This is a genomic window from Hyphomonas sp. (assembly GCF_022844445.1).
In the GTDB taxonomy this organism is placed as follows: domain Bacteria; phylum Pseudomonadota; class Alphaproteobacteria; order Caulobacterales; family Hyphomonadaceae; genus Hyphomonas.
Genome location: NZ_JALHLS010000001.1, coordinates 434,923 through 489,526, shown reverse-complemented (window position 1 = coordinate 489,526; position 54,604 = coordinate 434,923). Strand labels below are relative to the sequence as shown.

Genomic DNA, 54,604 nt, shown 5'->3' with positions numbered 1-54,604 from the left:
AGCGTGAGCGATAAGCCGGGCGGAAACGCCGGCGCCCGCCCTGGCACACCGATGCCTTTCGTGAGCAGGCGAAGGGTTGCATTGTGCGCCGCTTCCGGCGGCAAGAGGCGGATCGCCTTCGTGCCCAATTCTACCAGCATCAGAAGTCCTCCGGGAAAACGGGAGCATTATCCAGCCCCGGCGCGAGCCACCAGCTGCCATCCGCCTTTGAAATCTCCAGCGCGCCATACAAGTGCGGAAACAGGTCGCCGCCCCGGCTTGTCTCCCAGCGCACATCACCGAGCGCTGCAAAGTCGAACCGTAAAAGCAGCACCCGCGCCTGCCCTGCATAGTACCGCCGCGCTGTTTCGCGCACTTGTGCATAGGTCGACAGGTGAACATAGCCGTCTGCGATATCGAGCGCCGTAGCGGTCGTCCCCGAGGCTTCGGCGGCAGCCCAATCCGCCTCGGTCAGCAGCTTGTAAACAGCGCGTGTTCTCATGGCGAAGTCCTGTCGCAGGCTTCGACGGCTTGTGCAATCATGCGCGCTTCGGACAAGGGAGCACAGCCGTGCCGAAGAAGGAAACGATCACAGACGAGGATCTCATGCAGATGCGCCTGGGCAGCGGGCGCACCGTGGCGGAGGAGCTTGCTGCGCTGCGCCGGTTCTCGCGCATCCTCGACAACCAGTTCGAGGTGATGGGCGTCCGGTTCGGCGCCGATGCCATTGTTGGACTGCTCCCGGTGGCGGGCGACGCCGTCACGCTGATTACCGGTACGACAGCGCTGTATACGTCGGTGCGACTGAAACTGCCCTGGCATGTGCATACGCGGGTGGTCCTGAACCTTCTTACCGATGCCGGGATCGGGGCGATCCCGATTCTCGGCGACGCGTTTGACTTTTTCTTCCGCTCGCACAAGCGCAACTTCCGGCTGGTGGAGCATCACGTGCTGGAGCGCGCCGCAAAGCAGGCGGGCGTTCGGCGCGTGAAACAGGCGGGCTAGATCGGCGTGCCGTTGGCCGAGGCACGGGCCATCGTCCAGGTGCCGTCAGCGCCCTCACAGGCGGCGAAGCGGCCACGCTCCTGCCCCGGGAAGGCATAGGCGACATCGCGGCACATAACCGAGACGTTGACCTCGATCGGCTGCACATAGGCGCGCGTGACAAAACCCTCAGCCGTCGGAACATAGCCGATGGCGTGGATGGAGGCTTTCGCTGGATCGACTGTGATCGTGCGCTCGAAATGGATAAGCAGCGAACGGCCATCCGGCGTCGTCAACTCGTGATGCGCGCCGTCCGGGCTAGCCTCAACAAGCGCGATGAAGTCAGACTTCAGCACCGCCAAGGCTTCAGCATCGAGCGCGCGACCGGCGGTGTATTCAGCACGTTCAGCGATAAAGTCATCCACGGGGCGCGGCAGCGCGGCGAGCGTGCGCACTTCCGGCGGCGACGCGGACAGAGAAGGCGGCGCCGCGCGCGTGACCGGATCGCCAAAGGCGGCGCCATCGACCGCTGCGATCGTGACCGCCGGACGGGCCGGTTTCAGCGAAGCGCGGCCGGGCGGGTTGGTCCAGACTTTCGGCTTCGGAACAGCAACGGTTGCGGTTGCTGCCGCGGCCGCTGTGAGGCGCGCGGCTTCCACGTCGGCGAGCCGCTTGGCTTCAAGCCCGGCAAGCCGTTTGGCTTCGGCCGCATCGGACGCGCGCTTCGCTTCGAGCGAGGCAAGGCGCTTGGCTTCCGCGTCGGCGGCCCGTTTCGTTTCAAGGTCGGCGAGGCGCTTGGCTTCGGCCGCCTTCGCGGCCTTGTCGGCTTCGACCTGCGCGAGGCGCTTCGCCTCGGCGTCAGCAGCCTGCTTCTTCGCGGCGAGATCGGCAACGCGTTTCGCCTCGGCATCGGCGGCGCGCTGCGCGGCGACCTGCGCGATGCGTTCCTGTTCGGCAGCCACGGCAGCGGCACGCGCAGCCTCCTCCGCCGCCAGACGATCAGCTTCCACTTTCGCGGCCGCGGCGGCCGCTTCAGCCTGCGCCTTCATGGCGGCTTCGGCCTGAGAGGCCCGCATCGCCTCTTCCGTAGCCAGACGGTCGCGCAGACGCGCATCGATCATGGCCGGGCCGCTTTCGCTTGCGGCGGGTTGTTCGGCGGCAACGCGGGCTGCTTCGGCATTGGCGATCGCGGTGGCGGCGACGCGATCGGCGTCTGCCGAGGCAAGGCGGGCAGCTTCCGCATCCGCCGCCTGAAGTTCGGCGACGCGGGTTTTCAGGAAATCGGCCGTGCCGCGATAATCGAACCAAGGCGTCGTAACCGCGCCGGCTGGCACCGAGGCTTGCTCGACAGCAGCGGCCGAAACGCTCGAGGCTAGCGGAGCCGTTTCGAGGCCGGCAGTGCTCACATTGCCGTCGGCGTCCGCATCATCCGTGTTCGTCTTCGCGCCGAGTGCGTTTTCCGCCGCCATGACCGACAGGCCGGCGAGGCCAAGCACAGCAAGGCCAGCGAAGGCGAATTGTGAAAAGTCACCCATCCGGGTGAAGAAGCCAGCGCGGGCTTCGTCATCGTCATCGCGAGAGCCGCCCTTTGGGCCAGTGTCCTTTATGACCGCAATGCCGCCGGCGGTGGCCGCGACCGGGATCAACGGCGCCTTATTGGCGGGCTTGCCGGGTGTCGCGGGCGGCTTGCGAAGCAGGCGGACCTCGGAAATGGCATTGTGCGAAACCGGGCCGGAGGTGATCGGAGCCGCGTCGGTCAGGATCGACAGGGTCGGCTGAGGACGGACAGCGTCGCGGGCGCGCAGGCGCGCGCGGAAGGGCATGGCAGACTGGGCGCGGTCTTCCGCCGCCCGGCCGGTCGCCTGGGCGTCGCGGACGGCCTGGCGAAGGCTGTCCGGCAGCGCGGGCCCGGTCCGGGCTGCCTGATCCATCGGGTCGTTCAGCATTTCAGCCACCTTGTGTCCGGCGGCCCGGAGGCCGCCCTGATCCAGCAAATTTACTATAACGGCTCAAGAAGCTGTAAACCACAGGAATCCCCGAACCTGTCCTTCTTGTCAGGTGCAGGGCGGGACTTTATGGCAACACTTTCCCTCCTCCGCCGAAAAATACGTCAGGAATCCCATGGCCAAGCCACGTACTGCCCCGAAAAAGGTTGTTCTTGCCTATTCCGGAGGCCTCGACACGTCGATCATCCTGAAATGGCTGCAGGTGGAATTCGGCTGCGAAGTGGTCACCTTTACGGCCGACCTTGGTCAGGGCGAGGAACTGGAGCCGGCCCGGAAAAAGGCGCTGGCGGCCGGCGTGAAGCCAGAGAACATCTTCATCGAGGACGTGCGCGAGGAATTCGTGCGCGACTTCGTCTTCCCGATGTTCCGGGCCAACGCTGTTTATGAGGGCGTCTATCTCCTCGGCACCTCGATTGCCCGGCCGCTGATCGCCAAGCGCCAGATCGAGATTGCCGACATGGTCGGCGCCGATGCCGTCTGCCATGGCGCGACCGGCAAAGGGAATGACCAGGTCCGGTTCGAGCTTGGCTATTACGGCCTGAACCCGGACATCAAGGTAATCGCGCCCTGGCGGGACTGGGATTTCAAGTCGCGGACGGACCTGCTTAAGTTTGCCGAAGAGCACGGCATCGAGATCGCCAAGGACAAGCGCGGCGACGCCCCCTTCTCTGTAGATGCGAACCTTTTGCACTCCTCTTCCGAGGGTAAAGTGCTGGAGAACCCCGGCGAACCTGCGCCGGAGTTCGTCCATATGCGGACGATTTCGCCTGAAGAAGCGCCCGACAAGGCGGAGGTCATCACCGTCGGCTTCGAGCGTGGCGACGCGGTCTCCATCAATGGCGAGGCGATGAGCCCGGCCACGCTGCTGACCGCGCTGAACGCCTATGGCAAGAAGCACGGCATCGGCCGCCTCGATCTTCTGGAGAACCGCTTCGTCGGCATGAAGAGCCGCGGCATCTACGAGACGCCCGGCGGGACCATCCTGCTTGTCGCCCATCGCGGCATCGAACAGGCAACCCTCGACCGCGGCGCAGCGCACCTGAAAGACGAACTGATGCCGAAATATGCCGAGCTCATCTATAACGGCTTCTGGTGGAGCCCGGAGCGCGAGATGCTGCAGGCCGCCATCGACCATTCGCAGCGCTGGGTGACCGGAGAGGTGACGATCAAGCTGTACAAGGGCACCGCCTACCTAATCGGCCGCACCTCGCCCTATAGTCTTTACTCGGAGAAAATCGTGACCTTCGAGGACGACCACGGCGCTTACGACCAGAAAGACGCGGAAGGCTTCATCAAGCTGAATGCGCTGCGCCTGAGGCTGATGGCCGGCCGCGACCGGAAATTCGGGAAAAACTGAGATCCTGATCCGCTGATCCCCGCGAAGGCGGGATCAGCGGGCCGGTCATCAACGGTGCATTGCGGCCTCAGGCCCGATGCACACTACGTGTTCTTCGGCGCCTTCAGCCTGCGCTTCGTCTGGTGCGCCTCCGCCTTGTCGCCAGTCGGCTTTTCGCCGCGCATGTAGTGGCGCTGCCAGCGTTCCTTCATCGCGGTCTGCTCACCGCCTTTCAGGCGCGTGTTGAAGTCCGCGCGGCTGTCGCGCCAGGCATTGTATTCGTCGACAAGCTCCGGGTTGGTGCTCAACAGTTTGCGCTCGGGCTCAATCTCCTCGAGGCGCTTGTGTTCCATCAGCGTGATGAAGGCGAAGGGTTCGCCCTTGCGGAAGATCACTTCGCCCGGCCGCGTCATCTGCCAGTTCATCGTGAACGGGAACGGCAGCCAGTCAGTCTCCACAAGGCCGGTGAGCGGCGTGATGCCGTCCTTCGGCCAGTTCGGCGGGCCGGTCACCCAGACGCCCCAGCCGGGCGGCGTGCGGAAGAGGTGCCCGGTGTGGAACGTGACGATGCCGCGCATGAAATGGCTGTCGGCAAAGCTCGCGATGGCGCGCGGATCGCCGGTGGTTTTCAGGTCAATGTCCTCGATGCGCGGGCCGCCATTCCAGATGATCTTGATGTCCATCGGGCAGAGGATTTCCCAGCCCGTGGAGTTCGCCATGGTGAGCGGCAGGCAGCGATAGGGATGGCGGTCCACGAAGGCGTCCATCCAGGCGCGGTCCGACCGGCCGGGGACGATTTCGGGGGCGACATCGTAGATCTTGTAGCATTCGAGGCGCATCGCGGGGTCGCTCTAGCTTCTTGACGGGACGGGCAAGTCTTGGCGAATGGGCGCCATGCAAGCAAGCCCTGATGACCTCTTTGCCTATCTCGATTCCCTCGGCATCGCGCATTCGACCGTGTGGCACGAGCCGTTGTTCACGGTCGAGCAGTCCGGCGCGCTGAAAGCCGAGATGCCGGGCGCGCATACCAAGAACCTGTTCCTCAAGGACGGCGAAGGCACCCTCGTGCTGATCGCGGCGGAGGCCCACAACCAGCTGAAGCTCAACCAGCTGCACAAGTTCATCGGCACGAAGCGCCTGTCCTTCGGGCCGGCAGAACTGATGACCGAAGTGCTCGGCGTGGTGCCGGGATCGGTGACGGCGTTTGCACTGATGAATGACCGCACGCGCCGCGTGCGCTTCCTGGTCGATGCGCTGCTGGCGGGGGAAGAAGCCGTGAATTTCCATCCGCTGGTAAACACCGGCACGACGGCCATCAGCCAGGCCGATTTCCGGCGCTTCGTGGCGGCGACCGGGCATGGGTTCGAGGTGGTGGATTTTTCGGTCCTGTGAGGAAGCCCTTCACCCGTCCCCTCCCCTTTGTGGAGCGAAGACGGGCGAAGTCTTGACGGACTAGGCCCGAGCCTTGGCCGTTTCCGGCTTCAGGATGCCGCGGTTCAGAAGTTCCTCGGCGATCTGGACGGCGTTGAGGGCGGCGCCCTTGCGCAGGTTGTCAGAGACGCACCAGAAAGCGAGGCCATGTTCGACCGTGGTGTCGGCCCGGATACGGCTGACATAGGTCGCCCATTCGCCAGCAGCTTCCTTTGGCGTGATGTACAGGTCTTCCTTCGGATCATCGACCACCATCAGGCCGGGGCTTTCGCGCAGCAGGGCGCGGCACTGCGCAGCGCTCATCGGGCCGTTGAGCTCGATGTGTACGGCCTCGGAATGGCCGACGAAAACCGGCACCCGCACGCAGGTCGCGACGAGTTCGATGGCGGGGTCGAGAATCTTCTTCGTCTCGACACTCATCTTCCACTCTTCCTTCGTGTAGCCGTCATCCATGAAGACATCGATCTGCGGGATGACGTTGAAGGCGATCTCCTTCTGGAAGACCGACGGCGCGGGCTCGTCATTGACGAAGATGCCGCGCGTCTGGTTCCACAGCTCGTCCATCGCTTCCTTCCCGGCGCCGGAGACGGACTGGTAGGTGGCAACAACAACGCGCTTGATGCCGACCGCGTCATGGATCGGCTTCAGCGCGACGACCAGCTGGGCGGTCGAGCAGTTGGGGTTCGCGATGATGCGCTTCTTGGCATAGCCCATCACGGCATCGGCGTTCACTTCCGGCACGACCAGCGGCACATCCGGGTCCATCCGCCAGGTGGAGGAGTTATCGATCACGATGGCGCCGGCCTTGGCAATCTTGGGCGCCCATTCCTTCGACACCTTCCCGCCGGCCGACATCAGCACGAGGTCAACGCGGCTGAAATCGAACTGTTCGAGGTCATGACACTTCAGCGTACGGTCGCCATAGGAGATTTCCTGGCCGATCGAGCGGCGCGAGGCGATGGCGTAGACTTCGTCTGCCGGAAACAGGCGCTCGTCGAGAATGTTGAACAGCTCCCGCCCGACATTGCCGGTGGCGCCGACGACTGCGATGCGTGTGCCCATGATACTCTCCTGCTCAGGTCATTTCGGGGCCTTATGGCGCAAGTGGTAGCAAAGTCAAAGCAGGGTTGGCTGGAGCTCACGGAACCTGCGAGAGATCCAAACTGCCCAAGCCACAGTTTGCAAAGCACACATCCGTAAGGCCGGGTATCGGTTGCAAATCGGACCGGCCTTCACAAGGAAGACTACATTGGCGGGCATCCATCGAGCGCGTGGCTCGAAGCACGACATCTGCCGCATCCTTTGTCGAAAGGTCCGGATTGGCTGACTTTACCAGTGATATGGCTCCAGCCACAATCGCTGCTGACGCTGAAGTCCCAGTCTCGATCGAGTAGTCGCAGTCTTCGGTTTTAGCCCCGCTTTCCGCTCGGCAGTCTACAGAATACTTCGCCCCAACTAGGCCATCTGGGTAGCCATCGAGGTTCCGATCAACCGTATTATCGCCTCCGGGCGCCATCAGATCGGCGCCGCTGTTTGTATATGGCGCTGGCTTCCCACTCGGATCGGTCGCGCCCACTGAAATTACACCGCGGCAACTAGCGGGCGCTGTCTCGCTTTTTGAGGACCGCGTATTTCCCGCCCCTGCAATGACAATCGCGCCTTCCGCGCGCGCAGCGTCAATGTTTCGCTGAAGAGATGCGGGACACTCAGACGGCAGGCTAAGAGAGATAAGTATGATATCTGCGGGGTTCTGATTTATCGGGGCACCTGGGCCCGCATCCAGGCCAGCTGCCCATAGTATTCCGCGATTGACCTCTGATAGCTTCCCGCCGCAGTTTCCGACTACCCTGATGGGTACGATGCTCGCGTCAGGTGCGACACCAATCATCTTTGATCGCCCTTCGCCTCGGGCGATAAGAACCGATGCATGAAAACTCCCGTGAAGCTCAGAACCACCGTCAGTGTTAAGCGCATCACACATGATGCCAGTGTCCGAAGGGTCACTGTCCGGGCCGTCGGCATCACCAGCCATTTCCGGATCAGAAACAAAGTCAAATCCTTGCAGAAATCCCGGGTGCCGGACGAATTCGTTGTGCTGGAAATAGATGCCCGTGTCGATCTGCGCGATCACCACGCCCTTGCCGCTGGCTCCTGTGCGCTGACGATACTCCTGAATGCCTGAGCCACCGTTTTCAGCCGGACCCAAGTGCCACTGAAGCTTATGAAAAGGCACATCCGCCGCCGCAGAGTTGGTGTTGGATACATCCGCTGGCTCTGCCAATGAAGCGATGGGATCAGGCTCAATTGTGGACGCACCCTCCGGGACCACCGGAACAAAGTGCCATGCACCGATCAATACACCAGCAGCTAGCGCAAAAGCTGCGGCAACCTGCACCAATCGCCTTGGCAAACTCGTGCCGCTTGCAGGAGACCGCAGCGGGTTGATCCGTGGGAGCTTGGCGAGTTCCGACTTTGTGTCGGGAGATAACTCGGATGCATGTCCGGTTCGTTCACAAATCTCTTTGACTAACGAATCGAGCTGCGGGTCCAGTATTGAGCCATCCCAACGCTCGAGATGATGCGCATGCAGATGCTCAAATCCTGCTGGAGGCTGGACTTTCTGCAAACGAATGGGAAGTAGCTTGGCCTCAGCAAGCGTCGCTTCCCGCTTTACCCAATCAGACTTGATGCTTTGTTCGCACCAAACCGGAATGACTAGTTTTGCGGATGTGATTTCGACTTCGATTTGCTGCTTGAATGAAGTTCCAGCTTCAAGACCGTAATCCCACCAAACCGACAAGCCGTGCGCTCGCAGAATGGTCGCCAAACGCGCGACAATAGCCCGCCGCTCGTCTGTGTTCCTGTAAGACAAAAAAACATCCGCCATTGCGCTTCTCCCACAACCCCTCTGAAACATACGCAAAGATGCGATAAGGTGAAGTCAGAATTGCTTGCACGCTAGTGCCCGGTGAGGCAGGTAACTCGGTCTGTGGCAAGGACAACCAAGTGCTGGACGAGATCATCCGCCGTTACATCGCGAGCTATAATGACCGGGACATCGACGCGATGCTGGCCTGCGTGACCGATGATGTGGTGTTTGAGAACATCTCGAATGCCGGCCAGTCGATGCGCCTCGATGGCAAGGGCATGATGCGGCAGGTGGCGGAAGTCTCCGGCAATGCATTCTCGTACCGCCGCCAGCGGCTGATCAACCTGGTGACCAGCGAAGCCAAGGCGGCGGCGGAGATCGAGTTCGAGGGCCGCGCGGCGGTGGACCTGCCAAACGGCGTGCGGGCGGGCGAAACCGTAAAAGTGCGCGGGGCGAGCTTTTTCGAGTTCCGCGGGCCCCTGCTCTGCCGGATCGCGGATTATAGTTAGGCCGCTCTACTCTTTCGGTTTGAATACGCCCGAATAGGTTATGCCCGCGAAGCTGACGAGGAAGGTGCCCAGCAAGGCGTAAACCGCCTTGGCCCAGGTCCAAAGCGTAACTTCGTCGAACAAGGTCACCGCCGGCATGGCTGGCAGGAAAGCCATGTCCCCGGCCAGGCGCGAGAGCGGGATACCCGGGAACAGGCCAGCCTGGCCGATATCCGCCGGATCACAAAGCGACTCCTGACGCAGGTCGATGATCGGAATGGCCGTATCCAGGGCGTAAAGCGCCGGCACAAGCGACAGGCAGGCTTGCGGGTCGCCGCGGCTCGAGAGGTCGACCAGCACGTTTCGCGCGAGCATGGCCTCGGCACCCACGATGCCGCCGATCCAGAATGCAATCAGCGTCACGGTCGCACGCAGCGCCGAAAGACCAAAGCCGAAGGGAACTTCCGCAAACACCCAGACGAACGGCCGGATCCAGAGCGGACGGGCCCGGTTTTCCTCACGGTAGCCTTCGCGCTGGATCCGGCGTGCGTCGGTATGGCGGCCCGACCGCGCGAAGGCGACGGCGCACTCCTGCCACGGATGCGGGGATACGATCCGATGGCCCTTGGCGGTCTGGTCGCTGCTGCGCTTCAACCATCGGGTCCGGGTTTGCCATGGCACGCCGTCGGACGAGTCTACTTCGATCTGGCGCAGGCTGATACTGTCGAGGCGGATGCGGCGGGCGCCGGACCAGGCGGAGTCGGCAAAGCTGCCCAGCGTATCGATCCGGGCATTCGACAGATCGACGATACCATCAAGCGTGTTGTCATGCGCGTAAAGTCCGCCGTCTACGGAACATGCGCTTGCATTGAACGCTACACCGTCGGGCCGCGTGAACCGGCCGCCCTGGCAGACGAAGTCTCCAGCCACCCGCGCCTTCCAGAAAATGGTCGTGCCGTCCGCCTCGAACTTGTGGTGGTTCATCGCGACGAGCCGGACATGGCCGCCGACGGCGCAGGCGCTGGCATCCAGCGCGTCGCCGTCCGGATGGCTCAGCGCTGCACCCAAAAAGCTGAGCGACTTGCCGATGCTTCCATTGGCCAGCCTGACTTCACCGGTAGATTCGAACCGGAAATCCTCATAGGCATCAAAGTTGGCAAGGCCGCCAATCTCGATACCGGCGGCGGCGAGCGCGAGCCCGCCAGGATTGTTCAAACGTGCGCCGTGGCACGCGAAGTCCCCGGCGACCCGCGCGTCCCAAAACAGGCACGCCCCTTCGGCCTCGAACCGCGTCCCGTCGATCGGCATCAGGTGAACATGGCCGCCGACGCTGCAGGCGTTGGCATCCAGCGCGTCGGCGCCGGGATGGCGGAGGTTCGCACCGAAAAAAGCGAGGTCCTTGCCGATGGTCGAGTTCGAGAGCTGCACCTCGCCCTCAGCTTCAAAGCGCGAACCATCGACCATGTCGAAGCCGGCCCGCCCACCCACCTGGATGCCTGCAGCCGCAAGCGCAGTGCGACCGGGCGCAGACAGGCGCGCGCCGTTGCAGATGAAGTCGCCGGAGACTTTCGTGTCCCAGAAGATCGCTTGGCCACAAGCCTCGAACCGGTAACCTCTGGCGACGGTCAGGCGAACGTGCCCGCCGATTGTGCTGGCACTGACATCGAGCGCGTCTCCGTCAGGGTTTGATACGGAGGCGCCGTAAAAACTGAGATTCTTTCCGACGCTGGCGTTTGACAGGCGCACTTCACCTTCAGCAACAAAGCGGCGCTCGTCGAGCAGGTCGAAGGTTGCCTCGCCGCCGATGTTGACGCCGGCCGCATCGAGCGCGAGGCCGTCGCGGCCCTTGATCGTGGAGCCGTTGAATGCAAGGTCGCCGCCGATGAAGGCGCTCGACATCCGCACAACGCCCTCAGCGACGAAGCCCATCTCGAACAGGGCGCTGCCCTCGATCCGGGCAAGCCAGAGGTTCAAGGCCGGGGGCACCATTGTCAGGCCGCGCGGCACGTCCCCGGGGCATTTCAGCAATGCCCCGCGCGCCCACAGATCGCCGCCGATCCGTGCCGCCCGCAGGCGGATATACGCCACCGGCTCATCCGGCGACGGCAACGGAGAAGCGCCCCTGAAGTCAAAGTCTCCGCTGACCTTGACGCCTTCACCCCAGAGTTCGCGAAACCGGCTTTGGCGGATCGAAAAGCGGGAGAGTTCCGCATTGGTAATGTCAATGCGGCCGGTGAAATCACACTGCTCAAGGGCGACAACGCCAAAGCCACCGCCGCCCGGCGCGGTGCAGTCTGCGAGGTCGAGATCGCCGTCCACCCGGAGACCCCGAATCCGCAGGCCCGACGGGAGACCGGCAACGCGGCTATCGAGCCCGAGCAGCATGTCCCGGAGGAACCGGGCCGAGACGACCGGTTTGACCTCGGCGTCATATCCCGGTGCCAATGTCAGGTCCGCCCAGGCCCCCTCACGCAGCGCCGCGATCAGCGCCTGCTCATCAGCCAATGGCCCCGCACCAAACCCGACTTGCATCCCCAAGATCCCCGACCCGGCTTTTGCCGAGGATGGATAGGCCAGACTCCGGCGGAGGCAATAGCCCTTTGCCAGAAGCGCTGACAGCTCAGTGGTTCAGGGTTTCCAGCCTGGAAGCCTGGAAGCCTGTTTCACCCATTTTGCCAGCTGGGCCTCGTCGAACTCCCCTTCGTAGAGATCGATCCAGCGGGCTTCACCGCTCTTGGGCGTGAATCCGGGTAGCGGCGGGTCGAGTTCGGCGCCCTTGAAGAAGGTAACCTTCACATACCGCGTCAGCACATGGAAGGTGACGAACCAGCCCTGCCCTTCCATGCCCTAGAACGGCGAGTTCCACTTTACGGCTTTCTGCACCTTGGGCACGGCCTTGACGATCAGCGCGTCAAGGCGCGCGCCAACTTCCCGTTTCCAGCCCGGCATGGCCGCGATGTAGGCCTGCACCGGCGCGTCGCCCTCGCCCTTGGCGATCTGCGGATTGCCGCCGGAAAGAAGGACGACTTTCGCGGGCTTTGTCTCTTTCGCCATCTGGTTCAGGCCGACTGTTGCAGTTTCGGCCGCCGCAGATCCGCCGCGAGCCCCTCGCCCATCAGGTCGATGAAGTTTTCCGAGTAGAAGTTCGTAACCTGCGCCGGCGTGCAGCCCGCGAGGGTTTCATCAAAGCGTTTGAGCGGGTTTCGGCCGCCTTCGACATGCGGATAGTCCGACGAGAAGAGGCAGATTTCGTCGCCGGCATTACGGATGATCCAGCCGGCATCCTCATGCGGATACGGCGCTGCGCGGAAACTCCGGCGTACAATCTCGGACGGCTTCGCGGAGAGCTTCTGCAGCCGCTCCTCATTCCGGACGAACGCATGCGCAGCCGAATCCATGGACCGCATCCATCCGGGCACCCAGGCCGCGCCAAGCTCGATGGCGCCCCATTTCAGCTTCGGGAACCGGTCAAACACGCCGTCGAAGATCAGCGTCGCTAGCGTCTGCATCGCCGATTGCGGGATCGGCATGTAGGAGACCGAGGTGAAATTGTCGTCGCCGCCATGGAAGTCCGGCACCGGTGGCAGGCCGTTGGCCTTGTAGACCGGGTTCATTTTCTCCTCGCCGCCGACATGCAGGAGGATCGGCAGGCCCGCCTCTTCTGCAAGGCGCCAGACGGGGTCGAGGCCGATATGGCTGGGCGAATGCTTTTGTGGGCACACGGACGGCACCATGATCGCCTTGGCGCCAAGCCTGATCGCGAGGCGAGCGGTGGCCTCCGCGCGCGCGAAATCTTCGAGCGGCACATAGGCGGCCGGCAGCAGGCGCCGGTCGATCGAACAGAAGTCCGTCATCATCCGGTTGTGCGCATCGGCGGCGGCGTAGCAGAGCTCCATGTCATCCGACTGGTCGAGCCCGAAATTGCCGAGGCAGAAAGTCGTGAACACAAGCTGGCTGGCGAAGCCGAGCCGGTCGAGTGCGGCAGGACGGTCCTCGCGGCGGAATGATCCGAGGGCGGTATAATTCTTGTTGAGCAGGATCGCATCAGCTGCGGCAGCGCGGTAGGCGGCGTCCTCATGGCGGGCGCGTTCTTCGTTCATACGGTCGGCATGGGCGTGTTTCCACTGGTAGACCGGCAGATCGTGATACCGTGCGAGCAGGCGTTTCTCGAAATAGGGGTCGAGTACGTCGGTCATTTCCATCAGGTGGCTGTCGGCGTCGTGAATCAACCGTCCGGCGGCGTATGACATTGCGTGGTTCCTCCCGGGTCTTCTAGTTTTGCAGGAAGATGTCACAAGGGCGCAGGCTTGTCCAAACGGCGGGTCATCACGATCATCCGGCCGGGGCCGTCCCAGAGCTCTTCTTCTGAATCGCGGGTCACGGCGAAGCCATCGGCGAGATACATCTGCATCGAGGCCGCCAGGCCGTCCGTGGTCTCCAGATAAACCTCCCGCCAGCCCTGCGCGGCGGCGTGGTCCATGGCCGCGCCAAACAGCGCCTTGCCGAGGCCGAACCCGCGCGCCTCAGGCAGGAGCACGACCCAGCGCAGCTGGCCGCGCGCGCCCCGGTCGATCATCGCAGCGCAGCCGAGGGCCTCGGCGCCGCGCTCGGCGAACCAGACGCGGCTGGCGTTTCCGGGGGCACCAAGGCCGGCTTCAGCAACCGTCAGATCTACATAATCGGCGAACCCGGCAGCGAACCGCAGGCCTTCTCCGGCATAGCCGCGTCGGTGCAGGTCGACGATCAGATCACGGTCGCCCGGGCGCCAGTCGCTTCGCAGGCGAATGCCGCGAGGCAAGGTACCTGCCGGTGGGGGAAAATCGCGTGACATTTTTGCCTGTCCCAAAGTAATTTCGCGGCGCAAGCGCTTTCCGGCGGGCCGGGATATTTGTCCGGTGCGCCCAGCGCGTTAGTTTCCGGTCCAGAGGCAGGAGACGTCAATCCGGAAAACCGGGACGCCCTGTCCATCCGGGAGGAAAGAATGAAAACCTACATGAAGTTCAGCGCCTCAGCGCTGGCGTTGGCGCTGATGGTGGCCACGCCGCATGCCTTTGCGCAGGAAGCGTCCGAAGACGCCGAAGCGCGGCAGAAGACGGTTATCGTGACGGCGACCAAGCGCGCCGAGACAATCCAGGACGTGCCGTTCTCAATCAATGCGCAGACGGCCGAGGACATCGCGCGGACCGGCGCCGGCAATCTTGAAGACGTGGCCCGCTCGGTGGCGGGCCTGTCGATCCAGAACCTCGGGCCGGGCCAGAGCCAGGTCGCCGTACGCGGCGTCTCGGCCGGCCAGATCGTGCGCGACCAGCCGGGCGTGAAGGAACAGGTGGGCGTGTATCTCGACGAGTCGGTCGTCTCGCTTTCGCTGTTTACGCCGGACATCGACCTTTACGACCTCAACCGCGTGGAGACGCTGCGCGGGCCGCAGGGGACGCTGTTCGGCTCCGGCTCGGTCGGCGGCACGGTGCGCTACATTACTAACCAGCCCGTGCTGGGCACGCAGGAAGGCAGCCTCGAGGCGAGCCTCAACACGATCAAGGACGGCGGAACCGGCGGCCACATCAAGGGCATGGTCAACCTGCCGATGGGTGAGACGGTCGCGCTGCGCGCGGTCGGCTATCACACCGAGTATGGTGGGTGGATCGACGCGACGGGTCCGGCGGCCGACGAGGATGTCAACAGCGGCAGCCGCACCGGCGGGCGCATCGCGCTGACTTTCCAGCCGACCGATACGCTGACCATCACACCGCGCATCCTTTACCAGGAAATCGGAGCGGATGGCTTCAACCGCTCGGAGGCGTTCAACTGGCTCTCGCGCACCACGACGCTGCCGAAGGACACACAGTTCCTGCTGCGCGAGGAGGAATTCTCCGACGAGACGATGATCGCGGACCTGACCGCAAGCCTTGATCTCGGGGCCGTGACGCTGACCTCGGTCACAAGCTATATCGACCGCGACATCCTGGTGAGCCGCGATGCCAGCGCGCTGACGCAGAGCGTATCGTTCGACCTCGGCTTCAATCCGGCAGCGTTCGCCCTGCCTTCGAACCTGCGGGACGTGACGACCTATGAGAGCCTCACGCAGGAAGTACGCCTCAGCTCCAACTCCGACGGCCCGTTCAAATGGCTCGGCGGCGTGTTCTACTCGACCAATGACCGTGACTATAACCAGCGCCTGCCGACGCCCGGCTATGACGCATTTACGGACGCGGCCCTCGGTGCCGGCACATCTGCCGCGGTCGCCAATGGCTTCCCGCTCAACTCGCCGTTCAACTCCGACCTCTTCTACTCACTGACGCAGTGGGCGGCGTTCGGCGAGGCGAGCTATGACCTCACCGAGCAACTGACGGTGACGGCAGGCGGGCGCTTCTACGACTTCGAGGAAGACCGCACGATCTCCTCGGGCGGCCTCTTCGCCAACGGCGACTCGAACGTCCAGGATACGACGTCCTCGGACGGTTTCACCCCGCGCGTGCTGGCCAGCTATGAGCTGAACGACACGGTGACCCTGAACGCACAGGCCAGCCAGGGCTTCCGTCTCGGAGGCGTCAATGATCCGCTGAACGTGCCGCTCTGCACCCCGCAGGACCAGGCGATCTTCGGCGGCTTCCAGAGCTATGGCGACGAGAAGCTGTGGAACTACGAAGCCGGCCTGAAGGCGCAGACCGGAACGGTCACGTTCAATGCGGCGGCCTTCTATACCGACATCAAGGACCTGCAGGTCACGCTTGATGCCGGCTCCTGCTCCTCGCGCATCGTGTTCAACGTCGACAAGGCGCACACGGCCGGCGTCGAGGCAGAACTCGGCTGGAGCCCGGTGGCAGGTCTCGACCTCAACCTTTCGGCCAGCGTGCTGGAAGCGAAGTTCGACTCCACCGTGCGGGCGGGCAACGGCAACGTCATCGGCGGCATCGAGGATGGCAACCGTCTGCCCTCCGTGCCGGAACTGCAACTGTCTGCAGCCGGCACCTATCGCTGGACCCCTGGCTGGGTGAACGCCGATGCGTTCGTCTCCGGCTCCGTGCAGCATATCGGCGACCGCTACACGCAGCCGAGCGATCAGCTGCCGACGCAAGGCCTGCCGGCTGCCACCGGGCTCGCACTCGGCGCCCTCACGGGCCTTGAGAACCCGCGCAACCTGGTGGACTTGAACCTCGGCGCCTACACGACGCTGAACGCCAGCACGGGCCTCGAGTTCGAGACCTGGTCGGTGACACTGTTTGCCAACAACCTCACGGACGAGGACGCCCAGCTCTCCTTCGACCGTGAACGCGGCGGCCGTGCCCGCCTCGGCTTCCACGGCAACCAGCCGCGTACCTTCGGCATCACGCTGCGCAAGACGTTCTGATCCGGATACGGACAGTCCAGAAGGAAAACCCCGCAGCGTGCTGCGGGGTTTTTCATGTCGGACCTCAGAGCGCGGCGATGATCGCGTCGGCCATCTGGCGGGTGGTGAGGCCGCCCCCGAGATCTCGGGTGCGGGCGCCCCGGTCGAGCGCCTTGCCGACGGCCGCGAGGAGGGCGTCCGCCGCCTTTTCCTTCCCGAGCGACCAGCGCAGCGCCATCTCAAGCGAGAGGATGGCGGCGCAGGGGTTGGCGATGCCCTGGCCTGCAATGTCCGGCGCCGAGCCGTGTACGGGCTCATAGAGTCCGGGCACACCCGGCGCACCGAGCGAGGCCGACGGCAGCATGCCGATCGAGCCGGTAAGCATCGCAGCTTCGTCTGAGAGGATGTCGCCGAACAGGTTGTCGGCGAGGATCACGTCGAACTGCTTTGGCTGGCGCACGAGTTCCATGGCGCAGGCGTCGGCATACATGTGGCTGAGGGCGACGCCGCCGCCGAACTCGGCATGGGCGAGCGTAACTTCCTGGCGCCAGAACAGGCCCGATTCCATCACGTTCGATTTTTCGACCGAGCAGACACGGCCGCCGCGGCCGCGCGCAATGTCGAACGCGACACGCGCGACGCGTTCGACTTCCGGATGGGTGTAGATGGCGGTGTCATAGCCGCGGCGCAGGCCGCCGGCTTCGTCGATGCCGCGTGGCTGGCCAAAATAGACGCCGCCCGTCAGTTCCCGGACGATCATGATGTCGAGGCCTTCGACGCGGTCGCGCTTCAGGCTGGAGGCGTCCACGAGCGCCGGGAAGCAAAAGGCGGGCCGCAGGTTGGCAAATACATCAAGGCCTTTGCGCAAGGCAAGGAGGCCGGCTTCCGGGCGCTTGTCGCGCGCTGCGCCAGCCCATTTCGGTCCGCCGACGGCGCCGAGCAAGACCGCATCCGACTGGCGCGCCTGCTCCAGCACCGCGTCCGTCAGCGGCGTAGCGTGCGCATCGAAGCTCGCCCCGCCGACGAGGCCGGTCTCAATGACGATGTCGGAGACAAGCAGCTCCGCAATGCGGCGTGCCTCGGCGACAACTTCGGGCCCGATGCCGTCGCCAGGCAGGAGGAGAAGGGTGCGTTTCATGTGGGCAAATCTCTTGGAGTGCGCTCGGAACGTGGGGCAAGGCAGATCAGGGCTGAACGCCCTGACGGGACGTGCTCAGCAAGCCTTCGCTACGCGCCTTCTCGTCTTCATCATGCTTGGCCCAGTCTTCGACCGTGCGGCAGTCCTTTTTCGGAAACTTCGAGCCGGTGACCTCGATGGAACGGCATTCCTCTCGTTCGTTGGCTGCAAGTTCCTTGGGCGTGCCGGCGCAACCAGTCAGCGCCACCACCAGGACTGCGGCAACTCCAACAGTTCGGGTCATTGGTATCTCCATAGCAAGTTTGCCGGACCCGCTATCGGACGCGGCTGATCGAGGCAAGAACTTACATCGTGGCGGGATTGGCGTCTTGCTTCGAGTTGTCATAGAGGCCGACATTGCGGGCGCGGTCTTCTTCATCCCGGATGGCCCACTGCTTCGGCGTGAGGCACTCACGCTTGATAATGTTGGAGCCGGGCATCGGGGCAGCGCGGCAGACTTTTTCCACGCCGGGCTCTTCGTCGGCCCGCATAGCCGGGCTACCCGCGCAGGCGGAAAGGCTGACGGCCAGAGCGGCAACAACAATCGGATAGCTCATGGGTCACTCCCTTCTGCGGCAGCGGCCATGGCTACCGGCCGGAAAACCGGTGGGCAAGCCGGAAATGGACCGGAAAGTCAGATGGGCTCGGGAGCGGCCTCGTAGAGGCGCAGGGACCGGTCCGTGATGCCAAGCTGCGGGAAGAAGGACCGCCAGGTGGCCATATGAGCTGCAGAGAAATGCGCCGTCAGCGCCGCGCGGCTCTCCCACCGCTCGGTGACGCGGATGAGGCTCGGATCCAGCACATCGACCGCGTAGGCGTAATCGATACAGCCCGGCTCGGCGCGGCTGGCACGGATCATCTGCTCCATCACCGGGCGGGCGGCTTCGAGGTTTTCCGGCGGGATGCGGACAGTGCCTTCGATGACAATCATGGTTGGGGCTTCTCCGGCTCGGCCGTCTGGGTTTCTGCGGGCTTCTCCGGGATCTTCACGCCGCGCACTTCGGGTTTCGTGCCGAACGGATCGGTGAGACAGCCGGCGAGGCCGGAGAGCAGGATCAGCGGCAGGATCAGGCGGGCGGCGCGGGGCATAGGATGTGTCTCCGGTTGCAGCCCGATCTGTGATCAGCGGGCGGGTTCGAGCCAGGGGGTAGCAAGGCGGCGCTGCGCCTCGAACGTGTCGATCTGCGGCGCAGCTGTCAGCGAGGCGCCGATCTCGTCGAGGCCGGCCATGAGGTTGGACTTGCGGCCGGGGTCGATCTCAAACCTGTGCACTTCGCCATCCGGCGTGGTGACGGTCTGCGTCGCAAGGTCCACAGCAAAGACGTGGTTGGCGCCGCCAGCTTCCTTCGCTAGTTTTTCGCACACATCCACTGGAAGGCGGACAGGCAAGATGCCGTTTTTGTAGCAGTTGTTGTGGAAGATATCGGCGAAGCTCGGCGCGATGACGCAGGTAATGCCCTGATCCAGCAGCGCCCAAGGGGCGTGCTCGCGCGAGGAGCCGCAGCCGAAATTCTCGCCGGCGATCAGGATTGAGGCTTTGTCGTAGGCCGGCTTGTTGAGGACAAAGTCGGGGTTCGGCGAGCCGTCCGACTTGGTTTTCAGCTCATGGAACAGACCTGTGGCGAGTCCGGTGCGGGTCGTCGTTTTCAGGAACTGTTTCGGGATGATCATGTCCGTGTCGACGTTCGACATCGGCTTGCCCTTCTCGAGAAGGGGCGCGGCGGTTCCGGTGAGAGCAGTGAATGGGGTCATGTGAAGTCTTTTAGTCGGCCACGCCGGAAATGAACAGGGTGGGCACGCCCATCGTGCCATCGCGAACGGTAAAGACGCGCGTTCCCGCGCGGCGGCCCGTGCGCACATCCGAGATGTTGAAGCCCTTGGCGGCGAGGCGGTCATGCGCCGCCTCGATGTCGCCGACGCGCCAGGTGAGACCCCAGAAATTGTCGGGCCCGGCGGCATCCTCCGCCTGCCCCAGCCGGTGGGCGATCTCAACCGTCAGCCCGCCGGTGCGGAAAAAGATGAGGCGCACGCCCCATTCCGGCGCAGACCTGTCGAGCGCCAGACGCAGGCCGAGCTTGGCGCCATAGAGGGCCATCGCACGGTCCGGGTTCGGCGTGTTGATGACGAGATGGTCGAGCGCATGGACATGGCCGAGGGGCACTTCGGCCGGCTCCAGCGCGCCTTCGAGCGGCTCGACGAAAAACCAGCGAATGGACGCCGTGCGCTCCGGCGGCGTGCGGAAGCTGCGCCAGGTGCGGCGCGCCTCGCGGTTCATGTCTTCGCTGAGAGCATCTTCGATCGCAGTCGGCGCGAGGTCGAGGCGGGACAGGGCGCGGTGATCTCCGGCAAGATCCGCGGAGCGAAACGCGAGCGACTTGAGGCCTGGGCCCTCCTCGGCGATCCGCGCCCGCAAGTGTTCCGCGCTTGATCCGTGCCCGGACGGTGCGACGAGTTCGAGCGCAGTATTGCCCAGCTGGAACAGCGCCGTGGCGACGCCGGCATCACTGACGGCGCGCCAGTCCGGCGCGCGGCCGAGCAAGGCGGCATAGACCGCCACGCCCATGTCAATCTCGGGCGCCAGGATCACGATGTGATCGACGCCGTTGATCATGCCTTCACGCTCGCTTGCGGCAGGCAGTCACCCACGCCCTTGAAACCGGGCAGCGCCTCGACACGCGCCAGCCATTTGCGGACATTGCCATAGGCGGCGAGATCGATCCCGGCCTGCGGCGCGTAGGCAGCGATGCCATAGATGTCGATGTCGGCAATGGTGGCACCTTTGCCGACGAGCCAGTCGCGCCCGTCGAGCAAGCCGTTCAGCTCTTTGAGTGCGGCCAGCGCCGTCTGCAGGTTGGCTTCGGCAATCGCTTCAGGAAACTTGAAGAAACCGAGCTTGGCGGCGCGGGTGCGGTAAATGCCGGTCGTGAGGTTTCCGGCGCCCCAGAGCTGCCATTCGCGCGCGCGCAGGCGCTCGCCGCGGTCCTTGCCGCCGAACTTGCCGATCTCGTCGGCGAGATAGTCGAGAATGACGGAGGACTGACAGAGGCAATAGTCTGTCTGGCTGTCTTCCAGCACCGGCACCTGGCCGTAGCGGTTGCGGGCGAGGAAGGCGTCGGCCTTGTGGGCGCCGGCGCGCAGGTCGACATGCTCATAATCGAACGCCGTGCCGGTGAGGCGCAGCATCAGCGCTACCTTATAGGTGGGGCCGGAGGCGAAGATGCCGTGAAGGGTGTAGCGAGCCATAATGTTTCCTCGGAGTTTCTTGCCCGCTGTTACCACCATGGCCCGGAACTTGGCGAGCCCTGCCGCCGGGATCGTTTGCGTGTCAGAGGCCTTCGAACAGCGCGGTCGAAACATACCGCTCGGCGAAGCTGGCGAGGATAACCACAATGGTCTTGCCCGCCATGTCCGGGCGCCTGCCGAGCTGTACCGCCGCACAGGCAGCGGCGCCGGAGGAGATGCCGCCGGGGATGCCTTCAATCCTGGCGAGCCTGCGCGCTGTTGCGATGGCGTCCTCGTTCGACACTTTGAGCACTTCGTCGATGAGGCTGGTGTCGGCATTGCCGGGCACGAAGCCGGCGCCAATGCCCTGGATCATGTGCGGGCCCGGCGCGCCGCCGGAAAGGACCGGTGAGGCGGCGGGCTCGACAGCATACATCCTCAGAGATGTCTTGCGCGGCTTAAGCACGCGGCCTGTTCCAGTGAAGGTGCCGCCGGTGCCGATGCCGGAGACGATGGCATCGACCTTGCCGGCCGTGTCGGCCCAGATCTCCTCGGCGGTCGTCTTTTCGTGGATGGCGGGATTCGACGGATTGTCGAACTGGCTCGGCATAACGGCGCCTGGGATCGAATCCAGCAATTCCTTCGCCTTGGCGATGGCGCCGCCCATCCCCTTCTCTTTCGGTGTGAGCTCGAGTTCGGCGCCGAGGAAGGCGAGCATCTTGCGCCGCTCGATCGACATCGATTCCGGCATCGTGAGGATCAGGCGATAGCCGCGCTGAGCGGCGACGAAAGCGAGACCGATGCCCGTGTTTCCCGAAGTCGGCTCGATCAGCGTGCCGCCGGGCTTCAGTTTGCCTTCAGCCTCGAGGCCAAGGACCATGGCAAGACCGATCCGGTCCTTCACGCTGGCGAGCGGATTGAAGAATTCGAGCTTGAAGAGAAGGTCAGCGCCGACGCCTTCGGCCTTGGCAAACTTCTCGGCGCGCACCAGCGGGGTCGACCCGATGGTTTCCAGGATCGAGCCGTAGACGCGGCCGCGCGGGCCATCGAGCGTGACGCCGCCATCGAGTTTCACGGTTCCGGACATGGGGGTCTCCCTTCAGAGATGAACTTGAAGGGGGAATATCGGCCTGCGCGCGGGGATACGCAACCGATGGGCGTGTTTAGCTAAACTGAAGGCGCCTTCAGCTCAGCATTTAGAACATCCACCACCCACCGACTCCAGCAGCTTTGCGTCCTTGTCCATGCCGGGGTTCGGTGTGGTGAGGAGGCGGTCGCCGACGAAAATGGAATTGGCGCCGGCCAGGAGACAGAGCGCCTGGCCTTCGGAGCTCATCGACTCGCGCCCCGCCGAAAGGCGCACCCAGCTTTGCGGGAAGACGATGCGGCAGGTAGCGATGGCGCGGACGAGTTCGAGCGTATCGAGTTCGGCGCTGCCCCCAAGCGGTGTGCCCTTGATGGGGACGAGCTTGTTGACGGGCACGCTTTCCGGATGCGGCGTCAGTTTCGAAAGTTCGTGGATGAGGCCGACGCGGTCGGCGCGGGATTCGCCCATGCCAAGGATGCCGCCGCAGCAGAGCTTGATGCCCGCCCTGCGCGCACGGCCAAGCGTTTCTAGCCGGTCATCGTATGTACGCGTACTGACGACATCGCCATAGTACTCGCGCGAGGTGTCGAGGTTGTGGTTGTAATAGTCGAGCCCGGCGGCCTTCAGCGCTTCGGCCTGCCCCTCTTCCAGCATGCCGAGCGTAACGCAGGTCTCAAGACCCTCAGCCTTCACCGCGGAAATCATCTCGGCGACTTTCGGCAGATCGCGGTCCTTCAGCGAGCGCCAGGCGGCGCCCATGCAGAACCGGTCGGCGCCGTTGGCTTTGGCGCGGCGGGCAGTCTCTACGACTTCGCCGAGGGGAAGGAGTTTCTCGGCCTTCAGCCCGGTGTCGAACTTGGCGGACTGGCTGCAATAGCCGCAGTCCTCCGGGCAGCCGCCTGTCTTGATCGACAGGAGCTGGGATTTCTGGACGGCGCCGTCCTTCCAGTTGGCAGCTTTCACGGCGAGCGCGCGGGCCATCAGCTGGTCGAGCGGGAGCTCATAGACAGCGGCGATCTCTTCGCGGGTCCAATCCTGGCGGGGAGTGAGATCATAGGCCATGTCGAGTCACCTGTTCAGAAGACGGATTAACCGATGACGCCGTTGATGGCGGCGCGGGCAGCAAGGGTGGGGCTCATCAGGTGGGTGCGGCCACCCCGGCCCTGACGGCCTTCGAAGTTGCGGTTGGACGTGGATGCGCAGCGCTCACCTGGGGCGAGGATGTCCGGGTTCATGCCGAGGCACATCGAACAGCCGGGCTCGCGCCATTCAAAACCGGCCTCGAGGAAGACGAGGTCGAGGCCTTCTTCTTCTGCTTGCGCGCGCACGAGGCCGGAGCCCGGCACGACCATGGCGCGCACACCGGCAGCGACCTTGTTGCCTTTGGCAACGGCCGCCGCCGCGCGCAGGTCTTCGATCCGGGAGTTCGTGCACGAGCCGATGAAGACGCGCTGCACCGGCGTGCCGGCGATGGGCTTGCCGCCTTCGAGGCCCATATAGGCCAGCGCGCGTTCGCAGGCGCCGGCCTTCACGGGATCGGAAAAATCCTCCGGCCGCGGAATGATGCCGGAGAGGGCAATCCCTTGCTCGGGGCTCGTACCCCAGGTGACGGTCGGCTCGACATCCTCGCCCTTGATGGAGAGCACATGGTCGAACGCCGCATCGTCATCCGAGCGCAACGTCTGCCAGTAGCGTTCCGCCATTTCCCAGGCGCCGCCCTTGGGCGCGGAGGGGCGGCCCTTCACATAGGCAAAGGTCTTCTCGTCCGGCGCAACGAGACCGGCGCGGGCGCCGCCCTCGATGGAAAGATTGCACAAGGTCATGCGGCCTTCCATCGAAAGCGCGCGGACAGCCTCTCCGCGATATTCGATGACGTAGCCGGTGCCGCCGGCGGTGCCGGTGATCGCGATGATGTGGAGCGCGAGGTCCTTGGCGGTGACGCCTTCGCGGAGGCGTCCGGAGACATCCACCGCCATGTTCAGCATCTTCCGGGCCCGGAGCGTCTGCGTGGCGAGTACGTGCTCCACCTCCGAAGTGCCGATCCCGTGCGCCAACGCGCCAAAGGCGCCGTGCGTGGACGTGTGGCTGTCGCCGCAGACGATTGTCATGCCTGGCTGGGTGCGCCCCTGCTCCGGGCCGACGACGTGGACGATGCCGTTATTGATGTCGCCCATTGGAAAGTACTGGATGCCATACTCAGCGACATTGCGCGTCAGCGTCTCGAGCTGGTTGCGCGCCTCGGAATCCCTGACGCCGGCGAGGCCGAGAGACTGGTTTTCGGTCGGGGTGTTGTGATCGGCCACAGCAAGGGTCAGCTCCGGGCGGCGCACGCGGCGGCCAGCGACCTTAAGACCGTCAAATGCCTGCGGCGTTGTCACCTCGTGGATGAGGTGGAGGTCAATATAAAGGAGGCTCTCACCCGAGGCCGGGTCAGTGTGGACGACATGCGCGTCCCAGATCTTGTCGTAGAGGGTCTTGCCGGGCATTTCAGTCTCGTTGTTGGCGCGCCGCACCATAGCGGCAGATGCGGCGGAGGAAAGCCCGCAGACCTGCAGACCGGCCATGCGCGGCGCAAGATTCTGCCTCTCGGGGCGCCGTTCAGCGCGCGCCAGGAAATTTTCTTGCGGACATAGTGCCAAAAGCAGAACGCCCCCGCCGTGAGGCAGGGGCGTCTGTTGATTTCAAGAGCCCGAAGGCCGGAAATCTTATTGCTCGGCGGGCTTTTCAGCGGCGGCAGCAGCTTCTGCGGCAGCGGCCTCTGCGGCGGCGACGGCCTCGGCAGCAGCCGCGGCTTCAGCAGCTTCGGCGCGGGCTTTGGCAGCGGTGTCCTTGCGGGCGACCTTTTCGGCGTCCTTCTGGCGGCGGCGCTCGGTTTTCGAGACGGCAACTTCTTGTGTTTCGATGCCGTGGCCCGTGGTGCGCTCGGCGATACGAGCACCTTTGCCGCGCAGGTCACGCAGATAGTAGAGTTTCGCGCGGCGGACGCGGCCCTTGCGGACAACTTCGATCGAGTCGATCAGCGGCGAGACCACCGGGAACACACGCTCGACGCCTTCACCAAAGGAGATCTTGCGAACCGTGAAGCTCTCGTTGAGGCCCTGGCCGGCGCGGGCGATGCAGACGCCTTCATAGCGCTGGACGCGCTCACGGTCGCCTTCCTTGATCTTCACGTTCACCGCCAGCGTGTCGCCGGGCGAGAACGCGGGAATTTTCTTGTCGCCGAGAACGCGGGCCATTTCGGCCGTCTCAAGCTCTTTAATCAGGTTCATCGCCAGTCTCCGGCGCAACAGAAGTGGGGGGTCGGGAGTAAGCGGCGTATAAATCGGGGCGGCGGTCAAAAGTCAACGCCTTTGAGCGGTCCAAACGCCACTCTTCTATACGCTTATGGTCGCCGGAGAGGAGAATGTCGGGAATCGGATGCCCTTCCCAGTCCCTGGGCTGGGTATACTGCGGGTGTTCCAGGAGGCCGGTCTCAAAGGATTCCCCCGTGAGGGAGGCCGAATTGCCCGCCACACCAGGCAGAAGCCGGACCGCCGCCTCAACCATCGCCATCGCCGCCACATCCCCGCCCGCAAGGACAAAATCGCCCAGCGAGACCTCCTGCATGCCCCGTGCTTCGATAGCGCGCTCGTCCAGCCCTTCGAACCGGCCGCAGAACAGGATGACGCCCGGCCCAGCCGCCCAATCGCGGGCCTGTTGCTGGTTAAACCGGGGGCCGCGGGGGGAAAGGTAGACGAGGGGGCGGCCATTCCGGGGCACACTGTCGATGGCGGCGCCGGCCACATCTGCCCGCAGGACTAGGCCCGCCCCGCCTCCGGCCGGCGTGTCATCCACCTTCCGGTGCCTGCCGAGGCCGAAGGTCCGCAAGTCCACCGTTTCCAGCGCCCACAGCCCCTCGGCGCGCGACCGGCCAAGGATCGAGACGCCGAGCGGGCCGGGATATGCCTCGGGGACGAGGGTTATGCAGGTCGCGGTGAACATGGGCGCCTGCCTAATCCATCCCGCCCAGACTTGCCATAACCTTCACCCGGCCGATCGATTGAAAGTTGCAAACAATAAACTCTGGGTGGATCTTTCTTGACAGGGGGTGTCAGGTCGCGGCGGAAAAGATCCTGACGAAACTCTAAACGCTGGACGACATCAACAAGGTCAACCGGAACGGGGTATTGCGGGATTGGTATTTACCGCGATGGCTCTGTTCGGCTTGTTGTTCGTCGCGTTCTCCGGCTGCCTGCCGGCGCATCGCCGGCACCGAAGCCGCCACGGCCATCTTCTGACCTACCCCCCCACGGAGCGATCCTCCGAGCCGGGCATACGGTCCGGCGTATCCTTTGGGCTCTCGCTGCCGTCATTGCCAAACATCAGCTCCCGCCCCGCATGCATGCCGCCTGTCAGCTGCAACGCAAAGCGCTCCTCGTCCCTGCGGCGGAGTTCCTCGATCGCATCATCGATGGCGCCTTCCGGCTCGCCCAGCCGGTCGAGCGCCGCGCGGGCAAACTTGATGGCGGACTCGAACGTCTCGCGCACCGGATAGTCCACACCGGCCTTGACGAGTTCGAGGCCGTGCTCGCGGTCATAGGCGCGGGCGAGCAGCAGCGTGTTCGGAAATTCGTGGCGCACGAGCTGCACGATGCGCGTCGCGGCGGGCCGGTCGTCTACGCAGACGAGGATGAGCGAGGCATGATGCGCGCCGGCGGCGTGCAGGATGTCGAGCCGCTGGCCATCGCCGAAATAGACCTTGAACCCGAACGAGGCGGCAACCCGGATCATCTCCGGATCATTGTCGATGGTGGTGACGGAATACCCCCGCGCCAGCAGCGGCTGGCTTACGATCTGGCCGAAGCGGCCGAAGCCGATCAGCAGCGCCGTGCCGGACACCTCCTTCGGCGTCTCGGTCCCGCTGGCATCGACCTCAACTTCCGGCATCAGCCGGTCATGGATCAGCACGAAGAGCGGCGTCATCACCATCGAGACGATGATGATCGCTGTCAGAATCGCACTGCCTTCGGGATCGATGATACCGACTGCGAGCGCGGCGGCGTAGAGCACGAAGGCGAACTCTCCGCCCTGCGTCATCAGAACGGTGCGCTCGAGGGCCTCCCGGTGGCTGGCCTTGAACACGCGTGCGACGCCGTAGACACCGGCGGCCTTGAGCAGCGTGAAGGCGACGACGCTGATGGCGATCAGCCGCCAGTTGTCGGCGACCACATTGAGGTCCAGCGACATGCCGACGGCCAGAAAAAACAGGCCGAGCAGGATGCCGCGAAACGGCTCCACGTCCGCTTCGAGTTCATGGCGGTAGGAAGACTCCGAAAGAAGCACGCCGGCCAGGAACGCGCCCAGCGCGGTCGAAAGGCCGCCGAGCTGCATGCCCCAGGCGGCGCCCAGCACGACGAGGAGCGCAGCGGCGGTCATCACTTCGCGCGCGCGGGCAGCGGCGAGGATTCGGAAGATCGGGTTCAGCAGGTACCGCCCGGCGATGAAGAGCGCGAGGATGGCGCCGAGGCCGATGGCGACACTGGTCAGCCGCTCCGTCATGGTCACTTCGCCTGCCCCGGGCGCGAGGAAGGCGACCAGCGCCAGAAGCGGCACGATCGCGAGATCCTCGAAGAGCAGGATGGAGATCATCTTCTGCCCCTTCTCCTTCGCGAGGTCGCCGCGTTCCTGCAGCATCTGCATGACGATCGCGGTGGATGTCAGCACGAAGCCGGTCCCCGCGATAAGCGAAGTCTGAGGTGAATAGCCAAGCGCGACACCGACCCAGGAGAGCAGGAGAATACAGACGACCACCTGCGCCAGGCCGAGACCGAAGATCTGTTGCCGCATCCCCCAAAGCCGCGAGGGCTGCATCTCAAGGCCGATGATGAAGAGGAACATCACCACGCCCAGCTCGGCGACGTGCAGGATTTCGGCGGGCTCGGTGAAGATACGGAAGCCGAAGGGGCCGATGACGAGGCCGGCGGCGAGATAGCCGAGCACCGAACCGAACCCGATGCGCTTGAAGATTGGAACGGCCAGCACGGCTGAACCGAGCAGGACAACCAGTGCGCCGAGATCCGGCCCGTGCGCGACTTCAGCAGCCATGCCTCTTTCCCCGTTGCGAGGCCCCAGCCTTACAGCTGATCCGCCATCCCGCAAACCGCCAGCGGCGAAGGCCCGTTGGAATCGGCCGCGGGCTGGACTAGGCAAGGGGCATGGACCGCGCCCCTGCCCTTTCCGTGCTTATCCCCTTCTTCAATGAGGCGGGCAATGTGCACCCCGTCATCGACGAGGTGCATCAGGTGCTGGCGGGCATCGATTTCGAGGTGATCTGCGTCAACGACGCCTCGGGCGACGCGACCGGGGCGGAACTGGCCGAAGCGAAAGCCGCTCATCCGGGGACGGTCACCGTCCTGACCCATGTCGCCCGGCGGGGCAAATCGGCGGCGCTCTATACCGGCCTCAAGTCCGTGCGCGGCACCTGGGTACAGCTACTCGACGGCGACGGACAGAATGATCCCAGCGATACAGCGCGCCTCTGGGCGCAGGTGATCGCGCCTAGCGCCCCGCCCCGCCTAGGTATCATCGCAGGCAAGCGCAACAGCCGCAACGATTCCGGCTTTAAATGGGTACAGTCGCGGGTGGCCAATGGCGTGCGCCGTTTCGTGCTGCAGGATGATGCGACCGATACGGGCTGCGGCTGGAAACTTATCCGCACCGAGGCCTTTCGCGAGCTGCCCTATTTCGCCTCCATGCACCGCTTCCTGCCGGCTTTGATCAAACGGGCCGGATGGGATGTGCGCGAAGAATTGGTGAACGACCGCCAGCGGCTGGCGGGTCAGTCGAAGTATGGGTTTCTTGGCCGGCTTGGCGCCGGTGTCTTCGATCTGGTCGGCATGTTCTGGCTGGTCCGCCGGGGCGGTTACGGCGTCGCCGCCGAGTGGAATGACCCACGCGGCGGCTGATCCGCTTTCTCCTTAGGCGTCGTTAGTCCTCGTCGCGGCGCGATTCGCTGGCGCCGTCGAAGCGGCCGCCACGACCACCTTCACCATCCCCGCCCCATGGACCATCGCCGTCTGGGCCCCGGCGCGATTCGCTTGGTGGCGGCGGGGGCGGCGAAGCGATACTCGCGCCGCGACCTGAGCCGCCATCCGTGCCAAATATTCCGCCGCCGGACATCCCGTCAAAGCGGCCACCGCCGTCACCGCGCCCGCCATCACCGCCGCCGCGCGGACGGTCTCTGCCCCAGCCATCCGTACCCGGACCACCGAGCAGGCCGCCGGCATCGTCGCCACGCCCTCCCCGGCCCTCATCGCCCCAGCCCGAGCGGGGTTCGCGCGGCAAATCTGCCGGCGGGGTTACTATCGTGGCGCCGCTGCCTCCATCGGGGGTCCAGCTACCACCACTGCCGCCGGACCAACCGTCCCGCCCGCCTCTTCCATCGCGGCCGGGCCTGGGGTCGGTTGGAATCGGTGTCACGGAGCCAGAACCACCGGCACCAGGGCCCCAGCGGTCACCGGGTACATCGCGCGGCGGCGGACGATCATCGCTATCGTCACGACCATCGCGTCCGTCACGGCCATCGTCGTCTCCACGGCGCCAGTCGCGTCCACCACCACCATGGCCACCCCAGCCGTCACGGCCGTCGCGGCGCCAGTCATCATTGTCACGCCAGCCATCGCGCCCGTCGCGCCAGCTCCAGTGGCCCTTTCTCCAATCAGTGCGGTGCCAGTCCCAGCCTGACCAGTAAGGGTTGAGCACCGACGGGCGCGGATGGCGCCGATAGGTCGTGGTGTAGCGGATCGTGCCGCGCGGGCCCCAGGCGAAGCCGTAGGGATCATAGCCCCAGGTCGGGCTGTAATAGCCGTAGCGGTAATAGTCCGGCGAATAGCCATAGTGCGACACGCTCAGGCCCCAGGAACTGGCATAGCCATAGTTCCAGGTGTCATAGCCGTAGGATTCGTTGTGCGCGTAGCGGATGTAGCCATACTTGTCGCGCGTGAAGAGGAGGCCGTGGCTGGCCTCGGTATACTCGTAAATGGGGCGTACGGACGAAATCCGCCCGGCAAGGCCGAACCAGCCGAGATCGCTTACATCTTCCGTGATAAAGGCGCAGCGGCCGGTGAAGTTCTTATGCTCGCAAACTTCCCACTGACCGGCGAACACCGCGATGGAGCGGGTGCGGTCATTGAAAGCGAGATCGTTCATCGTCGCGAAGGGATCGTAGACATCCCGGATATCGCCGTAGAAGTTTTCCTCGCTGAACAGCGCGATGGCGGCGGGCGCATCGTCATAGCCCTGCGCGAGGGCGGCGGGGCCTGAAAAGAGGGCGGGAACCGTGACGGCAATAACGGTGCGCAAAGACAAGCGGCGCATGTGGGACCCTTTCGTCCATTACACCTGCAAAATGCCACGGGCGATATGAACCGCACGCAACATGCGTGCCTGTAACTGCTATTCGTCGGTATCGCCCGAGGGCGTCTCGTTGCCGGGGTCGCTCCACATGGCGAGTTCCGGGATCACGACGCGGCGCGCGGCGATGTCCACCACCGGCACATCTGCCAGCGTGAAGGGCACGAAGACGGTCGCGACCGCACCCTGAATCTCCACTTCCAGCAGGTCGCCGGAGCCGAAATTCTGTACCGAACGCACTCGCCCGGCAGGCGACTCCCCGCCGGAATAGACGTCCAGCCCGGCAAGATCCTCAATATAGAACTCGTCTTCCTCCGCCGCCGGCAGGCGCGCGCGGGGCACGTAGACCAGCTTGCCGCGCTGGGCGTCCCACTCTTCCTTCTGGAGGTTTTCCTTCGTGCGGACGATGAAATGGTCCTTGCCCGGCCGGGCAGACTTCGGCGTGAGCAACACCGCGCCGGCCTCGTCCAGTAGCGGGCCGTAGGTGAACAGCGCTTCCGGATCGGCGGTATAGCTCTTCACGCGGACTTCGCCGCGCACACCATGGGCGCCCCTAAGGACGCCCACAGCGATCAGTTTGTCTTTGCCGGTCTTGGTCATGAGCCGCTCTTTAGCGGCAGAGGACGTCCGAGAGAACACTTGCCGGTGCTTTATACACGGCCTCGTCGAAACCCTGGTCCTGGCAGAAGCGGGTGGCGGCGCCGTCGCGGTTGGCAATGCGCGCGCCGCGATAGGTCGGCGCAGGGAAGAACATTGTCTCCTCACCGCGCACGCCGCCGGCGCCGGGGCCGCCGCCGGGCGGCGGGTAGACCGGGTCGACCGGCCTGAACCAGGGCCCCTCCCGGCGCACGTCATACTTGCGGAAGGAGGAAATCTTGTTGTTCAGGTAGACGCTGCCGAGGTCGCTGACCGAGGCGTCCAGGAACTCGCACTGCCCGCGATAGTCGTTGTCAGCGCAGACGAGCCAGTCGCCGCGATTGACGAGGACCGAGCCGGCCGTGTCATTGAAGCGGAACTGGTCGAGGCTGGCTTCGCCATAGTCGAAGCCGAGGAAGGGCCCCCGGAAATCCGTCTCGGCGAAGAAGGCGATGTCATAGCTGCGCGGGCCCTTGTCGTAGGCGGTCACCTGCGCCGAGGAGATTTTTGCCGACAGGCCGATCTCGCCGAGATTGCGCACCGTGCGGTCGATGTATTCGCAGTTGCCCTTGAGGTTCGCGTCGGCGCAGAGCAGCCAGACGCCGCCCTTGACTTCGACACTGCGGGCCTTGTCGTTGAAGCCGACCGCGGCCAGGCGGTACTGGTCGGCAGTCAGCTCCACCGACGTGCCGCGCAGGTTCGTGTCGGAATACAGAACGATGGACGCCGGGCCTGACGGCAGCGGGCTGCGGCGCGAGGCCTCGTAGTCATCCTTCTGCGCGGCGGCAAAGGGGGCGGCCGCGACCAAGGCGAGCGCGGCGACCAGAACGGAGCGGGGGAGGAAGGCGCGGGGCATGAAGACGTCTCCAGATTTCGGAGACTCCTTTGCCTTGCTTCACCTGAATGGCCAATGCCCGGCCCGTTGGCCGCCGTTCAGCCTCAATAGCCGCGCGGTCTGTCCAGCAGGCGCACTGAGGAAATGTTGCCCGACAGGCCGATGTCGCGCAGGTCTGCCACCGGCCGGTCAATCGTGGCGCAACGGCCGCGATAATCGCCGTCGACGCACACTTCCCACGCGCCGCCGCGCACATCGATGCTGCGGGCGCGGTCGTTGAATCCGGCGCGGGCGAGGTCCGGTTCGTTGCGATCAATCGTCAGCGCCTCGCCGCGCAGGCCATCGCTGGAGAACAGGGTGATTGAACCATAGCCGCCGCCGACCGGCGGATAGACAGAGCCGCCGGCTGGCCGGATCGAGGAGATTGCGTCATTCAGTCGGATGCCGCGCAGGCTTGTCACGCTGCCGGTCAAGACCTCACAGCGGCCACCGAAGTCCGCATTCTCGCACACTTCCCAGCTGCCGGAGTAGATCACGACCGAAGAGGCCGCATCATTGAATCGGAGTGGCACCAGATCCGCCACCGGCCCATTCACCGGAACGGCCGTGCCGGTGTGGTTTTCGCCGTCGTACAGTATTACCGCATCCCGGTCAGGATACCCCAGCCCGTAGCCATCGGAGGCGCAGGCAGGCACGAGAAGCGCGGCCACACAGGCGGCGCCGGCGAGAAGTCTGGAACGATGGGTCACGGGCGACGCCTCCGGTTGAGGAACATTAACTCCCCAACGAACCACATCGCGATCCGTTCCCACCAACTTGTGCTGCGGCGCAAGAAAAAGGCCGGCGCCCGAAAGCGCCGGCCTTTTCGTTTCAGCCATTGAGGCCGCCCGTGCGGGCTTACTCGGCGTCGGCAGCTTCAGCCGGAGCGGCCGCAGCAGCGGCGCGGGCAGCGGCTTTGCCGGCGCGCTCCTTCGCGCGCTCCTGGGCTTTCTTGCCGGGCTCTGCCTTGTTCGGGTTGTTGCCGTTGGTCCAGGTGGCCACCGGTTTGCCGTCAACTTCGACTTTCGACAGGAAGCGCGCGACGCGGTCGGTCGGCTGGGCGCCTTTCTTGATCCAGTCGGCGGCTTTCGCCGCATCGACCTTCACGCGGTCGCCCGAATCTTTGGCGAGGCGCGGATCATAGGTGCCGATCTTCTCGATGAAGCGGCCGTCGCGCGGCGCGCGGGCGTCGGCCACGACGATCGAGTAGAAGGGGCGTTTTTTCGAGCCGCCACGGGCGAGCCGGATTTTGAGTGACATGGAGATCTCCTGTTGAATTGTCTCTCGGGGTTCTTGTTCGGTGTTACTCGGCCTCGCGGCCGCGGATCTGCTCATGATGGCGGATGACTTCCGCCACGATGAAAGTAAGGAATTTCTCGGCGAAGGCCGGGTCGAGCCCGGATTCATGGGCGAGCCGAGTCAGGCGCTCGATCTGCTGGGCCTCGCGGGATTTGTCCGCTGGCGGCATATTGTGCAGCGCCTTCAGCTTGCCGACCTGCTGGGTCAGCTTGAAGCGCTCGGCGAGCGTGTGGATCAGGATCGAGTCCATGTTGTCGATCGAGCTGCGCAGCTGGTTCAGCTGGAACAGGGCGAGGGTCTGATCAGGGTTGGTCATTTCTTCTTGCTCCCGGGAAGGCCGGGCAGCGTGCCGCCGCCGAGGCCGGGTAGTCCGCCTGCAGAGGGTCCGCCCATACCGGGCAGACCACCCGGCAGGCCGCCTGGCATTCCGCCGCCGCCCATGCCGCCCATCTTGGCGAGGTCTGCCGGCTTCAGGCCCGCCTGCTGCGCCATGCCGAGCATGTTCTTCATGCCGCCTTTGGTGCGCATCTGTTTCATCATGGTGGACATCTGCAGGTGCATCTTCAGCAGCTTGTTGACGTCCGACACTTCGACGCCCGCGCCCGCCGCGATGCGCTTGCGGCGCGAGGCGTTCAGCAGCGCCGGCTTGCGCCGCTCCGCCTTCGTCATCGAGAGGATGATCGCCTCCTGGCGCTTCAGCATGCGGTCGTCGATGTTCGCCATCGCTTCCTTGGCTTTGCGTACGCCCGGCATCATGCCCATGATGCCGCTCATGCCGCCCATGCGCTGCATCTGGCGCAATTGTTCAGCCAGATCGTCTAGATCGAATTCGCCTTTCTTCAGCTTCGCGGCCATCCGCTCGGCTTTTTCCGCGTCCATCTGCTCGGCGGCTTTCTCGACGAGGCTGACGATGTCGCCCTGTCCGAGGATGCGGCCTGCCACGCGCTTGGCGTCGAAATTGTCGAGCCCGTCAAGCTTCTCGCCGACGCCGAGGAACTTGATCGGCAGGCCGGTGACGGCGCGCATCGAGAGCGCGGCGCCGCCGCGTCCGTCGCCGTCCATCCGTGTCAGGACGAGTCCGGTCAGCGGCAGGCGTTCGTGGAAGCGACGGGCGGTCTCGACGGCGTCCTGGCCGGTCAGCGCATCGGCGACCAGCAGCACTTCCGAGGGATTGGCGATGGCGGCGATCTCGGCCGCCTCACTCATCATCTGCTCGTCGATCGAGGTGCGGCCTGCAGTATCGAGGAAGAGAACGTCATAGCCGCCGATCTTGGCGGCCTGCACAGCGCGGCGCGCGATGTCTGCCGGCAGTTGGCCGGCGATGATCGGCAGTGAGCTGACATTCGGCCCGGCCTGCTGCGCGAGGATCGCGAGCTGCTCCATCGCCGCCGGGCGGCGCACGTCCAGCGAGGCGAGCAGCACGCGCTTCTTGCCGCGGTCGGCGAGGCGCTTGGCAATCTTGCCGGTCGTGGTCGTTTTACCCGAGCCCTGGAGGCCTGCCATCATCACGACTGCCGGGGGCACGTCGACGCGAAGGTGGGATTCCTCTTCGTCCGCGCCGAGCATTTCGACGAGGGCGTCATAGACGATCTTGATGACCTGCTGGCCGGGGCGCACCGAACGGATAACCTCTTCGCCGACAGCGCGTGTCCGCACCTTGTCGATGAAGTCCTTCACCACCGGCAGCGCGACGTCCGCCTCGAGCAGCGCGACGCGGATTTCGCGCAGCGCTTCGTTCACGTCCTTATCCGACAGCGCACCGCGCCCGGTCAGGCCGTCAAAGATACTTCCAAGGCGTTCGCTCAGGGCGTCGAACATCGCAAATTTCTCCTCATCGGACACAAAGCAGAAAATCCCCGCCGAGCGAGACTTCGCCAGGCAGGGGGCCCCGCCGCCTCCCGTTCCCCTAGGAACATGTGCTGGTCAGGGCGCGCTTCTTCAATGCGCGAGATGTGGGCGGGCCTAAAGCATGACCTTTTCCATAGGTCAAGCAATCTGCAGCGCCCGGACCCTTTCCTGCAGCAGGATCATGGCGGTCCGGATCTCCGAATCCACCAAAGAATACAAGGCCATATTCGCCCATGTGCCCTTTGCGGCCCGCATATGGCTGCGCAGGACCCCTTCCCGGGCCGCACCGATCCGCTCGACCGACTTGATCGCCGCGACATTCTCCTCATCGATCATGTATTCGATGCGGCGGATACGGCAGGCCTTTGCCCGGCCGATCAGGGCAAGGGCGGTGGCCGCTGGCACGACGCCGCTGCGCATCACCTCCGGGTGCCACTGGTAACCGATCCTGAGGCGCCGGTGGGTGCGCGAGACTTCCAGGTAGGCCGCGACGCCTGCAAACGCGCCGTCAGACACCCGCGTCACGGCAAACGGGATCGAGCGGCCATCCTTCGCATCGGCGAGCGTGTGGTCGAAATAGGCATCGAAATTGGTGCCGGTGGGGATGACGGGCATCCAGTCCCACATCGCCTCCACAGCGCCCGACGCCGCCAGTGCGACCCGGTGTGCCTCCGACAGGAGGTCCAGCCGAACATCGGCAACGGTCAGGCCGGGCGCGTCCAGTCTCATGTCAGCAGAGTGCCACATTCGCCGGGGCCGGACAATTCACACCGGCGGGGAGCGGGGCGATGCGAATCTCGAACGACGGGAAATAGCCGATTATGTTGAAAAAGTCCGCCAAAAGCCGCCACTCTAATCGTGTCCAGACCCTACTCCCCCGCCGTCGAAAATAGCTGCCGCGCGAGGTAGGTGTATTCCAGCGCCGAGCGCTTCGCCCGCGCGGTCTGGTCCGCCGCTGCGGCATGGCCGCCGTCCATATTCTCGAAATAGTAGAACGGCAGGCCGGCTTCCTCAAAGCGTTTGGCCAGCTTGCGGGCATGGCCGGGGTGCACGCGGTCGTCCTTCGTCGAGGTCACGAAGAAGGGCACCGGATAGGCCTTCGACGGATCAAAGTTCTGGTAGGGCGAAATCGTCTCCAGGAAGGCGCGCTCTTCCGGCACCTCCGGCGAGCCATATTCATCGACCCAGGACGCGCCCGCCAGCAGCAGGTGATAGCGCAGCATGTCGAGTAGCGGCACCTGCACGACCACGGCGTTCCAGAGGTCCGGCCGCTGGTTCAGCATCACGCCCATCAGGAGGCCGCCGTTTGAGCCGCCCATGATGCCGAGATGCTCCGGCGCGGTGACCTTGCGCGCCACGAGATCTTCGCCGACCGCGATGAAGTCGTCATAGATGCGCTGGCGGTTCAGCTTCAGGCCCGCCTGGTGCCAGTTCGGCCCGAACTCGCCGCCGCCGCGGATGTTCGCCATCACATAGGCGCCGCCTTGCTCCAGCCAGTTGCGGCCCATCACGGCGCTGTAGGCCGGCGTCATAGACACCTGGAACCCGCCATAGCCATAGAGCAGGGTCGGCGTCGTGCCATCGAGCTTCATGTCTGCGCGGTGGATGATGAAGTAGGGAACCCGCGTGCCGTCCTTCGAGGTCGCGAAAAACTGCTCGACCTTGAGGCCGGTGGTGTCGAACTTCGCCGGCAGGCTCTTGAGGCTCGTCACTGCGCCGGTCGCGATGTCATAGTCCAGCAGCGAGGACGGCGTCAGGAAATCCTCATAGTTCAGGAACACCGCCGTCTCGTCCTCATCCGAGAACGCGATCGACACCTGGCCCGCGCCCGGCAGGTTGACCGGCGTGGTCGTCCATCCGCCGACGGAGGGCTCAAGCCGCAACACCTTACCCACCACATTGTCGCTGATCGCCAGCAGCGCAGCGCCCTTGGCCACCGCCACGCCGTCTACCGCCTGCGTTTCCGTCGGGCGGAAGACCAAGCTCACCGGTGGAAGTGTCCGTGTGCTGAGGAACTTTTCAAGCTCGAAGGCGACGAGGTCGCCCGCCTTGAAGGCGTCCTGCCCGTCCGGCGTCCAGTCCTGCTCCAGCGAGAACAGGAACTGGCCCTTGTAGATACCCTTCGGCGAGGATTTCAGCGGGATCGGCCATTGTACGGCCGTGCTCTCCCCGTCCGGCAGCCAGAAATACTTCGATGTGAAGAAAGTCTCAGCCTGCACCGCGCCCTGCAGCACGCGGCCATCTTCCAGCTTCATCACCATCGGCCATACGCCGACATCCGTGACCTTGCCGCGCAGCACTTCGGCTGCGCTCTCCAGGGCCGTGCCGCGCGCCCAGCGCTTCACCACGAAGGGATAGCCCGACTCCGTCAGCGTGCCCGCGCCCCAGTCGGTCGCGATCAGCAGCGTGTCGGCACCTGCCCAGGCCAGGCCCTGCTTCGCCTCCGGCGTCACGAACCCGCCGCCCACGAAGGATTTCGTATCGATGTCGAATTCGCGGTTGACCACCGCGTCCTTGCCGCCGTCTGACAGCGACAGGAGGCAACTATACTTCGCGCCTGACTTCGGACGGAAACAGTCCGCGCCCTTGAAAACCCAGTTCTTGCCTTCGTCTGAGGCCAGCTTGTCGAAGTCGAGGATCGTCTCCCAGGCCGGTGCGTCCGTCTTGTAGGATGCGACCGGCGTGCGGCGCCAAAGCCCGCGCACGTTCACGTCGTCCTGCCAGAAATTGTAGACGAAGCCGTCGCGCACCGAGCCGTACGGAATCCGCTCGCTCGAGTTCAGCACGTCCAGCGCCGCCTTCTCGAAGCCGGCATAGCGGGGATCAGCTTCCAGCTCTGCCAGCGTGCGCGTGTTCTGCGCCGTCACCCAGGCGAGCGCCTCGGTGCCTTCCACCTCTTCGAGCCAGAGATGGGTGGCGGCATCAAACGGGACAGTCTTCGCGGCGGGATCGGCGGTCACTTGGGTCTCCGGAACGGGGCTGTTGGCACAGGCCGCCAGAACGGCCGCGCTGAAAAGGGTGATGATCGAACGCATCGCGGCGTCTCCTCGCAATCTCTGCTCACGTGTAATTAGGCAGGCCCGGCGTGATAGGCAAACCGCTCAGGACAGCCGTTCGACGATCACGGCGTCGACCAGCACGCCGCGCCGTCCTTCGGTCACCACGGGACGCACGCCGATATAGTCGACCCCCTGCTCCCCGGACATGACCGGCACCGCATATTCGAAACTGTATTCGGCAGACCCTTTTTTCAGGTCGAACACCCTCCAGCCGGACTGGCCCACACGCCCGGCCGAATAGTTCACCTGGATCTGCGCCGCGGGCTGCTGCCCCGCCGGCCGCGCCCGCACGGTCACGCGGATCGTGCGCCCGGACATCTGAGTCTCTATATCAGGCGCCAGCCGGAAGTGCGGACCCAGTTCCGGCTCGACATCCAGAGCGTCCTTTGCCGCGTCGACCTGCAACACATAGCCGCGATCCTGCGTGCGCAGCAGTTTTGTGCGCGCCTCACCCCCCGCGATCACCTTGTTGAGATAGGTCCCGTCGATCACGAGCCGGTCATAATTGACCCCGTCGCCCGCCACCGGCCCGGTCGGTAGCTGGCCGATGCCCGGCTGGATTCCCAGGTAAACCATCACCAGTATCAGCAGGCCGGCGAGTGGAAAGAAAATCCGATCGGGCATGATTGTCCTTCCGCGGTTCTGGCCCGGCTGGCCAAGGCCGGACGCTCCTGTTAGCAGGGTCTCGGGCCGATTGGCGAGCCATTTGCACCGCGCCGCCTGCCTTCGGGAGACCTGGCACAAGATGACGACAAGCGCTCTCAAGCGACGTGCCAAGGAAGCGCGCTCCTGGCTCTCAGAAAGCTGTTTCCCGCTCTGGGCGGAACATGGCCTGACGCCGGCGGGATACTTCCCGGAAGTCCTGTCGCTCAATCATGACGAGCTGGCCCGCGAGGGTACCCGCGTGCGCGTACAGGCCCGCCAGACCTACGTCTTTACCGAAGCCTGGCGGCTCGGCTGGAAGCGCGACACCGCTGCCCGCCTCGTCCAGTCTGGCGTCGCTGTCCTCACCGGCGCGGCAATTGCGCCAAATGGCCTGCCCGGCAGGATCCTGCGCGCCGACGGCAGCGGTTTCGCTGATGCCGCGGCCGATCTCTACGACACCGCCTTCGTCCTCTATGCGCTGGCCGAAGCGGCGCGCGGGCCAGCGCCCGCTGCGCCACTCCTCACCGCCGCGGGGGCCATCCTCGGCGCGCTCGATCGGCTGGCGCGCGACAGGGTCCACGGCGGCTATGCCGAAACACTGCCCGCGCCCGCAACCCGCCTGCAGAACCCGCACATGCACCTTCTGGAAGCCTGCCTGGCGCTGCACCGCGCAGATCCGGACGGAGGCCATTTCGCCCGCGCCTCCGAAATCGTCGGCCTGTTCGAGAGCCGCTTTACCGCCGGCGGCGGCGGCCTCCTCGGCGAGACGTTCAAAGCCGACTGGTCACCGCCGGACGGCGATGCAGCTCTCATTGTCGAGCCGGGCCACCAGTTCGAATGGGTCTGGTTGCTCCACACCTGGTCGCGTCTCGCGAGCAAGCCCCTGCCCGATGCCGCGCAGCGCCTTTACGCCTTCGCCGTCTCGACCCTCGATGACGCGGGCCGCGCGGTGCAGGAAGTGACGCGCGCGGGCGCGCCGCATGATCCTTCCCGCCGCACCTGGCCGCAGACCGAGGCGCTGAAGGCGCATCTCGCCATGTACGAACAGCGCGGCGATGCCCGCTACGCCGCTGCCGCCTGCCGCAGCTTTGATGTGCTGATGGATGACTACCTCACCGAAGACGGCGGCTGGATCGACCATTTCGCCGCCGACGGCACAGTTCTCGCAACCGACATGCCCGCCTCCACCGGCTACCATGTCGTGCTCGCATTTGCAGAGCTGATCCGCGTCATGGACGCTTGAATTCCCCACAGATTGCGACGCATAACGCGCCCAGCTCTTCGCCAGACCCATCAGGACCCGCATGACCAAGCTTGCCCTCATCCGCCACGGACAATCCGCCTGGAACCTCGAAAACCGTTTCACCGGCTGGTGGGACGCCGACCTCACCGCGCAGGGCGAAGCGGAAGCGAAGGCGTCGGGCCTGCTGCTCGCCGCCACGGGCGCGGATTTTCGGTATGCCTTCACCAGCGTCCAGACGCGCGCCATCCGCACCCTCTGGCTGGCACTGACTGAAATGAAACGCGCCTGGATCCCGGTCGAGAAGGACTGGCATCTGAACGAGCGCCACTATGGCGGCCTCACCGGTCTCGACAAGGCCGAGACCGCCGCCAAGCATGGCGAGGAACAGGTGCATGTCTGGCGCCGCAGCTACGACATCCCACCGCCCCCGCTGGAAGTCGGCAGCACCTGGGATCTTTCGACCGATCCGCGTTACCGCGGAATCAATATTCCGGACACGGAAAGCCTGAAGACCACGCTGGACCGCGTGCTCCCCTATTTCCAGGAACGAATCGCGCCGAAACTCAAGGCAGGCAATGACGTGCTGATCGCTGCGCACGGCAATTCTCTGCGCGCCCTCGTGAAGCATCTCTTCCATGTGCCGGACGAGACGATCACCGGCCTCGAGATTCCGACCGGCAATCCGTTGCTGATCGAACTCGACGCGGCGCTGAAGCCCATCTCAGTGAAGTACCTCGACGCCGCTCGCGCCCAGAAGCTTCCGGCGCTGCCGTGAGCCTCAAGTCCTCCCGGCGCCGCGACCGCAGGCTGATGGGCCGCGCGCTGGCGCTGGCTGGACTCAACCAGGGCCTCACGGACGCAAACCCGTCTGTCGGCTGCGTGATTCTCGATGCGCACGGACACATTGTAGGCGAAGGCGTTACCGGCCAGGGCGGCCGTCCGCACGCGGAAGAGGTCGCGCTGGACGAGGCAGGCTTACGGGCAAAGGGGGGGACCGCCTATGTCACGCTTGAACCCTGCCGCGAACGCTCCACCGGCGCGCCGTCCTGCTCGAGCAAGCTCGTCAGCGCCGGTATCGTCCGCGTCGTTGTGGCCATCGAAGACCCACACCCGACCGCCCGCGATGGCATCCGCATCCTGCGTGACGCCTGCGTGCGTGTTGAAACCGGCATCGGCAGCCGCCGCGCCGCGCGTCTCTATGCCTGGTTCTTTGGCAGCGTCCCGGCCTCACGCGCCACGCGCAGCAAATGATCCTGCAGTTTGCGTGACTGGTGAGCGAGATTGAAGTCCGCCAGCGCCAGGGCGCGGCCCTTGCGGCCCATCTCAAGCGTTCTTTCCGGATCGGCGATCATCTTTCCGATCCGGTCTGCCAACGCTTCGACGTCGTTCTCCTCAACGAGATAGCCGGTCTCGCCGTCACGAACACATTCGGGAATGCCCGCATGCCGTGTCGCTGCCAGGGCGCAGCCGGAAAGCATCGCTTCGATACAGACGAGCGGCAGACCTTCGGCGTCACCTGACGGCGCGCGCTTCGACGGGACACAGACGATCATCGCCTCGGCAAAATGGCGCGGCATCTCGTCCGCCGGAATCCATCCTGGCAATTCGGCAACAACACCTGCCGCCGCCAGCTCGGACATCAGGGGCCCCTTCAGTTCGCCGTCGCCAAGCAGGCGCACGCGCCAGCCCGCCAGCGCCGGGCCCAGCCGCGCCAGGGCTCCGATCAGCGTGTCGATCCCCTTCTTGTGCGTCCACCGGCCAGCAAACAGAATGATCTTATGTTTCGCGCCGGGCTGGAACTGCTCGGCATCGGCGGTATTGTGATGCACGATCATCTTGCTTTCCGGGCAGCCCTTCGCGGCCAGTTCGCGCCGGAGGAAATCCGAACACGGAAGGATCAGGGCAGCCTCGCGCCAGAGCGCTTCCCGCCGCCGGTTGTATACCCGAAGCAGGCTGTCACGCGTATTGCTGTGCTTCGTCGCGTCGCCGCCATAATAGGTAACCACCAGGGGCAAGCCGAGCTGGCGCGCGAGCGGCAAAGCATAGGCGCCGGACTTTCCGAAACTGGCATGGATCGCCACCAGCTTGCAGCGGTCGAGTTCTTTCTTCAGGCGTGCTGACACGATCCCGAACTGCTTGAAACCCGCCTCGCCCGTGAGCCCATGCAATGCGCCGAGCGCGAGTACATGTGCGCCGGCCGGTCCCGGCCCGCGCACATCATGGCCCGCATAGATAGGCGTCAGCGCATCGAAGGCGCGGTAGCCGCGCACGATGAAACTCTCCGATGGCGTGAACAGCGTGTCGGCATAGGCAAGGAAGTTGTGCGCGTTCATGCTTACCCAGGCTGTGTTTTACGCTCTTGGCCGTATGGGAGGCCCGCCGCGAAATCAAGGTAGCGGAGCCTTTATGACAGGTTCTTCGGAATAAATGGAAAGTGATCAGCCCTCGAAGGGTCCGGCAAATGCGCGGACCCGCTCGTAAAACGCCTCGGAATCGCGGATGAACGCAGCGCGTGTGAACTGAGCCTCGTAACTCATGCGCCCGCCCGCCACCAGTTTCTCGGCCAGCTGCCGGTCATAGATCACCCGGCCCAGCGCCGCCGCGAGCGCGTCGACATCATTCTTCCGCACCAGCAAGCCGTTAACCCCGTCCTTCACATAGGCCGCCGGGCCGACCGCATCGGCTGCCACCAGCGGGCGGCTCGCCGCCCAGGCATCCACGATGACCGTGCCGAATGGTTCGTACCGGGACGGAAACGCCACCACATCGCATGCCGCCAGCAAAGCGCCCCGGTCATTGCGCCAACCAAGGAAACGCACCCGGTGGTTGATGCCAAGACGCTTCGATTGCGCTTTCAGCTCCGCCTCGAGCGGCCCCTCCCCCGCGATCCAGAGATACAGGTCGGGCAATTTTGCCGCGGCCTCCAGTAGCGTATCGAGACCCTTCTTCTGGTGCAGGCGGGCAAGCGACAGCGCCACCGGCACTTTCGGCGGCGTCGTCAGCTCCGCGCGGTCAGCCGGGGCCACTCCCTGGAAGTTCGCATAAGTGTGGATAATGTCAGAGCGGTCTTCGGCAACGCCCTGTTCCCGGATGTGGCGGAGCAGGTCGATCGTCAGGCCGACGTGCCAGTCACAATTCCGGAACCGCGCCAGCTTGTAATAGCCGCCATACCAGCCGATCGAACGCGCGCGGTGCGCCTCCGGGGCGAACTGCCCGGCACGCCCCATCCAGTATTCGATGACGTCCGGCTTGAAGGCCGCAACCGCCCTTTCGATCACCTTGCGGGTCGGGAAGGGCCAGGCGCGGTTGAAGCTGGCGGTGTCGACCGAAATGGCAGCCGAAGTGAATTGCTCGATGCGGAATGTGTTCTCGGGGCGGGTGACGACATGCTGCGCATGCCCGGCCGCCGCTAGGGCGAGCACGGATTCGAGCATGATATTCTCGGCGCCGCCCTCTTCGGCGCCGGCCATCACGTGCAGGACACGCATTGCCATCTCCTGATCCCCGCGCCGGTCCCTTGGCGCAAACCTGTCGCATCTGCGATTAGCGGCGAAAAGCGCCGCGGGCAAACGGCGCTTGGCAGCCCGGCGTGAACTGCCTAGACAGGCCCCAGCAATCAAGAGTGAACCGATGACCGCCTACCGCCTGTTCGGCGCCGAGACGTCTCCCTACTCGCTGAAGGTGAGATCCGCGCTTCTGTACAAGGGGGTGGCGTTCGACTGGGTGTCGCGTTCGGTGGCGAACGAGGCCGAGTTCCGCAAGAACGCGGCGACGCCGACCGTGCCATTGCTGCTCTCGCCGACCCATCCGCCCGCACAGGATTCGACCCTGATCCTCGCCGCGCTGGAAGCCGCCTACCCCGACCCGCCCGCCCAGCCGGAAGAGCCTGCCGCGCAGGCCGTGTCGCTGATCCTCGAGGACTACGGTGACGAGTGGCTCAACAAGTGCATGTTCCAGCAACGCTGGGGCCAGCAGCCCGACCGCGACGCGGCCGCGCTGCGCGTTCTGGTGCAGCTGAATGACGGCAAGCGCCCACGCGCCTTCAAGGCGCCGGCGAAACAGATCGCGACCCGCATGCTCGCCCGCTTGCCGCTGGTGGGCGCGGAGCCCGAGAATGCCCCGACGCTGGAAAGCTCCTACCGGCGCTTTGCGCTGCGGCTCAACACGCACCTGCAAAACCACCTCTTCATCTTCGGAGGTCGCCCGTCTGCCGCCGACTTCGCGATTGCCGCGCAGTACCAGCAAATGCTGACCGATCCGACGCCAGGCACCTGGCTGAAAGAGCGCGCGCCGTTCCTGGTCGCGTGGTGCGGGCATATGGAAAACCCGAAAGCGTCCGGGCCGTTCGAGCCGCTGTCGGTGCTCGAGGCCACGCTGCTGCCGATCTTTGAAGGCGAGGTTTCACGCACCTACCTACCCTGGGCTTTCGCCAATGGCGCGAGTGCCTCGCGCGAGAAGAAGCGCTTCTCGGTCACCTTCGATGACGGCCTGTTCGAGCAGGCCACGCAAACCTATGCCGCGCGGGCCTTTGGCAATGTGCGAGCCGAGGCAGCGGCGCGCATGAGCAACCCCGCCCTGCCCGCCTTCCTCGAAGCGGCCGGCGCGACCACCTTCTTCCGCTGAAACGAAAAACCCCCGCAGGGGAGTCTGCGGGGGTTCGTCCGTGCGCGGAGGGTATGCGCTGGATTAGGCGGCGTCGCTCGCCTTCTTCTTGCCGATCAGGCGCGGCTCGGCGGGAACCTGTCCCTGGGCAACCGCGGCGCCGATCTCGATCTTGCGCGGCTTCTTCTCTTCCGGGATCTCGCGGATCAGGTCGATGCGCAGCACGCCATGCTCGAGGCTCGCCCCGGTCACAAGAACGTGATCGGCGAGTTGGAAGCGGCGGATGAAACTGCGCTGAGCGATGCCGCGGTGGAGGAAATTGCGGCCACCCGCATCTTCGTTCTCCGCTTTCTTGCCGGCGACCGTCAGCAGGCCTTCCTTGGTTTCGATGTCGAGTTCAGCCTCGGTGAAACCGGCGACCGCAATCTCGATGGCGAAGGCATTTTCATCAACGCGTTCAATGTTGTAGGGCGGGTAGCCCTGCGTGCCATCGAGGCGGGAAGCCTGATCGATCATGCCGGCGAGGCGGTCGAAGCCGACCATCGTGCGGTAGAGGGGGGTGAGGTCAATCGTGCTCATTTCTTACAGTCCTTTCGCTTAAAGCAACTGTGGGTGGTAAATTACCGCCCGGATTCAAAACGTGTGGACGCACAGAACTCCGGCCCGGATACCCGGCGCTGGAGGGTCGTCCCCAGCCGCGGCCCGCTTTGCGGCACCGTGACAAGACCTATGTGGGTAGCGTATGGGGTCTATCAAGAGCCCCCGGGGATGGAGAAACACCGATGAAAACACTTTTGCTCGTGGCCGTATCGGCCCTCGCCCTTGCCGCCTGCACACCGGCGAAAACCCCTGCCCCCGCTTCGGTGGAAGCCGCTGCGGTCGTGGTCGAGGAAGCCCCCACGATGACGCTGGCCGAGGCGGTCGCCTCCGACGCCCGCAGCGCCGAGGAAAAAGCGCGCGATCAGTGGCGCCACCCAGTCGAGACGCTGACATTCTTCGGCGTGGAATCCGATGACAAGGTCGTCGAGGTGTGGCCCGGCGGCGGCTGGTACACCAATATCCTCGCCCCCTGGCTCGCCTCGGGCGGCGGCACGCTGGTCGCGGCTGGCTTCGACGCCGCCTCAATCGAAGATCCGGAGCGCCGCGCGCGCACCGAGGCGCGCCTTGCCGAGTTCAAGGCGGCCTATGCCGACCCGAAATTCGGCACCATCGAACACACTGCCTTCTCCGCCGCCTCCGGCCCGCTGACCGCCGAAGGCACCGCCGACGTGGTGCTGACCTTCCGCAACCTGCATAACTGGATGTCGGCTGGCTATACCGAGAAATTCTTCGCCGACGCCTATTCGGCCCTGAAGCCGGGCGGCGTGCTGGGCGTGGTGGAACACCGCCTGCCCTCCACCCAGGCGCAGGACCCGAAAGCGACGAGCGGCTATGTGCATGAGGACTATGTAAAGGCGCTGGCCACGGCGGCCGGCTTCGAATTCGTGGAATCCAGCGAAATCAACGCCAATCCGGCCGACACCGCCGACCACCCCTTCGGCGTTTGGACCCTGCCGCCCAACAGCGCGACTACCGACCGTGAAGGCAAGACGCCGGAAGGCTTCGACCCGGCGAAATACAAGGCCATCGGCGAAAGCGACCGCATGACCCTTAAATTCCGCAAGCCCGAATAGGCAAGCGGTCCCTTGCCTGCGGATTTGCGGATCCGCCCGGAAACCGCCCACACAAGCGTGTGGACGGTTTTCCTTTGTGGGTTGTGTCCTCTCGTGCGCCAAGCCGGCCAGCTTGCAAGGCAACCAGGCGCCACGAGAGTTTTCATGCTCTGACGCAAGGTGAACCGGGCGCCTGACTATACCGGCGGACCACATTCATGCATCAATAGGGGCGATCGATCTGGATGCGGGCTCCGCATTCCGCATGAAAAAGGGACATCGTCATGGCCACTTCGTCGCCGTCCACCTCTGCCCAGCCGATTGATGCCCTGATCGTGGGCGCGGGGTTTGCCGGCATGTACATGCTGCACAAGCTGCGCGGGCTCGGGCTCAATGCCGCCGTAGTGGAATCGGGCAGCGGCGTGGGTGGCACCTGGTTCTGGAACCGGTATCCCGGCGCGCGCGTGGACATCCAGAGCCTGGAATACAGTTTCGGGTTTGATGAGGAGCTGGAGAAGGAATGGCGCTGGTCCGAGCGGTATGCGCCGCAGCCAGAACTCTTGCGCTATGCCGAGCACGTGGCCGACCGCTTCGACCTGAAGCGCGACATCCGCTTCAACACACGCGTGACGGCGGCGCACTGGGATGACGCGGCGCAGGTCTGGACTGTTCAGACGGAAAAGGGCCCGGCGGTGCGTTGCCGGCACCTGATCCTGGCGACGGGATGCCTGTCGATTCCGACGGATGTCACTTTCCCCGGTATCGACACGTTCAAGGGCGATGTTTATCGCACCTCGCGCTGGCCGCACGAGGGGGTAGATTTTTCCGGCAAGCGCGTCGGCATCATCGGCACGGGATCCTCTGCGATCCAGTCCATCCCGATCATTGCCGGCCAAGCTGAACACCTGACCGTGTTCCAGCGCACGCCAAACTATTCGATGCCGGCGCATAACGGCCCGATTCCGGACGCAGACTTCGAAGCCTGGTCGAAGGACCCCCGCGGCTACCGCGCCGCCTCGCGCGATACGGTGGGCGGTTTCCAGAACGAGGCCTCCGACGCAATGGCCACCGAGACGGCGCCGGAGGAGATCCGCGCAGAGCTGGAACGACGCTGGGCCTGGGGCGGTTTCCGCATTCTCGGCGCCTATGCCGACACGTCGATTGACCCGCAAGCCAACCGCATCATCCAGGAATTCGTCGCGGAGAAAATCCGCGAGCAGGTCAAAGACCCGGCGGTAGCCGACCTCTTGACGCCGAAGGACCATCCGTTCGGCACCAAGCGGCCGTGCGTGGACACAGGGTATTACGCCACGTTCAACCGGCCGAACGTGTCGCTTGTGGACCTGCGCGCGGAGCCGCTGGCCGGCTTCAACGCGGAAGGCATAAAGACCACTGCGCGCGAGTATGCGTTTGACGCCGTTGTGCTGGCGACCGGCTTTGACGCGATGACCGGAGCGATCGAACGGATCGATCTGCGCGGGCGCGGCGGACGCCAGATCAAGGACCATTGGGCCGAAGGGCCGCGCACGTATCTGGGGTTGATGGTGGCCGGATTCCCGAACCTGTTCACGATCACCGGACCGGGCAGCCCGTCGGTGCTGACCAATATGATCAACTCGATCGAGCAGCATGTGGAATGGGTCGCCGATTGCCTCGTGGCGCTGAAGCAGCGCCAGCAGACGAGCATCGAGGCGAGCGAAGAGGCGGAAGCCGCCTGGTGCCGGCACTCGGCCGAGGCAGTGACGCCGTCGCTGCTGCCTCAGGCCAACAGCTGGTACATGGGCGCGAATGTGCCGGGCAAGCCGCGGATGTTCATGCCGTATGCGGGAGGCCTGAATAAATACACCGAAATCTGCCGGCAGGTGGCTGCGAAGGATTATGAGGGCTTCATGATCCGGCAGGGCGAGCGCGTGTTGTCGGAGTCGCGGGTGTTCACGAGCCTGCCGGAGCCGGGGGAGATTCCGGAGAAGCTGGCGCCTATCATCATGGAGCGCCTGATGGCGGCAGGGCTGCTGCCCGCGGAGTAACGCCGGGGCGACCGGAAGAGAGATTATGAACCGTCCACGCGCAGGTGTGGACGGTTTTTCTGTTCCGGGGGCCGCAGTTACCACCGACTGGTTGGTATGGAGCAACAAGGAGACGTTCCCTGGCGCGCGCTGCACTGGAACGAGGAGACCCTTTAGGAACACGAGGCGATGGGCTTCCATGATGGCTGGGGCATGGCGGCGGCGCAGCAGGACGCGCCGGCGAAGTCGCTCCAGCGTCTCACTTCCCGCGGCGGCACTGCTGCATTAAGTTCTTCGCCTTGATGCCGCCCTCGACCTGCATGTCGAGGACCGTGTTGCCATCGAGCACCAGCTTGTAGGGCGTCGTATCCGTGAAGTTGGCCACGGTCGCGTCGATGTCTACGCTGACGAGAATGAAGGCCGATTCCGTGCCGGTGACGGGAAGGATGACGACCGGAATGTCCTGCGTGCCCGAGGATGAGGTGAGGGTGGCGGTGGCCTGAAGCGGCCCGGGCACCGCCGGAATGTCCGGGCCGGAGATCATGATGCCGCTTTCCTTGCGGGTTCCAGTTGGCCCCGCAAAGATGAGGCGCTGGTCGGCGTTCAGATAGGCGATGGAGCAGCCGAGGCCTTTCTTCGCTTCCTTCTTCGTGCCTTCCCGCTTCATGAGCCACGTTCCGCTCACGGAGTAGGAAACGACTTCGGCGCCGTCCACCTTGATCTTCTTGAGAACATAGTCCTGCGCGGTGAGCGTGCCGAAGCCGGCATCCGGCTGACCCGGCTCGGGCGGCGTCACGGCAGACTCTTTCGGGAAGTGGTAGGACTTCCAGACGCCTTCCCGGTCAAAATCCTCGCGCAACAGAATGGCAACTTCGATGAACTCCGAGCGCATCTGCGCATCGAACACATCGATCACCTTGCAGGACTGTCCGCGCGACTTGCAGAGCGCGGACAGCGCATCCTTTGCCTTCCTTGGTGTTTCCGCGAACGCGGCGTGAGTGATGCCTGTTTTGTCGGTTCCGGCGGCGACCGACATGTTCTTGCCGGAGACCATGATATAGCACCCCTCCCCCATCGTGGCGGCGCAGGCAGCAAGAACGACCTTCTCCGAGGCGCCGAGATAATACTGACCCCAGGTGGCCCAGACATCGCGTTGTTTGGGATGGCCGGCCACGGCGACGAAATTGTCGACGTCAATCGGCGGAGAGGCCGGGCCTTGAGGGGCGTCCGGGCCGCCATCTCCATAACCGTAGCCGCCGCCCGTCTGCGCGCAGATCGGCGTCGCGGCGATTCCGTGCGAGCCGCCGGTAACACCAATCTGTTGTTCGCCGGGGCCGGGGCCTGAGGGACAAGGATAGTTCCGCGCGGACGCTGGCTGGGGCAGGCTGAGGAGGAGAAGCGCGGCAGCGGCAGAGAACAGGGCCTGCAGGCGGAGGGTCATGAGCGGGGACTCCGGATAATTATTGTCCGGAATTGTAGCTCCCGATCAAGAGATGTTCAATCGCCGTTTCGCGTATGGGAGGCCTGCTTGAAGCGAGGAGCAAGAGCCTGTAACGGCGCAAGACCGGAGGCGCACATGCGACAGCTGTTTACCACCCTGATCGAAGAAATTGCCGTGGGCGACGCGGCGCTTCGGGAAAGCCTCGAGCGCGCCATCTGGGTATTATCCGAGGACGACACGGCCGGGAATGACTGGTGCGAGCGCGAGGGCTATCCGGGGTATACGTCGTATGCTTCGCTTGACGATCTGCCCCAACGGTTTCCGGAAGTTGGGGCGCTGAAGAAGCATCTCGACAAGGCGGCGGCGAAGTATGCCAAGGCGCTGCACTGGGACATGGACTCCCTTACGCTGGAGCTGGATGCGATCTGGGTAAACGTGCTGGGCGAAGGCGGACACCATTCGGGCCATATCCATCCGGGGTCTGTCATTTCAGGCACTTATTATGTCTGCGTGCCCGAGGGCGCCGGACGGATCAGGTTCGAGGACCCGCGCCTGGCGATGATGATGGCAGCGCCGCAGCTGACCGATACCGCGCCGGAGGCAGCGCGCCGGTTCGTGTATGTGTCACCGGCAGAAGGACACTGCCTGCTATGGGAAAGCTGGCTGCGGCATGAAGTGATGCCGAGCCAGACCGAAGAGGCGCGGATTTCCGTAAGCTTCAATTACGCGGTGCGACCGGCATGATCCTTGTCATCGGCCATGTGATGACCTCGCCGGAAACGGCAGCGGAAATTACCCGTTTGTGCACGGAACATTCGGCGCGCTCACGCAAGGAGCCTGGCTGTTTCGCGCACAATGTGCATGTCGACTGCGAGAACCCGGCGCGACTGGTGTTCGTGGAACAGTGGGCGGACATGGCGGCGCTGAAAGCCCATTTTGCAGTGCCGGAAAGCAATGCGTTCGTACGGGAGATCCGGGCGCTGTCGACGGGGCGCACCCACATGACCGTTTATTCAGCCGAAGAGACGCGCCCCTGATCTGGTGTCCGGCGCGAAAGTCGCGCAGGATCAAGGCCGAGACAGGAGGCGCGCAAGCATGCAGACACCTGAAACCGAAGCCTGGGATTTCGGACGCGGGCGGGCGGGCTACCTCTGGCGCAGCCCCGCGCCGAAGGCGCGCCTGCTGCTGGCGCATGGCTATGGCGAGTATGCCGAACGTTACATCGACCATTACCACCGGCTGATCCCGCACCTGACGGCGGCAGGCTTCGATGTGCATGCCTTTGATCTGGAAGGCCATGGCCGCACCGAGGGCACGCGCGGGGTGACCGACATGCGCCGGGCGCTGGGGGAGCATATCGCGGCGCGGGCGGCGCTGACCGAAGATGGCACGCCGCTGTTCCTGCTGGGCCATTCCCTCGGCGGCCTGCTGACGGCCGCGAGCGTGGCAAAATCTCCCGCCGGGGTGGCAGGCGTGGTGCTGAGCGCGCCCGCCATCGAGGTGCCGATCAGCCCAATGCTGAAAGCGGTGGCCGGGATCGTGGCCAGTGTGGCGCCCGCCGCGCGGCTGACGCCGCCGATTTCGCCGGACAGCCTGTCGCGCATTCCCGAGGAGGTGGCGGCCTACCGGGAAGACCCGATGATCTGCCTGCTCCCGCCCCCTGCCCGGCTCGGCGCAACCGCCGTTTCCGTGGCCGAAGAGGGCTGGCGCCGATATGATGACTGGCGCGTGCCGGTGCTGGTGGTGCATGGAGCAAAGGATGCGGCGACGCCCGCCTCGGGCTCCGAGCGCTTTTTCGGGATGATCCGGGCGACCGACAAGACACTGAGGATTTTCCCGGAAGGGTATCACGAGTTGCTCAACGATCTCGACCGGGACGAGGCGCTGGCGCTGATCCTCGGCTGGCTGGAAGCCAGAGGGGCCCGCTAGTCGCCGGTGAGGGTTTCGCCCGTGTTGTAAATGCGGAAGGCGCGCGGCAGGTTGCCGAGGGCGAACTGCGGAACGACAACGCCGCCGGCGGTGTTCTGCCCATCATAGTCTGCCTGCCCCCCGACGCTAAGCGTCGAAGCAATCTGTTTCACGACCAGCGGCGCGCCGGCGGCATCCCTGCGCAGGCGCCCGGCCGCGAGGTCTTCAAATTCGAAGACGAGCGTCCCCCGGTGTCCCTGCATGCCCTCGGAGACCGTCTCGGGACAGACGAGAAGGAAGGTGCGGCCATCCTCGACGGCAAGGCTTGGACCGGTGAACCATGCTGCGCCGAATCCGGCTGCGGCTTCGGCGGTGAGCGGCTTGCCGGCACCGGACCATGTTTTCCCGTGATCGGGGCTGGAAATGAGGATGATGTCATGCTTGTGCACGCCCTTTGCCGGATCGCGTACGGCCTGCAGGGCGAGATAAAGGGTGCCTTCATGGTGCAGGGCGCCCGGTTCGGTCAGGACGATGTAGTCCGCATAGGCCTCACCCAGGTCGCGGATGTCGAACGCGGTTTCGAAGGGCGGCAGCGGAAATGGTCCGGCGCCAATCAACGCGGTTTCTTCTGACCATGGTCCTTCAGGCGAAGGCGCGTGGCGCACGGCGATCCATCCGTAGGCGAACAGCCGGTCTTCATCGGTCCGGTACGGCATTTGCGTGATGTAGCGATGCCAGAAGAGCTTCCATTCCCGCCCGGAATCTGCCGGATCGTGAACGAGTGTCGATACTTCCTGCCACCATTTGCCGGTGACGGTCTTGCCGGTCGGCAGCACGGCGGTGGCCGGTGAGACGGTGTTGACGGTTGTGACATGCTGCCAGCTGGCGCCGTGGTCGGTGGATCGGGCGATGTGGGTTTCGACTTCGCCTTGAGGGCCTGCCCGGACGCCGGAATAGGCCATCCACCCCGTTCCTGCAGGATCGTACTCTACCGAAGGATCATAGATGCCATTGGCACCCTTTTCGCCGGCGATCGCGAGTTCGGTATAAGGGAGCGCCGAAGGCGGCGGGCCAGCCGGCTCGGCAGCGCAGGCCGCCAGCAGTGGGACGAACAACGTCAGGCTCAGGCTTCGCATCCCGCCAATCTGACGCGGCCTTACTGAATGGCTGACAACCGCATTAACGCATCGGATGACCCCGACACCTTGACCAAATTGCTGCGGCGCGTCATCGGGGCGGCTGAAACTTTCCTGCTCCGGAGGACGCGCGACATGGACCTTTCCAAGATCAAGACGGGCAACAATCCGCCGGATGACGTCAACGTGCTGGTTGAGGTGCCGCTAGGCGGCGACGCGATCAAGTATGAGATCGATAAGGAATCCGGCGCGATGTTCGTGGACCGGTTCCTTTATACCGAGATGCGCTACCCCTGTAATTACGGGTTCGTGCCGCATACGCTTAGCCTCGACGGCGACCCGATCGACGTGATGGTGGTGGGCAACCGCCCGCTGGTGCCGGGCTCGGTCCTGCGCGTGCGCCCGGTCGGCGTTCTTATAATGACCGACGACAAGGGCCCGGACGAGAAGGTGCTGGCCGTGCCGCACCCGAAACTGACCGCCTATTACGACAAGATCGCCACCTACCACGACCTGCCGCAGATCCTGATCGACAAGATCCAGCACTTCTTCGAGCACTACAAGGATCTCGAAACCGGCAAGTGGACGAAGGTCGAGGGCTGGTACGGCGTCGACAAGGCGCGCGAGCTGATCCGTGACGCCGTCGAGCGGGCGAAGGCAGCAGGCTGAAGCCTCATCCCGGGACATAGAACGGCGCGGCCATGGATATCACCATCTGGGCCGCCCTCGCGGCGCTGTTCGTTGCGGGCGGGCTGACGCCCGGACCGGCGGTAATGCTGGTGATGAGCACGTCGCTGCGCTACCGCTTCGGGCCGGCGATGATTGCGGCGCTGGGCGTCTCTGCCGCCAACCTCGTCTGGATTACGCTGGCGGCGGCCGGGCTTGCCGCGTTCGCGGCGCAGTTTCCGCAAGTGCTCCTTATACTGAAGATCGTCGGCGTCGGCTTTATTGCCTGGCTGGCCTGGTCGATCGCGACCGCTGACCCATCGCGGCCGCGCGCACGGGCGGAAGATGCGCCGCCGAGAGGTCAGCTGTTCCTGCGCGGTGTGGGCTTGCAGATGCTGAACCCGAACGCTCTGGTCTTCTTCGGCCTGCTGCTGCCGTCCTATTTCGATGTGTCGAGGCCAGTGATGCCGCAGACGCTGGTGATGATGGCGACAATTACGGTGTGCGAGATGTTCGGGCTGGCGGTCTATGCCTGGCTAGCCGACACCATGAATGCGCGCTTCCAGTCACCGGGTTTCGTGCGCTGGTTCAACCGGGGCGCCGGGGCGGCAATGTTTCTGTCGGCGCTGTTCGCGGCGGTGATGACAAGCATTTAGCGGAATGGTGGAGACGAGGAGGATCGAACTCCCGACCTCGGCATTGCGAACGCCGCGCTCTACCATCTGAGCTACGTCCCCATTCCGGAGGGAGATATAGCGATCCGTTTTTCAGAGTGGAAGTGGGCGCGGGGCTGCCCCCTTCCCTGTCAGGGCGCGACGATCTCGAAGCGCCTGGTCTTCGGGTTTCGCCAGTGGAGTTCGCCGTGCTTGATGGCGAACCAGGCGCCGTGGAGTTCGAGGTCTCCGCCTGCAACCGCTTCGGCGACCCAGGGAAAGCTCATCAGGTTTTCCAGTGAGGTTTCGATACCTTCGAGTTCGAGGGCAAACTGCGGGTTCAGCGAACCGCTTTCCATCACGCGGGCGCGGGCGGCTTCCAACAGCTTGACCCAGGGGGTCACGAATTCGCCAATAAGCGGGCTCTTCGATTCGATGAGCGAGGCGGTGACGCCGCCGCACCCGCCATGGCCCATGACCACGATATGGCGCACTTTCAGCACGCGAACGGCAAATTCGAGCGCGGCCGAGACCCCGTGCAGGCCGCCATCCGGCTTGTAAGGGGGGACAAGGTTTGCAACGTTGCGCACGACAAACATCTGGCCGGGAGCGGCGTTGAAGATGTCGGAAGGCTCGGCC

General features: G+C 64.6%; 56 protein-coding genes, 1 tRNA gene and 1 pseudogene (2 of these 58 running past the window's edge). 17 read left to right on the top strand and 41 right to left on the bottom strand.

Features of this window, described 5'->3' with window-relative positions:
• Both Q0C17_RS02625 and Q0C17_RS02620 read right to left on the bottom strand, forming a co-directional pair.
• Positions 1–140, bottom strand: the start of a protein-coding gene (locus Q0C17_RS02625; RefSeq protein ID WP_291200875.1) for a quinone-dependent dihydroorotate dehydrogenase. It extends 910 nt beyond the left edge of the window; only the first 140 of its 1,050 coding nucleotides appear in the window; its start codon is at positions 138–140; the stop codon falls past the left edge of the window.
• Positions 140–481 (bottom strand): DUF952 domain-containing protein, encoded by a 342-nt coding sequence (locus tag Q0C17_RS02620; RefSeq protein WP_291200872.1) that lies wholly within the window; start codon positions 479–481, stop codon positions 140–142. The genes Q0C17_RS02625 and Q0C17_RS02620 overlap by 1 nt, the downstream gene beginning before the upstream one ends.
• 68 nt (positions 482–549) lie before the next feature.
• Between Q0C17_RS02620 and Q0C17_RS02615 the strand changes: the two genes are divergently transcribed.
• Positions 550–984: a DUF4112 domain-containing protein gene (locus tag Q0C17_RS02615; protein WP_291200869.1), complete on the top strand. Its 435-nt coding sequence runs from the start codon at positions 550–552 to the stop codon at positions 982–984.
• On the opposite strand, the gene Q0C17_RS02610 is transcribed toward Q0C17_RS02615, so the two are convergent.
• Positions 981–2,909, bottom strand: a complete 1,929-nt coding sequence (locus Q0C17_RS02610) for a hypothetical protein (RefSeq protein WP_291200866.1) — start codon at positions 2,907–2,909, stop codon at positions 981–983. The genes Q0C17_RS02615 and Q0C17_RS02610 overlap by 4 nt on opposite strands.
• A gap of 175 nt (positions 2,910–3,084) precedes the next feature.
• Here Q0C17_RS02610 and Q0C17_RS02605 point away from each other — a divergent pair, with 175 nt between their 5' ends.
• On the top strand, positions 3,085–4,326 hold the full coding sequence (locus tag Q0C17_RS02605; RefSeq protein WP_291200863.1) for an argininosuccinate synthase: 1,242 nt from the start codon (positions 3,085–3,087) through the stop codon (positions 4,324–4,326).
• Between the two features lie 83 nt (positions 4,327–4,409).
• On the opposite strand, the gene Q0C17_RS02600 is transcribed toward Q0C17_RS02605, so the two are convergent.
• Complete coding sequence (locus tag Q0C17_RS02600; RefSeq protein WP_291200860.1) at positions 4,410–5,144, bottom strand: DUF6065 family protein; 735 nt, start codon at positions 5,142–5,144, stop codon at positions 4,410–4,412.
• Between the two features lie 55 nt (positions 5,145–5,199).
• Between Q0C17_RS02600 and Q0C17_RS02595 the strand changes: the two genes are divergently transcribed.
• Positions 5,200–5,697 carry a prolyl-tRNA synthetase associated domain-containing protein gene (locus tag Q0C17_RS02595; RefSeq protein WP_291200857.1) on the top strand — a complete coding sequence of 166 codons (498 nt, stop codon included), beginning with the start codon at positions 5,200–5,202 and terminating at the stop codon, positions 5,695–5,697.
• A gap of 60 nt (positions 5,698–5,757) precedes the next feature.
• Here the strand turns inward: Q0C17_RS02595 and Q0C17_RS02590 are convergent, their stop codons facing one another.
• Both Q0C17_RS02590 and Q0C17_RS02585 read right to left on the bottom strand, forming a co-directional pair.
• On the bottom strand, positions 5,758–6,798 hold the full coding sequence (locus tag Q0C17_RS02590; RefSeq protein ID WP_291200855.1) for an aspartate-semialdehyde dehydrogenase: 1,041 nt from the start codon (positions 6,796–6,798) through the stop codon (positions 5,758–5,760).
• A 76-nt stretch (positions 6,799–6,874) separates the two neighbouring features.
• Positions 6,875–8,623: a S8 family serine peptidase gene (locus Q0C17_RS02585; protein ID WP_291200852.1), complete on the bottom strand. Its 1,749-nt coding sequence runs from the start codon at positions 8,621–8,623 to the stop codon at positions 6,875–6,877.
• Between the two features lie 119 nt (positions 8,624–8,742).
• On the opposite strand from Q0C17_RS02585, the gene Q0C17_RS02580 reads away from it, so the two are divergent.
• Positions 8,743–9,114, top strand: coding sequence for a nuclear transport factor 2 family protein (locus Q0C17_RS02580; protein ID WP_291200850.1), 372 nt, complete (start codon positions 8,743–8,745; stop codon positions 9,112–9,114).
• 6 nt (positions 9,115–9,120) lie between these two features.
• Here Q0C17_RS02580 and Q0C17_RS02575 read toward each other — a convergent pair whose 3' ends face one another.
• The 4 genes and pseudogenes from Q0C17_RS02575 to Q0C17_RS02555 all read right to left on the bottom strand — a co-directional run bounded on the left by Q0C17_RS02575 (position 9,121) and on the right by Q0C17_RS02555 (position 13,924).
• Positions 9,121–11,625 (bottom strand): hypothetical protein, encoded by a 2,505-nt coding sequence (locus tag Q0C17_RS02575; protein ID WP_291200847.1) that lies wholly within the window; start codon positions 11,623–11,625, stop codon positions 9,121–9,123.
• Between the two features lie 96 nt (positions 11,626–11,721).
• Positions 11,722–12,147, bottom strand: a pseudogene (locus Q0C17_RS18140) (DUF1801 domain-containing protein).
• A 5-nt stretch (positions 12,148–12,152) separates the two neighbouring features.
• On the bottom strand, positions 12,153–13,343 hold the full coding sequence (locus Q0C17_RS02560) for an amidohydrolase family protein (RefSeq protein ID WP_291200836.1): 1,191 nt from the start codon (positions 13,341–13,343) through the stop codon (positions 12,153–12,155).
• Positions 13,344–13,384: 41 nt separating this feature from the next.
• The gene (locus tag Q0C17_RS02555; protein WP_291200834.1) at positions 13,385–13,924 is read right to left on the bottom strand and encodes a GNAT family N-acetyltransferase; all 540 of its coding nucleotides are present in this window, start codon (positions 13,922–13,924) and stop codon (positions 13,385–13,387) included.
• A 150-nt stretch (positions 13,925–14,074) separates the two neighbouring features.
• Between Q0C17_RS02555 and Q0C17_RS02550 the strand changes: the two genes are divergently transcribed.
• The gene (locus tag Q0C17_RS02550; protein WP_291200832.1) at positions 14,075–16,441 is read left to right on the top strand and encodes a TonB-dependent receptor; all 2,367 of its coding nucleotides are present in this window, start codon (positions 14,075–14,077) and stop codon (positions 16,439–16,441) included.
• A 64-nt stretch (positions 16,442–16,505) separates the two neighbouring features.
• Here the strand turns inward: Q0C17_RS02550 and leuB are convergent, their stop codons facing one another.
• The 14 genes from leuB to Q0C17_RS02480 form a co-directional block, all read right to left on the bottom strand.
• Positions 16,506–17,558, bottom strand: coding sequence for a 3-isopropylmalate dehydrogenase (gene leuB / locus Q0C17_RS02545; RefSeq protein ID WP_291200830.1), 1,053 nt, complete (start codon positions 17,556–17,558; stop codon positions 16,506–16,508).
• Positions 17,559–17,604: 46 nt separating this feature from the next.
• A complete protein-coding gene (locus Q0C17_RS02540; RefSeq protein WP_291200826.1) occupies positions 17,605–17,841 on the bottom strand; it encodes a hypothetical protein in 237 nt (78 codons plus the stop codon).
• 61 nt (positions 17,842–17,902) lie between these two features.
• Positions 17,903–18,154 carry a hypothetical protein gene (locus tag Q0C17_RS02535; RefSeq protein WP_291200823.1) on the bottom strand — a complete coding sequence of 84 codons (252 nt, stop codon included), beginning with the start codon at positions 18,152–18,154 and terminating at the stop codon, positions 17,903–17,905.
• 77 nt (positions 18,155–18,231) lie between these two features.
• Complete coding sequence (locus Q0C17_RS02530; protein ID WP_291200820.1) at positions 18,232–18,528, bottom strand: putative quinol monooxygenase; 297 nt, start codon at positions 18,526–18,528, stop codon at positions 18,232–18,234.
• Complete coding sequence (locus tag Q0C17_RS02525) at positions 18,525–18,686, bottom strand: hypothetical protein (protein WP_291200817.1); 162 nt, start codon at positions 18,684–18,686, stop codon at positions 18,525–18,527. The genes Q0C17_RS02530 and Q0C17_RS02525 overlap by 4 nt, the downstream gene beginning before the upstream one ends.
• A 33-nt stretch (positions 18,687–18,719) precedes the next feature.
• Positions 18,720–19,349 (bottom strand): 3-isopropylmalate dehydratase small subunit, encoded by a 630-nt coding sequence (leuD, locus tag Q0C17_RS02520; RefSeq protein ID WP_291200815.1) that lies wholly within the window; start codon positions 19,347–19,349, stop codon positions 18,720–18,722.
• Positions 19,350–19,359: 10 nt separating this feature from the next.
• Positions 19,360–20,208, bottom strand: a complete 849-nt coding sequence (locus Q0C17_RS02515) for a VOC family protein (protein WP_291200812.1) — start codon at positions 20,206–20,208, stop codon at positions 19,360–19,362.
• A complete protein-coding gene (locus Q0C17_RS02510; RefSeq protein ID WP_291200809.1) occupies positions 20,205–20,840 on the bottom strand; it encodes a glutathione S-transferase family protein in 636 nt (211 codons plus the stop codon). Before Q0C17_RS02510 ends, Q0C17_RS02515 begins: the two co-directional genes overlap by 4 nt.
• 82 nt (positions 20,841–20,922) lie before the next feature.
• On the bottom strand, positions 20,923–21,906 hold the full coding sequence (cysK, locus tag Q0C17_RS02505) for a cysteine synthase A (RefSeq protein ID WP_291200805.1): 984 nt from the start codon (positions 21,904–21,906) through the stop codon (positions 20,923–20,925).
• Positions 21,907–22,008: 102 nt separating this feature from the next.
• A complete protein-coding gene (gene bioB, locus Q0C17_RS02500; RefSeq protein WP_291200802.1) occupies positions 22,009–22,968 on the bottom strand; it encodes a biotin synthase BioB in 960 nt (319 codons plus the stop codon).
• Between the two features lie 26 nt (positions 22,969–22,994).
• On the bottom strand, positions 22,995–24,392 hold the full coding sequence (gene leuC / locus Q0C17_RS02495) for a 3-isopropylmalate dehydratase large subunit (protein ID WP_291201118.1): 1,398 nt from the start codon (positions 24,390–24,392) through the stop codon (positions 22,995–22,997).
• Positions 24,393–24,611: 219 nt separating this feature from the next.
• A complete protein-coding gene (rplS, locus tag Q0C17_RS18135; RefSeq protein WP_366914741.1) occupies positions 24,612–25,175 on the bottom strand; it encodes a 50S ribosomal protein L19 in 564 nt (187 codons plus the stop codon).
• Positions 25,162–25,887 carry a tRNA (guanosine(37)-N1)-methyltransferase TrmD gene (gene trmD, locus Q0C17_RS02485; protein ID WP_291200799.1) on the bottom strand — a complete coding sequence of 242 codons (726 nt, stop codon included), beginning with the start codon at positions 25,885–25,887 and terminating at the stop codon, positions 25,162–25,164. The genes rplS and trmD overlap by 14 nt, the downstream gene beginning before the upstream one ends.
• Positions 25,888–26,184: 297 nt before the next feature.
• Positions 26,185–27,990 carry a monovalent cation:proton antiporter-2 (CPA2) family protein gene (locus Q0C17_RS02480; RefSeq protein ID WP_291200796.1) on the bottom strand — a complete coding sequence of 602 codons (1,806 nt, stop codon included), beginning with the start codon at positions 27,988–27,990 and terminating at the stop codon, positions 26,185–26,187.
• Positions 27,991–28,100: 110 nt separating this feature from the next.
• On the opposite strand from Q0C17_RS02480, the gene Q0C17_RS02475 reads away from it, so the two are divergent.
• Entirely contained in the window at positions 28,101–28,850 is a 750-nt protein-coding gene (locus tag Q0C17_RS02475; RefSeq protein WP_291200793.1) for a glycosyltransferase family 2 protein, read from the top strand.
• A gap of 22 nt (positions 28,851–28,872) precedes the next feature.
• Here Q0C17_RS02475 and Q0C17_RS02470 read toward each other — a convergent pair whose 3' ends face one another.
• The 10 genes from Q0C17_RS02470 to Q0C17_RS02425 form a co-directional block, all read right to left on the bottom strand.
• A complete protein-coding gene (locus Q0C17_RS02470; RefSeq protein ID WP_291200790.1) occupies positions 28,873–30,261 on the bottom strand; it encodes a beta/gamma crystallin-related protein in 1,389 nt (462 codons plus the stop codon).
• A 78-nt stretch (positions 30,262–30,339) separates the two neighbouring features.
• On the bottom strand, positions 30,340–30,897 hold the full coding sequence (rimM, locus tag Q0C17_RS02465) for a ribosome maturation factor RimM (protein WP_291200787.1): 558 nt from the start codon (positions 30,895–30,897) through the stop codon (positions 30,340–30,342).
• A gap of 10 nt (positions 30,898–30,907) precedes the next feature.
• The gene (locus Q0C17_RS02460; protein ID WP_291200784.1) at positions 30,908–31,789 is read right to left on the bottom strand and encodes a beta/gamma crystallin-related protein; all 882 of its coding nucleotides are present in this window, start codon (positions 31,787–31,789) and stop codon (positions 30,908–30,910) included.
• Between the two features lie 83 nt (positions 31,790–31,872).
• Positions 31,873–32,517, bottom strand: a complete 645-nt coding sequence (locus tag Q0C17_RS02455; RefSeq protein WP_291200781.1) for a beta/gamma crystallin-related protein — start codon at positions 32,515–32,517, stop codon at positions 31,873–31,875.
• A gap of 148 nt (positions 32,518–32,665) precedes the next feature.
• Positions 32,666–33,067 (bottom strand): 30S ribosomal protein S16, encoded by a 402-nt coding sequence (gene rpsP / locus Q0C17_RS02450; RefSeq protein WP_291200778.1) that lies wholly within the window; start codon positions 33,065–33,067, stop codon positions 32,666–32,668.
• A 43-nt stretch (positions 33,068–33,110) separates the two neighbouring features.
• Positions 33,111–33,422, bottom strand: coding sequence for a chorismate mutase (locus Q0C17_RS02445; RefSeq protein WP_291200775.1), 312 nt, complete (start codon positions 33,420–33,422; stop codon positions 33,111–33,113).
• On the bottom strand, positions 33,419–34,924 hold the full coding sequence (gene ffh, locus Q0C17_RS02440) for a signal recognition particle protein (protein WP_291200773.1): 1,506 nt from the start codon (positions 34,922–34,924) through the stop codon (positions 33,419–33,421). The genes Q0C17_RS02445 and ffh overlap by 4 nt, the downstream gene beginning before the upstream one ends.
• Positions 34,925–35,092: 168 nt before the next feature.
• Positions 35,093–35,683, bottom strand: coding sequence for a GNAT family protein (locus Q0C17_RS02435; protein ID WP_291200771.1), 591 nt, complete (start codon positions 35,681–35,683; stop codon positions 35,093–35,095).
• A gap of 140 nt (positions 35,684–35,823) precedes the next feature.
• Positions 35,824–37,989, bottom strand: coding sequence for a prolyl oligopeptidase family serine peptidase (locus tag Q0C17_RS02430; protein ID WP_291200769.1), 2,166 nt, complete (start codon positions 37,987–37,989; stop codon positions 35,824–35,826).
• Between the two features lie 66 nt (positions 37,990–38,055).
• Positions 38,056–38,637, bottom strand: coding sequence for a hypothetical protein (locus Q0C17_RS02425; protein ID WP_291200766.1), 582 nt, complete (start codon positions 38,635–38,637; stop codon positions 38,056–38,058).
• A 121-nt stretch (positions 38,638–38,758) separates the two neighbouring features.
• On the opposite strand from Q0C17_RS02425, the gene Q0C17_RS02420 reads away from it, so the two are divergent.
• The 3 genes from Q0C17_RS02420 (at position 38,759) to Q0C17_RS02410 (ending at position 41,152) form a co-directional block, all read left to right on the top strand.
• Complete coding sequence (locus Q0C17_RS02420; RefSeq protein WP_291200763.1) at positions 38,759–39,901, top strand: AGE family epimerase/isomerase; 1,143 nt, start codon at positions 38,759–38,761, stop codon at positions 39,899–39,901.
• Between the two features lie 61 nt (positions 39,902–39,962).
• Positions 39,963–40,676: a 2,3-diphosphoglycerate-dependent phosphoglycerate mutase gene (gene gpmA / locus Q0C17_RS02415; RefSeq protein WP_291200760.1), complete on the top strand. Its 714-nt coding sequence runs from the start codon at positions 39,963–39,965 to the stop codon at positions 40,674–40,676.
• The gene (locus tag Q0C17_RS02410; protein WP_291200757.1) at positions 40,673–41,152 is read left to right on the top strand and encodes a bifunctional diaminohydroxyphosphoribosylaminopyrimidine deaminase/5-amino-6-(5-phosphoribosylamino)uracil reductase RibD; all 480 of its coding nucleotides are present in this window, start codon (positions 40,673–40,675) and stop codon (positions 41,150–41,152) included. Before gpmA ends, Q0C17_RS02410 begins: the two co-directional genes overlap by 4 nt.
• On the opposite strand, the gene Q0C17_RS02405 is transcribed toward Q0C17_RS02410, so the two are convergent.
• Positions 41,098–42,234 carry a glycosyltransferase gene (locus tag Q0C17_RS02405; protein WP_291200754.1) on the bottom strand — a complete coding sequence of 379 codons (1,137 nt, stop codon included), beginning with the start codon at positions 42,232–42,234 and terminating at the stop codon, positions 41,098–41,100. The genes Q0C17_RS02410 and Q0C17_RS02405 overlap by 55 nt on opposite strands.
• A 105-nt stretch (positions 42,235–42,339) precedes the next feature.
• A complete protein-coding gene (locus Q0C17_RS02400; protein WP_291200751.1) occupies positions 42,340–43,389 on the bottom strand; it encodes a glycosyltransferase in 1,050 nt (349 codons plus the stop codon).
• 142 nt (positions 43,390–43,531) lie between these two features.
• Between Q0C17_RS02400 and Q0C17_RS02395 the strand changes: the two genes are divergently transcribed.
• Positions 43,532–44,524, top strand: a complete 993-nt coding sequence (locus tag Q0C17_RS02395) for a glutathione S-transferase family protein (RefSeq protein ID WP_291200748.1) — start codon at positions 43,532–43,534, stop codon at positions 44,522–44,524.
• Between the two features lie 63 nt (positions 44,525–44,587).
• Here Q0C17_RS02395 and Q0C17_RS02390 read toward each other — a convergent pair whose 3' ends face one another.
• Positions 44,588–45,082, bottom strand: coding sequence for an Hsp20 family protein (locus Q0C17_RS02390; RefSeq protein WP_291200745.1), 495 nt, complete (start codon positions 45,080–45,082; stop codon positions 44,588–44,590).
• Positions 45,083–45,285: 203 nt separating this feature from the next.
• Between Q0C17_RS02390 and Q0C17_RS02385 the strand changes: the two genes are divergently transcribed.
• Positions 45,286–46,176, top strand: coding sequence for a hypothetical protein (locus Q0C17_RS02385; protein WP_291200742.1), 891 nt, complete (start codon positions 45,286–45,288; stop codon positions 46,174–46,176).
• Positions 46,177–46,439: 263 nt separating this feature from the next.
• The gene (locus Q0C17_RS02380; RefSeq protein WP_291200739.1) at positions 46,440–48,182 is read left to right on the top strand and encodes an NAD(P)/FAD-dependent oxidoreductase; all 1,743 of its coding nucleotides are present in this window, start codon (positions 46,440–46,442) and stop codon (positions 48,180–48,182) included.
• Positions 48,183–48,420: 238 nt separating this feature from the next.
• On the opposite strand, the gene Q0C17_RS02375 is transcribed toward Q0C17_RS02380, so the two are convergent.
• Positions 48,421–49,602, bottom strand: a complete 1,182-nt coding sequence (locus Q0C17_RS02375) for a DUF4189 domain-containing protein (protein WP_291200737.1) — start codon at positions 49,600–49,602, stop codon at positions 48,421–48,423.
• Positions 49,603–49,737: 135 nt separating this feature from the next.
• Here Q0C17_RS02375 and Q0C17_RS02370 point away from each other — a divergent pair, with 135 nt between their 5' ends.
• The 3 genes from Q0C17_RS02370 to Q0C17_RS02360 are packed head-to-tail and all read left to right on the top strand — an operon-like array spanning position 49,738 to position 51,531.
• The gene (locus tag Q0C17_RS02370; RefSeq protein WP_291200735.1) at positions 49,738–50,346 is read left to right on the top strand and encodes a TIGR02466 family protein; all 609 of its coding nucleotides are present in this window, start codon (positions 49,738–49,740) and stop codon (positions 50,344–50,346) included.
• Positions 50,343–50,639, top strand: coding sequence for a putative quinol monooxygenase (locus tag Q0C17_RS02365; RefSeq protein ID WP_291200732.1), 297 nt, complete (start codon positions 50,343–50,345; stop codon positions 50,637–50,639). The genes Q0C17_RS02370 and Q0C17_RS02365 overlap by 4 nt, the downstream gene beginning before the upstream one ends.
• 58 nt (positions 50,640–50,697) lie before the next feature.
• Positions 50,698–51,531 (top strand): alpha/beta fold hydrolase, encoded by an 834-nt coding sequence (locus Q0C17_RS02360; RefSeq protein WP_291200729.1) that lies wholly within the window; start codon positions 50,698–50,700, stop codon positions 51,529–51,531.
• Here the strand turns inward: Q0C17_RS02360 and Q0C17_RS02355 are convergent.
• On the bottom strand, positions 51,528–52,646 hold the full coding sequence (locus Q0C17_RS02355) for a sialidase family protein (protein WP_291200726.1): 1,119 nt from the start codon (positions 52,644–52,646) through the stop codon (positions 51,528–51,530). The genes Q0C17_RS02360 and Q0C17_RS02355 overlap by 4 nt on opposite strands.
• A gap of 135 nt (positions 52,647–52,781) precedes the next feature.
• Between Q0C17_RS02355 and ppa the strand changes: the two genes are divergently transcribed.
• Together ppa and Q0C17_RS02345 are read left to right on the top strand one after the other, a co-directional pair.
• The gene (gene ppa / locus Q0C17_RS02350; protein WP_291200724.1) at positions 52,782–53,315 is read left to right on the top strand and encodes an inorganic diphosphatase; all 534 of its coding nucleotides are present in this window, start codon (positions 52,782–52,784) and stop codon (positions 53,313–53,315) included.
• 32 nt (positions 53,316–53,347) lie between these two features.
• Positions 53,348–53,968 carry a LysE family translocator gene (locus Q0C17_RS02345; protein WP_291200722.1) on the top strand — a complete coding sequence of 207 codons (621 nt, stop codon included), beginning with the start codon at positions 53,348–53,350 and terminating at the stop codon, positions 53,966–53,968.
• 5 nt (positions 53,969–53,973) lie between these two features.
• Here Q0C17_RS02345 and Q0C17_RS02340 read toward each other — a convergent pair.
• A tRNA-Ala gene (locus tag Q0C17_RS02340) sits at positions 53,974–54,049 on the bottom strand.
• A 68-nt stretch (positions 54,050–54,117) separates the two neighbouring features.
• Positions 54,118–54,604 carry the 3' portion of a carbonic anhydrase gene (locus tag Q0C17_RS02335; RefSeq protein ID WP_291200719.1) on the bottom strand. 137 nt of this gene lie beyond the right edge of the window, so 487 of the gene's 624 nt are visible here — the last part of the coding sequence; its start codon lies beyond the right edge, outside the window; it ends in the stop codon at positions 54,118–54,120.

What these genes read in the sequence shown, in the direction of transcription:
- bioB (WP_291200802.1), bottom strand. Translation starts at nt 22,968, where the DNA reads ATGGCCTATGATCTCACTCCCCGCCAGGATTGGACCCGCGAAGAGATC.
- Q0C17_RS02525 (WP_291200817.1), bottom strand. Translation starts at nt 18,686, where the DNA reads ATGCCCCGCGCCGCCCGCCTGATCCTGCCGCTGATCCTGCTCTCCGGC.
- rpsP (WP_291200778.1), bottom strand. Translation starts at nt 33,067, where the DNA reads ATGTCACTCAAAATCCGGCTCGCCCGTGGCGGCTCGAAAAAACGCCCC.
- Q0C17_RS02480 (WP_291200796.1), bottom strand. Translation starts at nt 27,990, where the DNA reads ATGGCTGCTGAAGTCGCGCACGGGCCGGATCTCGGCGCACTGGTTGTC.
- Q0C17_RS02400 (WP_291200751.1), bottom strand. Translation starts at nt 43,389, where the DNA reads ATGCGTGTCCTGCACGTGATGGCCGGCGCCGAAGAGGGCGGCGCCGAG.
- Q0C17_RS02390 (WP_291200745.1), bottom strand. Translation starts at nt 45,082, where the DNA reads ATGAGCACGATTGACCTCACCCCCCTCTACCGCACGATGGTCGGCTTC.
- Q0C17_RS02585 (WP_291200852.1), bottom strand. Translation starts at nt 8,623, where the DNA reads ATGGCGGATGTTTTTTTGTCTTACAGGAACACAGACGAGCGGCGGGCT.
- ppa (WP_291200724.1), top strand. Translation starts at nt 52,782, where the DNA reads ATGGACCTTTCCAAGATCAAGACGGGCAACAATCCGCCGGATGACGTC.
- Q0C17_RS02435 (WP_291200771.1), bottom strand. Translation starts at nt 35,683, where the DNA reads ATGAGACTGGACGCGCCCGGCCTGACCGTTGCCGATGTTCGGCTGGAC.
- Q0C17_RS02540 (WP_291200826.1), bottom strand. Translation starts at nt 17,841, where the DNA reads ATGACCCGAACTGTTGGAGTTGCCGCAGTCCTGGTGGTGGCGCTGACT.
- Q0C17_RS02550 (WP_291200832.1), top strand. Translation starts at nt 14,075, where the DNA reads ATGAAAACCTACATGAAGTTCAGCGCCTCAGCGCTGGCGTTGGCGCTG.
- Q0C17_RS02365 (WP_291200732.1), top strand. Translation starts at nt 50,343, where the DNA reads ATGATCCTTGTCATCGGCCATGTGATGACCTCGCCGGAAACGGCAGCG.
- Q0C17_RS02515 (WP_291200812.1), bottom strand. Translation starts at nt 20,208, where the DNA reads ATGATCAACGGCGTCGATCACATCGTGATCCTGGCGCCCGAGATTGAC.
- leuD (WP_291200815.1), bottom strand. Translation starts at nt 19,349, where the DNA reads ATGACCCCATTCACTGCTCTCACCGGAACCGCCGCGCCCCTTCTCGAG.
- Q0C17_RS02375 (WP_291200737.1), bottom strand. Translation starts at nt 49,602, where the DNA reads ATGACCCTCCGCCTGCAGGCCCTGTTCTCTGCCGCTGCCGCGCTTCTC.
- leuC (WP_291201118.1), bottom strand. Translation starts at nt 24,392, where the DNA reads ATGCCCGGCAAGACCCTCTACGACAAGATCTGGGACGCGCATGTCGTC.
- Q0C17_RS02590 (WP_291200855.1), bottom strand. Translation starts at nt 6,798, where the DNA reads ATGGGCACACGCATCGCAGTCGTCGGCGCCACCGGCAATGTCGGGCGG.
- rimM (WP_291200787.1), bottom strand. Translation starts at nt 30,897, where the DNA reads ATGACCAAGACCGGCAAAGACAAACTGATCGCTGTGGGCGTCCTTAGG.
- Q0C17_RS02430 (WP_291200769.1), bottom strand. Translation starts at nt 37,989, where the DNA reads ATGCGTTCGATCATCACCCTTTTCAGCGCGGCCGTTCTGGCGGCCTGT.
- Q0C17_RS02395 (WP_291200748.1), top strand. Translation starts at nt 43,532, where the DNA reads ATGACCGCCTACCGCCTGTTCGGCGCCGAGACGTCTCCCTACTCGCTG.
- Q0C17_RS02555 (WP_291200834.1), bottom strand. Translation starts at nt 13,924, where the DNA reads ATGTCACGCGATTTTCCCCCACCGGCAGGTACCTTGCCTCGCGGCATT.
- Q0C17_RS02425 (WP_291200766.1), bottom strand. Translation starts at nt 38,637, where the DNA reads ATGCCCGATCGGATTTTCTTTCCACTCGCCGGCCTGCTGATACTGGTG.
- Q0C17_RS02345 (WP_291200722.1), top strand. Translation starts at nt 53,348, where the DNA reads ATGGATATCACCATCTGGGCCGCCCTCGCGGCGCTGTTCGTTGCGGGC.
- gpmA (WP_291200760.1), top strand. Translation starts at nt 39,963, where the DNA reads ATGACCAAGCTTGCCCTCATCCGCCACGGACAATCCGCCTGGAACCTC.
- Q0C17_RS02605 (WP_291200863.1), top strand. Translation starts at nt 3,085, where the DNA reads ATGGCCAAGCCACGTACTGCCCCGAAAAAGGTTGTTCTTGCCTATTCC.
- ffh (WP_291200773.1), bottom strand. Translation starts at nt 34,924, where the DNA reads ATGTTCGACGCCCTGAGCGAACGCCTTGGAAGTATCTTTGACGGCCTG.
- Q0C17_RS02355 (WP_291200726.1), bottom strand. Translation starts at nt 52,646, where the DNA reads ATGCGAAGCCTGAGCCTGACGTTGTTCGTCCCACTGCTGGCGGCCTGC.
- Q0C17_RS02560 (WP_291200836.1), bottom strand. Translation starts at nt 13,343, where the DNA reads ATGTCATACGCCGCCGGACGGTTGATTCACGACGCCGACAGCCACCTG.
- Q0C17_RS02385 (WP_291200742.1), top strand. Translation starts at nt 45,286, where the DNA reads ATGAAAACACTTTTGCTCGTGGCCGTATCGGCCCTCGCCCTTGCCGCC.
- Q0C17_RS02610 (WP_291200866.1), bottom strand. Translation starts at nt 2,909, where the DNA reads ATGCTGAACGACCCGATGGATCAGGCAGCCCGGACCGGGCCCGCGCTG.
- Q0C17_RS02360 (WP_291200729.1), top strand. Translation starts at nt 50,698, where the DNA reads ATGCAGACACCTGAAACCGAAGCCTGGGATTTCGGACGCGGGCGGGCG.
- Q0C17_RS02380 (WP_291200739.1), top strand. Translation starts at nt 46,440, where the DNA reads ATGGCCACTTCGTCGCCGTCCACCTCTGCCCAGCCGATTGATGCCCTG.
- rplS (WP_366914741.1), bottom strand. Translation starts at nt 25,175, where the DNA reads ATGAACCTGATTAAAGAGCTTGAGACGGCCGAAATGGCCCGCGTTCTC.
- Q0C17_RS02510 (WP_291200809.1), bottom strand. Translation starts at nt 20,840, where the DNA reads ATGGCTCGCTACACCCTTCACGGCATCTTCGCCTCCGGCCCCACCTAT.
- Q0C17_RS02445 (WP_291200775.1), bottom strand. Translation starts at nt 33,422, where the DNA reads ATGACCAACCCTGATCAGACCCTCGCCCTGTTCCAGCTGAACCAGCTG.
- Q0C17_RS02460 (WP_291200784.1), bottom strand. Translation starts at nt 31,789, where the DNA reads ATGCCCCGCGCCTTCCTCCCCCGCTCCGTTCTGGTCGCCGCGCTCGCC.
- Q0C17_RS02595 (WP_291200857.1), top strand. Translation starts at nt 5,200, where the DNA reads ATGCAAGCAAGCCCTGATGACCTCTTTGCCTATCTCGATTCCCTCGGC.
- trmD (WP_291200799.1), bottom strand. Translation starts at nt 25,887, where the DNA reads ATGTTCACCGCGACCTGCATAACCCTCGTCCCCGAGGCATATCCCGGC.
- Q0C17_RS02600 (WP_291200860.1), bottom strand. Translation starts at nt 5,144, where the DNA reads ATGCGCCTCGAATGCTACAAGATCTACGATGTCGCCCCCGAAATCGTC.
- Q0C17_RS02370 (WP_291200735.1), top strand. Translation starts at nt 49,738, where the DNA reads ATGCGACAGCTGTTTACCACCCTGATCGAAGAAATTGCCGTGGGCGAC.
- leuB (WP_291200830.1), bottom strand. Translation starts at nt 17,558, where the DNA reads ATGAAACGCACCCTTCTCCTCCTGCCTGGCGACGGCATCGGGCCCGAA.
- Q0C17_RS02575 (WP_291200847.1), bottom strand. Translation starts at nt 11,625, where the DNA reads ATGCAAGTCGGGTTTGGTGCGGGGCCATTGGCTGATGAGCAGGCGCTG.
- Q0C17_RS02530 (WP_291200820.1), bottom strand. Translation starts at nt 18,528, where the DNA reads ATGATTGTCATCGAAGGCACTGTCCGCATCCCGCCGGAAAACCTCGAA.
- cysK (WP_291200805.1), bottom strand. Translation starts at nt 21,906, where the DNA reads ATGTCCGGAACCGTGAAACTCGATGGCGGCGTCACGCTCGATGGCCCG.
- Q0C17_RS02475 (WP_291200793.1), top strand. Translation starts at nt 28,101, where the DNA reads ATGGACCGCGCCCCTGCCCTTTCCGTGCTTATCCCCTTCTTCAATGAG.
- Q0C17_RS02420 (WP_291200763.1), top strand. Translation starts at nt 38,759, where the DNA reads ATGACGACAAGCGCTCTCAAGCGACGTGCCAAGGAAGCGCGCTCCTGG.
- Q0C17_RS02470 (WP_291200790.1), bottom strand. Translation starts at nt 30,261, where the DNA reads ATGCGCCGCTTGTCTTTGCGCACCGTTATTGCCGTCACGGTTCCCGCC.
- Q0C17_RS02620 (WP_291200872.1), bottom strand. Translation starts at nt 481, where the DNA reads ATGAGAACACGCGCTGTTTACAAGCTGCTGACCGAGGCGGATTGGGCT.
- Q0C17_RS02405 (WP_291200754.1), bottom strand. Translation starts at nt 42,234, where the DNA reads ATGAACGCGCACAACTTCCTTGCCTATGCCGACACGCTGTTCACGCCA.
- Q0C17_RS02535 (WP_291200823.1), bottom strand. Translation starts at nt 18,154, where the DNA reads ATGAGCTATCCGATTGTTGTTGCCGCTCTGGCCGTCAGCCTTTCCGCC.